Annotated in this window: 61 protein-coding genes and 2 pseudogenes (2 of these 63 cut by a window edge); 26 read left to right on the forward strand and 37 right to left on the reverse strand. The window is 29.7% G+C overall.

Annotated features, from left to right (window positions below; genetic code table 11):
• From CORN_RS07035 to pseH (CORN_RS07095), 13 genes are all read left to right on the forward strand, one after another.
• Positions 1-81 carry the 3' end of an AAC(3) family N-acetyltransferase gene (locus tag CORN_RS07035; RefSeq protein ID WP_066006588.1) on the forward strand. It extends 672 nt beyond the left edge of the window, so only the last 81 of its 753 coding nucleotides appear in the window; its start codon lies off the left edge, out of view; its stop codon occupies positions 79-81.
• Positions 82-85: 4 nt separating this feature from the next.
• Entirely contained in the window at positions 86-1153 is a 1068-nt protein-coding gene (locus CORN_RS07040; protein WP_066006587.1) for a 3-oxoacyl-[acyl-carrier-protein] synthase III C-terminal domain-containing protein, read from the forward strand.
• A gap of 3 nt (positions 1154-1156) precedes the next feature.
• Positions 1157-1390, forward strand: a complete 234-nt coding sequence (locus CORN_RS07045; protein ID WP_066006585.1) for a hypothetical protein — start codon at positions 1157-1159, stop codon at positions 1388-1390.
• Between the two features lie 2 nt (positions 1391-1392).
• Positions 1393-2157, forward strand: a complete 765-nt coding sequence (locus CORN_RS07050; RefSeq protein WP_246260876.1) for an SDR family NAD(P)-dependent oxidoreductase — start codon at positions 1393-1395, stop codon at positions 2155-2157.
• A gap of 41 nt (positions 2158-2198) precedes the next feature.
• Positions 2199-2900 (forward strand): pseudaminic acid cytidylyltransferase, encoded by a 702-nt coding sequence (gene pseF, locus CORN_RS07055; RefSeq protein WP_066006583.1) that lies wholly within the window; start codon positions 2199-2201, stop codon positions 2898-2900.
• Entirely contained in the window at positions 2891-3577 is a 687-nt protein-coding gene (locus CORN_RS07060; RefSeq protein WP_245162263.1) for a class I SAM-dependent methyltransferase, read from the forward strand. The genes pseF and CORN_RS07060 overlap by 10 nt, the downstream gene beginning before the upstream one ends.
• Before the next feature lie 2 nt (positions 3578-3579).
• Positions 3580-4254, forward strand: a complete 675-nt coding sequence (locus tag CORN_RS07065; RefSeq protein ID WP_066006577.1) for a class I SAM-dependent methyltransferase — start codon at positions 3580-3582, stop codon at positions 4252-4254.
• Positions 4255-4319: 65 nt separating this feature from the next.
• Positions 4320-5039 (forward strand): WbqC family protein, encoded by a 720-nt coding sequence (locus tag CORN_RS07070; protein ID WP_167348853.1) that lies wholly within the window; start codon positions 4320-4322, stop codon positions 5037-5039.
• Positions 5017-5841: a UDP-2,4-diacetamido-2,4,6-trideoxy-beta-L-altropyranose hydrolase gene (pseG, locus tag CORN_RS07075; RefSeq protein ID WP_066006576.1), complete on the forward strand. Its 825-nt coding sequence runs from the start codon at positions 5017-5019 to the stop codon at positions 5839-5841. The genes CORN_RS07070 and pseG overlap by 23 nt, the downstream gene beginning before the upstream one ends.
• Positions 5838-6335 carry a UDP-4-amino-4,6-dideoxy-N-acetyl-beta-L-altrosamine N-acetyltransferase gene (gene pseH / locus CORN_RS07080; RefSeq protein ID WP_172663999.1) on the forward strand — a complete coding sequence of 166 codons (498 nt, stop codon included), beginning with the start codon at positions 5838-5840 and terminating at the stop codon, positions 6333-6335. The genes pseG and pseH (CORN_RS07080) overlap by 4 nt, the downstream gene beginning before the upstream one ends.
• Positions 6332-7018, forward strand: a complete 687-nt coding sequence (locus CORN_RS07085) for a formyl transferase (protein WP_066006572.1) — start codon at positions 6332-6334, stop codon at positions 7016-7018. The genes pseH (CORN_RS07080) and CORN_RS07085 overlap by 4 nt, the downstream gene beginning before the upstream one ends.
• Positions 7008-7679, forward strand: coding sequence for a PIG-L deacetylase family protein (locus CORN_RS07090; RefSeq protein WP_066006570.1), 672 nt, complete (start codon positions 7008-7010; stop codon positions 7677-7679). The genes CORN_RS07085 and CORN_RS07090 overlap by 11 nt, the downstream gene beginning before the upstream one ends.
• A complete protein-coding gene (gene pseH, locus CORN_RS07095) occupies positions 7676-8140 on the forward strand; it encodes a UDP-4-amino-4,6-dideoxy-N-acetyl-beta-L-altrosamine N-acetyltransferase (protein WP_066006569.1) in 465 nt (154 codons plus the stop codon). Before CORN_RS07090 ends, pseH (CORN_RS07095) begins: the two co-directional genes overlap by 4 nt.
• On the opposite strand, the gene CORN_RS07100 is transcribed toward pseH (CORN_RS07095), so the two are convergent.
• Genes CORN_RS07100 through pseA form a run of 3 tightly spaced genes read right to left on the reverse strand, consistent with a single transcriptional unit; the run spans position 8108 to position 10591 of the window.
• Complete coding sequence (locus CORN_RS07100; RefSeq protein ID WP_066006568.1) at positions 8108-8845, reverse strand: HisA/HisF-related TIM barrel protein; 738 nt, start codon at positions 8843-8845, stop codon at positions 8108-8110. The two genes, pseH (CORN_RS07095) and CORN_RS07100, sit on opposite strands and share 33 nt — an antisense overlap.
• A gap of 1 nt (position 8846) precedes the next feature.
• Complete coding sequence (gene hisH / locus CORN_RS07105; protein WP_066006567.1) at positions 8847-9458, reverse strand: imidazole glycerol phosphate synthase subunit HisH; 612 nt, start codon at positions 9456-9458, stop codon at positions 8847-8849.
• Positions 9455-10591 (reverse strand): pseudaminic acid biosynthesis protein PseA, encoded by a 1137-nt coding sequence (pseA, locus tag CORN_RS07110; RefSeq protein WP_066006566.1) that lies wholly within the window; start codon positions 10589-10591, stop codon positions 9455-9457. Before pseA ends, hisH begins: the two co-directional genes overlap by 4 nt.
• A gap of 118 nt (positions 10592-10709) precedes the next feature.
• On the opposite strand from pseA, the gene CORN_RS07115 reads away from it, so the two are divergent.
• Positions 10710-11489: a sulfite exporter TauE/SafE family protein gene (locus CORN_RS07115; RefSeq protein ID WP_066006564.1), complete on the forward strand. Its 780-nt coding sequence runs from the start codon at positions 10710-10712 to the stop codon at positions 11487-11489.
• Here CORN_RS07115 and flhB read toward each other — a convergent pair.
• The 6 genes and pseudogenes from flhB to CORN_RS07135 form a co-directional block, all read right to left on the reverse strand.
• Positions 11481-12557: a flagellar biosynthesis protein FlhB gene (flhB, locus tag CORN_RS07120; protein WP_066006562.1), complete on the reverse strand. Its 1077-nt coding sequence runs from the start codon at positions 12555-12557 to the stop codon at positions 11481-11483. The two genes, CORN_RS07115 and flhB, sit on opposite strands and share 9 nt — an antisense overlap.
• 88 nt (positions 12558-12645) lie before the next feature.
• The gene (locus tag CORN_RS08685) at positions 12646-13884 is read right to left on the reverse strand and encodes a methyl-accepting chemotaxis protein (protein ID WP_425484000.1); all 1239 of its coding nucleotides are present in this window, start codon (positions 13882-13884) and stop codon (positions 12646-12648) included.
• A 57-nt stretch (positions 13885-13941) separates the two neighbouring features.
• Positions 13942-14628: pseudogene (locus tag CORN_RS08690) on the reverse strand (cache domain-containing protein); the annotation flags it as partial.
• A gap of 204 nt (positions 14629-14832) precedes the next feature.
• Positions 14833-15882, reverse strand: a complete 1050-nt coding sequence (locus tag CORN_RS08695) for a methyl-accepting chemotaxis protein (RefSeq protein ID WP_425484001.1) — start codon at positions 15880-15882, stop codon at positions 14833-14835.
• A gap of 165 nt (positions 15883-16047) precedes the next feature.
• Positions 16048-16824 (reverse strand): annotated as a pseudogene (locus CORN_RS08700) (cache domain-containing protein); the annotation flags it as partial.
• Positions 16825-17061: 237 nt separating this feature from the next.
• Positions 17062-17658, reverse strand: coding sequence for a peroxiredoxin (locus tag CORN_RS07135; protein ID WP_066008166.1), 597 nt, complete (start codon positions 17656-17658; stop codon positions 17062-17064).
• Positions 17659-17843: 185 nt separating this feature from the next.
• Here CORN_RS07135 and CORN_RS07140 point away from each other — a divergent pair, with 185 nt between their 5' ends.
• From CORN_RS07140 to CORN_RS07165, 6 genes are all read left to right on the forward strand, one after another.
• Positions 17844-18128: a ferredoxin, 4Fe-4S gene (locus tag CORN_RS07140; protein WP_039619165.1), complete on the forward strand. Its 285-nt coding sequence runs from the start codon at positions 17844-17846 to the stop codon at positions 18126-18128.
• A gap of 140 nt (positions 18129-18268) precedes the next feature.
• Positions 18269-18682 carry a nucleoside-diphosphate kinase gene (gene ndk / locus CORN_RS07145; protein WP_039642239.1) on the forward strand — a complete coding sequence of 138 codons (414 nt, stop codon included), beginning with the start codon at positions 18269-18271 and terminating at the stop codon, positions 18680-18682.
• On the forward strand, positions 18682-19035 hold the full coding sequence (locus tag CORN_RS07150; RefSeq protein WP_066008168.1) for a DUF177 domain-containing protein: 354 nt from the start codon (positions 18682-18684) through the stop codon (positions 19033-19035). Before ndk ends, CORN_RS07150 begins: the two co-directional genes overlap by 1 nt.
• A gap of 14 nt (positions 19036-19049) precedes the next feature.
• Positions 19050-19196, forward strand: coding sequence for a 50S ribosomal protein L32 (gene rpmF / locus CORN_RS07155; RefSeq protein WP_012662034.1), 147 nt, complete (start codon positions 19050-19052; stop codon positions 19194-19196).
• A gap of 5 nt (positions 19197-19201) precedes the next feature.
• Positions 19202-20191: a phosphate acyltransferase PlsX gene (gene plsX, locus CORN_RS07160; protein ID WP_066008171.1), complete on the forward strand. Its 990-nt coding sequence runs from the start codon at positions 19202-19204 to the stop codon at positions 20189-20191.
• Positions 20178-21161, forward strand: a complete 984-nt coding sequence (locus tag CORN_RS07165) for a beta-ketoacyl-ACP synthase III (protein ID WP_066008172.1) — start codon at positions 20178-20180, stop codon at positions 21159-21161. The genes plsX and CORN_RS07165 overlap by 14 nt, the downstream gene beginning before the upstream one ends.
• A 7-nt stretch (positions 21162-21168) precedes the next feature.
• Here CORN_RS07165 and motB read toward each other — a convergent pair whose 3' ends face one another.
• From motB to polA, 3 genes are read right to left on the reverse strand one after another with little or no spacing between them, the layout of a single operon-like run.
• Positions 21169-21912 (reverse strand): flagellar motor protein MotB, encoded by a 744-nt coding sequence (gene motB, locus CORN_RS07170; protein WP_066008174.1) that lies wholly within the window; start codon positions 21910-21912, stop codon positions 21169-21171.
• A 10-nt stretch (positions 21913-21922) separates the two neighbouring features.
• Positions 21923-22696 (reverse strand): flagellar motor stator protein MotA, encoded by a 774-nt coding sequence (motA, locus tag CORN_RS07175; protein WP_039619177.1) that lies wholly within the window; start codon positions 22694-22696, stop codon positions 21923-21925.
• Between the two features lie 12 nt (positions 22697-22708).
• Positions 22709-25348 carry a DNA polymerase I gene (gene polA, locus CORN_RS07180; protein WP_066008179.1) on the reverse strand — a complete coding sequence of 880 codons (2640 nt, stop codon included), beginning with the start codon at positions 25346-25348 and terminating at the stop codon, positions 22709-22711.
• Positions 25349-25478: 130 nt separating this feature from the next.
• Here polA and CORN_RS07185 point away from each other — a divergent pair, with 130 nt between their 5' ends.
• The gene (locus CORN_RS07185) at positions 25479-26834 is read left to right on the forward strand and encodes an MFS transporter (protein ID WP_094750314.1); all 1356 of its coding nucleotides are present in this window, start codon (positions 25479-25481) and stop codon (positions 26832-26834) included.
• Positions 26834-27838, forward strand: a complete 1005-nt coding sequence (locus CORN_RS07190; protein ID WP_066008324.1) for a nucleoside hydrolase — start codon at positions 26834-26836, stop codon at positions 27836-27838. Before CORN_RS07185 ends, CORN_RS07190 begins: the two co-directional genes overlap by 1 nt.
• Here the strand turns inward: CORN_RS07190 and CORN_RS07195 are convergent.
• Complete coding sequence (locus tag CORN_RS07195) at positions 27794-28237, reverse strand: YqaA family protein (RefSeq protein ID WP_066008182.1); 444 nt, start codon at positions 28235-28237, stop codon at positions 27794-27796. The two genes, CORN_RS07190 and CORN_RS07195, sit on opposite strands and share 45 nt — an antisense overlap.
• 275 nt (positions 28238-28512) lie before the next feature.
• Between CORN_RS07195 and trpB the strand changes: the two genes are divergently transcribed.
• The 3 genes from trpB (at position 28513) to CORN_RS07210 (ending at position 31531) form a co-directional block, all read left to right on the forward strand.
• Positions 28513-29688 carry a tryptophan synthase subunit beta gene (gene trpB / locus CORN_RS07200; RefSeq protein ID WP_066008183.1) on the forward strand — a complete coding sequence of 392 codons (1176 nt, stop codon included), beginning with the start codon at positions 28513-28515 and terminating at the stop codon, positions 29686-29688.
• A gap of 74 nt (positions 29689-29762) precedes the next feature.
• On the forward strand, positions 29763-29930 hold the full coding sequence (locus CORN_RS07205; RefSeq protein WP_158005125.1) for a hypothetical protein: 168 nt from the start codon (positions 29763-29765) through the stop codon (positions 29928-29930).
• A gap of 11 nt (positions 29931-29941) precedes the next feature.
• On the forward strand, positions 29942-31531 hold the full coding sequence (locus CORN_RS07210; protein WP_066008185.1) for a disulfide bond formation protein B: 1590 nt from the start codon (positions 29942-29944) through the stop codon (positions 31529-31531).
• Positions 31532-31850: 319 nt separating this feature from the next.
• On the opposite strand, the gene uvrA is transcribed toward CORN_RS07210, so the two are convergent.
• From uvrA to CORN_RS07300, 18 genes are all read right to left on the reverse strand, one after another.
• The gene (gene uvrA, locus CORN_RS07215; RefSeq protein ID WP_066008187.1) at positions 31851-34676 is read right to left on the reverse strand and encodes an excinuclease ABC subunit UvrA; all 2826 of its coding nucleotides are present in this window, start codon (positions 34674-34676) and stop codon (positions 31851-31853) included.
• Between the two features lie 21 nt (positions 34677-34697).
• A complete protein-coding gene (gene serC / locus CORN_RS07220; RefSeq protein ID WP_066008189.1) occupies positions 34698-35774 on the reverse strand; it encodes a phosphoserine transaminase in 1077 nt (358 codons plus the stop codon).
• Between the two features lie 12 nt (positions 35775-35786).
• Entirely contained in the window at positions 35787-36950 is a 1164-nt protein-coding gene (gene xseA / locus CORN_RS07225; protein WP_066008190.1) for an exodeoxyribonuclease VII large subunit, read from the reverse strand.
• The gene (gene ubiE / locus CORN_RS07230) at positions 36947-37648 is read right to left on the reverse strand and encodes a bifunctional demethylmenaquinone methyltransferase/2-methoxy-6-polyprenyl-1,4-benzoquinol methylase UbiE (RefSeq protein WP_066008192.1); all 702 of its coding nucleotides are present in this window, start codon (positions 37646-37648) and stop codon (positions 36947-36949) included. The genes xseA and ubiE overlap by 4 nt, the downstream gene beginning before the upstream one ends.
• 7 nt (positions 37649-37655) lie before the next feature.
• Complete coding sequence (locus tag CORN_RS07235; protein ID WP_141071504.1) at positions 37656-38840, reverse strand: CYTH domain-containing protein; 1185 nt, start codon at positions 38838-38840, stop codon at positions 37656-37658.
• Position 38841: 1 nt separating this feature from the next.
• Entirely contained in the window at positions 38842-39255 is a 414-nt protein-coding gene (perR, locus tag CORN_RS07240; RefSeq protein WP_066008196.1) for a peroxide-responsive transcriptional repressor PerR, read from the reverse strand.
• Positions 39256-39336: 81 nt separating this feature from the next.
• Complete coding sequence (gene dxs, locus CORN_RS07245) at positions 39337-41166, reverse strand: 1-deoxy-D-xylulose-5-phosphate synthase (protein ID WP_066008198.1); 1830 nt, start codon at positions 41164-41166, stop codon at positions 39337-39339.
• The gene (fliH, locus tag CORN_RS07250; protein ID WP_066008200.1) at positions 41163-41975 is read right to left on the reverse strand and encodes a flagellar assembly protein FliH; all 813 of its coding nucleotides are present in this window, start codon (positions 41973-41975) and stop codon (positions 41163-41165) included. The genes dxs and fliH overlap by 4 nt, the downstream gene beginning before the upstream one ends.
• 4 nt (positions 41976-41979) lie before the next feature.
• A complete protein-coding gene (gene fliG, locus CORN_RS07255; RefSeq protein ID WP_039619192.1) occupies positions 41980-43008 on the reverse strand; it encodes a flagellar motor switch protein FliG in 1029 nt (342 codons plus the stop codon).
• Positions 43008-44693, reverse strand: coding sequence for a flagellar basal-body MS-ring/collar protein FliF (gene fliF / locus CORN_RS07260; protein WP_066008205.1), 1686 nt, complete (start codon positions 44691-44693; stop codon positions 43008-43010). The genes fliG and fliF overlap by 1 nt, the downstream gene beginning before the upstream one ends.
• A 14-nt stretch (positions 44694-44707) precedes the next feature.
• Positions 44708-45799: a histidinol-phosphate transaminase gene (hisC, locus tag CORN_RS07265; RefSeq protein WP_066008207.1), complete on the reverse strand. Its 1092-nt coding sequence runs from the start codon at positions 45797-45799 to the stop codon at positions 44708-44710.
• Positions 45789-46862: a prephenate dehydratase gene (pheA, locus tag CORN_RS07270; RefSeq protein ID WP_066008209.1), complete on the reverse strand. Its 1074-nt coding sequence runs from the start codon at positions 46860-46862 to the stop codon at positions 45789-45791. The genes hisC and pheA overlap by 11 nt, the downstream gene beginning before the upstream one ends.
• A complete protein-coding gene (locus CORN_RS07275) occupies positions 46859-47620 on the reverse strand; it encodes an HAD-IIA family hydrolase (protein WP_066008211.1) in 762 nt (253 codons plus the stop codon). The genes pheA and CORN_RS07275 overlap by 4 nt, the downstream gene beginning before the upstream one ends.
• Position 47621: 1 nt before the next feature.
• Positions 47622-48827 (reverse strand): diaminopimelate decarboxylase, encoded by a 1206-nt coding sequence (gene lysA, locus CORN_RS07280; RefSeq protein ID WP_066008213.1) that lies wholly within the window; start codon positions 48825-48827, stop codon positions 47622-47624.
• 17 nt (positions 48828-48844) lie between these two features.
• Positions 48845-49906 (reverse strand): LptF/LptG family permease, encoded by a 1062-nt coding sequence (locus CORN_RS07285; protein WP_066008216.1) that lies wholly within the window; start codon positions 49904-49906, stop codon positions 48845-48847.
• Positions 49907-49909: 3 nt separating this feature from the next.
• A complete protein-coding gene (pth, locus tag CORN_RS07290) occupies positions 49910-50449 on the reverse strand; it encodes an aminoacyl-tRNA hydrolase (RefSeq protein WP_066008218.1) in 540 nt (179 codons plus the stop codon).
• Position 50450: 1 nt separating this feature from the next.
• Positions 50451-50987 carry a 50S ribosomal protein L25/general stress protein Ctc gene (locus CORN_RS07295; protein ID WP_066008219.1) on the reverse strand — a complete coding sequence of 179 codons (537 nt, stop codon included), beginning with the start codon at positions 50985-50987 and terminating at the stop codon, positions 50451-50453.
• A 66-nt stretch (positions 50988-51053) separates the two neighbouring features.
• Positions 51054-51281, reverse strand: a complete 228-nt coding sequence (locus tag CORN_RS07300; protein ID WP_039627042.1) for a helix-turn-helix domain-containing protein — start codon at positions 51279-51281, stop codon at positions 51054-51056.
• 116 nt (positions 51282-51397) lie between these two features.
• On the opposite strand from CORN_RS07300, the gene CORN_RS07305 reads away from it, so the two are divergent.
• Positions 51398-51880, forward strand: coding sequence for a glycine-rich domain-containing protein (locus tag CORN_RS07305; protein ID WP_066008220.1), 483 nt, complete (start codon positions 51398-51400; stop codon positions 51878-51880).
• A 26-nt stretch (positions 51881-51906) separates the two neighbouring features.
• On the opposite strand, the gene CORN_RS07310 is transcribed toward CORN_RS07305, so the two are convergent.
• The 6 genes in view from CORN_RS07310 to CORN_RS07335 are tightly spaced (at most 4 nt apart) and all read right to left on the reverse strand, a layout consistent with a single transcriptional unit that may run on beyond the window.
• Positions 51907-52878 carry a transaldolase gene (locus CORN_RS07310; protein WP_066008222.1) on the reverse strand — a complete coding sequence of 324 codons (972 nt, stop codon included), beginning with the start codon at positions 52876-52878 and terminating at the stop codon, positions 51907-51909.
• Positions 52875-53501, reverse strand: a complete 627-nt coding sequence (serB, locus tag CORN_RS07315; RefSeq protein ID WP_066008325.1) for a phosphoserine phosphatase SerB — start codon at positions 53499-53501, stop codon at positions 52875-52877. Before serB ends, CORN_RS07310 begins: the two co-directional genes overlap by 4 nt.
• Positions 53501-54019, reverse strand: coding sequence for a chemotaxis protein CheW (locus CORN_RS07320; protein WP_066008223.1), 519 nt, complete (start codon positions 54017-54019; stop codon positions 53501-53503). The genes serB and CORN_RS07320 overlap by 1 nt, the downstream gene beginning before the upstream one ends.
• 4 nt (positions 54020-54023) lie before the next feature.
• Complete coding sequence (locus tag CORN_RS07325) at positions 54024-56330, reverse strand: hybrid sensor histidine kinase/response regulator (RefSeq protein ID WP_066008224.1); 2307 nt, start codon at positions 56328-56330, stop codon at positions 54024-54026.
• Between the two features lie 2 nt (positions 56331-56332).
• Positions 56333-57289, reverse strand: a complete 957-nt coding sequence (locus tag CORN_RS07330) for a chemotaxis protein (protein ID WP_066008225.1) — start codon at positions 57287-57289, stop codon at positions 56333-56335.
• On the reverse strand, positions 57289-57671 hold the 3' portion of the coding sequence (locus CORN_RS07335; RefSeq protein WP_094750311.1) for a UDP-2,3-diacylglucosamine diphosphatase. It continues 346 nt past the right edge of the window; only the last 383 of its 729 coding nucleotides appear in the window; its start codon lies beyond the right edge, outside the window; its stop codon occupies positions 57289-57291. Before CORN_RS07335 ends, CORN_RS07330 begins: the two co-directional genes overlap by 1 nt.

The raw sequence follows: 57671 nt of genomic DNA on the forward strand, positions 1-57671 counted from the left end.
GCTGTTATTGATATACAAAAATTTTTCAACACAGCCTTAAAAGCTCTACAGCAAGATGAAGGTATTTTTTTAATAAGGTAATCCAATGCAAGCTATTTTTAAAAACGCAAAACTTTTAGCATCTGTTATGGTTGTTGGTGAAAATAAAATAAACATCGATGATGAACTTAATACAAGATATGAAGGAAATTTAAAAAAACTTAAGCGTATTAAATCTTTAGTAGGACTTCAATACAGACACGAAGTAGACGAAAAAACCACTATAAGTGATTTGGCAGAATATGGTGCAAAAATTCTATTTGAAGAATATGGACTTGATAAAAATACCATAGATGCTATTATAGTAGTAACTCAAACTCCAGATTTTTTCTTACCTGCAACGGCTTGTTATTTACACGGAAGACTTGATTTAAATCAAAATGCCTTAGCTTTTGATATCAACCAATCATGTGCTGGCTATGTGTATGGACTTTACGTTGCTTTTAGTATGATAGAAAATGGAGGTTGTAAAAATATACTACTAGTTAGTGGAGATACTAATAGTAAATTAAGCGATCCCAAAACCAGTAAAAACAAACCATTTATAGGGGGTGATGGAGTAAGTGTTAGTTTAATTACAAAAGATCCAAATAAAAATACTAGCTATTTTGAAATAGGTACAGATGGCAAAGGAGTAAAATACCTTTTTACTCCTTATGGTGCATTTAAAAATCCAACTCAAGAAGAATTTAGTGAAGCAAATTTAAATATAGCACCAAAACAAAGCTATATGAATGGACTTGAAATTTTCAATTTTGCTACCCAAAAAGAACCTTTAGCTTTTAATTCTTTATTAAAATATGCAAAATGTTCTAAAGATGAGCTTGATTTTGTATTTTTTCATCAAGCTAATAAAGATATAGTAGATTTTATAATTAAAAAACTAAATCTATTCAATGCTCCAAATGATACTATAAGTAAATATGGAAATTTAGATATGGCTTCAATTCCTGCAACGATTTGCGATCACTTAAACACTTATAAAAATCCCTTAAAAAAAGACTTAAAAGTGCTTTTAGGTGGTTTTGGTGCAGGACTTAGCTGGGCTAATGCGATCATTAATTTAGATAAAAATTTTTGGTGCAAACAAACTCAAATTTATAAAAAAGGATAAAAAATGACAAGAAAAGAATTTTTAAATAAGCTAGAAGATGCTTTACAGCTAGACTATGAATTAAGCGAAGATACGCTACTTGAAAATATAGAAGAATACGATAGTCTTGGTTTGTTATCTATAACTACTCTTTATAGTGTTCTCTTTGATATATATGTACAAGGAAAAACTTTATTAGAGTGTAAAAGCGTAGCAGATTTAATTGATTTAATTCCTATAGATAAATTAGAAGATTAATAATGATTTTTAAAGAAAATTTATTTAAAAATAAGACTTTTTTAGTCACAGGTGCAAGTAGTGGTATAGGTGCAGATGTTGCTTTAATGCTTAATGAATTAGGTGCTAAAATAATTGCTGTAGCAAGAGATGAAAAAAAACTTTTAGAACAACAAAAAAAGGTTAAAAACAAAGATAATTTTTTGATTATCTCAAAAGATTTAAGTCTTTATCAAGAACTTGACAAGTGGGCATTAAAATTATCAAAAGATATAAATGGCTTTGATGGTGCAATTCTTAGTGCTGGCATAAGCTTACCTTTAGGTTTAAATGCTTTTGATTATATAGGTGTTGGGATCAAAACTTTCAATATTAACTATTTTGCAAATATGCAAATTTTAAAAGGTTTAGTAGATAAAAGATCTAAAATAAAAGATGAAGCAAGTTTTGTTTTGATAAGCTCTGCTGCTAGCAAAAAACCTGGAAAAGGTATGAGTTTGTACGGAGCAAGCAAAGCAGCAATTGATACAAGCATAAAATCTTTGGCATTAGAATTTGCTCCAAAATATAGGATTAACTCTATATTACCAGGATATGTATCTACTCCTATGGTGCAAAATAATAGTCAAAGAAGTGGGAGAGATCTTAATGCGATACAACAATTTTACCCTTTAGGTATAGGCAAAGTTGAAAACATCTCTCCTTTAATCTGCTTTCTTTTAAGTAAAGGATCCTCTTGGATAACAGGTCAAAATTTCGTAATTGATGGGGGGGGGGAATCTCTATAACTTTTTGATATAATTTCACAAAATTATTTAAAAGAGTATTAATGAAAAATCTTTGTATTATCCCTGCACGTGGTGGTTCTAAACGTATTCCTAGAAAAAATATCATTGATTTTCTAGGAAAACCTTTGATTGCTTATAGTATAGAAAATGCTTTAAATTCAGATGTTTTTAATGATGTGATCATCTCAAGTGATGATGATGAAATCATCGAAGTAGCTCTAAAATACGGAGCCAAAGCTCCTTTTGTGCGTAAAAAAGAACTAAGTGATGATTATACAAGTTCCACTGCTGTAATCCAAGATGCTATTATTGCCTTAGAACAACAGGGTAAGCACTATGAAAATATATGTTGTTTATATGCAACAGCTCCACTCATAGATGAGTTTATCTTGCAAAAAGCTTTTGAGCAATTTAGTCAAGAAGAGTGTAAATTTTTATTTTCAGCTTGCGAGTTTGAATACCCCATACAAAGAGGTTTTTATCTCGATACGCAAAATAAAGTTTATATGTTTGATGAATCAAACTATAATAAACGCTCACAAGATCTAACTAAAGCTTATCATGATGGTGGAGCATTTTATTTTGGTAAAAAAGAAGCATGGTTGGAAGAAAATTTTATGTTTAAATCACATTCTAAAGTCTTTTTACTGCCTAGAAATAAACTTTGTGATATTGATACCTTTGAGGACTTAGAATTTGCTAAAATGCTCTATCAATTTCACAAAGGCAATAAATGTTCATAAACAAACTTAAAGGTTTTAAATATCCTGATATGGAGCTTGTTAGATGGTTTTTTAAAAACAAGCTTAATACTTTAAAAAACGCAAAAGTTTTAGAATTTGCTTCACATAATGGCAATAATCTTTCTTTATTTGCAAACTATGGTTATGAGTGTATCGGGGTAGAACTTAGCAAACAAAACCATGAAAATGCCATTTATAATTTTAAAGAAATTATGCATTATCAAAAAGCAAGTTTTTTTAATGAAAATATGCTTGATTTTGCTAAAAACCACCAAAATATAAATGCAGATGTGTTTTTAATACCTAATGTAATTAATTACATCACTAAAGATGAATTTAAAACCTTATTACAAAACGCAAAACAAAACAACCTATATCAAGTAAGTGGGGGGGGGTATGCTCACTTTTTCTTAAGAGCAAGAAGCACCAAAGATCATCGTTATGGACTTGGAAAAAGATTAGAAAATGGTAGCTTTATTTTAAACTACGATGAATTTAGTGGTGAAAAAGATTGTCTTTGCACCGCTTACCAAGAATATGAACTTGTTGAAATTTTAAAAGAGTATTTAAATTTATATGATTTTGAAGTTATAACAAGTGAAAATATCAATATAAAAAATAAAGTTTATATCAAAGATAGCGATATTATAATTTATGGAAAAATTACTAAGGAGTGAAAATGTATTTAAGGGATTTAAAAGGTTTAAAATTTCCTGATTTAGCAGTAATTAAATTCTTTTTTAAACAAGGATTACACCAAAAAAACAGCCAAAAAGTTTTGGAATTTGCTTGTTCTAATGGTAATAATCTTTCTTTATTTGCAAACTATGATTATGAGTGTATTGGAGTAGATTTAAATCCAAAAAATATTGACAATGCAAACTATAATTTCAAAGAAGTCATAAAATGTAAAAAATATGAATTTTTTCACGATAATATTTTAAACTTTCCTTTAAAAAATCCAAACATCAACGCAGATATTTTTATGATTCCTAATGTAGTAAATTATCTCTTACGAGAAGATTTTGTAAAATTATTAAAAATTTCTAAAGAAAATTCTATGTACAAGGAAAATGCTTTGTTTTTCCTAAGAACAAGAAGCATAAAAGATTATAGATACGGATACGGAGAAAAAATAGCTCACAATAGCTTTAAAATCATAGATGATGATACTACAGGAGAGCTTGGATGTATAAACACTCTATATCAAGAATATGAACTTGTTGAAATTTTAAAAGAATATTTGAATTTATATGATTTTAAAGTATTAACTTATGAAAACACCAATATTATGGGCGAAGATGAAAGATTAGTTAATGATAGTGATATTGTCATTTATGGAAAAATCAAATGAGTGCAATGATGAAAATTCAAAATAAAGCGGGGGGGGGTATATACATACCGCTCAAAGGATAACAGGTGCAAATAGCTATAATGCAACCTACTTTCAATCCTTGGATAGGCTATATATATATGATAAAAAGCGTTGATACTTTTGTTTTTTTAGATAATGTTCAATTTGAAAGAAGATCATGGCAAAATAGAAATAAAATTAAGCTACAAAATAAAACTTTTATGCTAGGATTAAATTTGCAAAAAACATCTCAAAAAACATTACTTCAAGATATTTTGTTTGAAAAAGATGATAAATGGAAAATAAAATTTCTAAAAACCGTTTATCATGCTTATTCTAAAAGTATTAATTTTGATAAATACTATCATATTTTAAAAAATGCTTTATACAAGCATACTCACTTAGTGCATTTTAATATAGAGCTAATCAAAATTTATTGTCAGAATTTAAATATCCAAACACCTATTTTACAAGCTTCCAGTCTAAATATAACAAATGAAAAAAAAGAAAAACTTTTATTTGAAATTTGCAAAATACTAAAAGCGGATAAATATCTTTCTCCAGAAGGATCAAAAAACTATCTTGAAAAAGAAAAAGCACAAGAAATGTTTAAAAATGCTAATATACAAATTAAGTATTTTGATTTTATCCATCCAAGATACACTCAATTAGGAACTAATTTTATTCCTTATTTGGGAATTTTAGATTTTTTATTTAACGAAAAAAATCCAGAAGAAAAATTCAAAGAAGTCATAAAAGAAAATGAAAGTCTTAATCAGAAGTGATAGTTCAAGTCAAATAGGACATGGACATATAAAAAGAGATTTAATATTAGCAAAACAATACGAGGATGTATCTTTTGCGTGTTTAGCTCTTAAAGGATCTTTAATAGATGAGATTCCTTATCCTGTTTATGAATTAACAAGTGCTAGCATATATGAACTCATCAATCTCATAAAAGAAGAAAATTTTGATCTTTTGATTATTGATCATTATGAAATCACAGCCAATGATGAAAAGCTCATAAAACTTGAAACAGGAATTAAAATTTTAAGTTTTGATGATGAGATTAAAGAACATTTTTGTGATATCTTGCTAAATGTTAACGCTTATGCCAAAGAAAGCGACTACGAAGGTTTGCTTCCAAAATACTGCGAATTAAGATGTGGTTTTTCTTATGCTCTAATACGCGATGAATTTTATCAGGAAAGTAAAATACAACGAGAAAAGATTTATGATTATTTCATTTGCATAGGTGGAAGTGATAATAAAAATCTTTCTTTTGACATAGCAAACAAACTTGATAAAAATAAAGCCATTATCATAGCAACAACAAAAGCAAATATTCATTTAAAATCGCTTCAAAAGCTAAGCCAAAAAAAATCTAACATCCAAGTTCATATAGATTATCCAAATTTGGCAAGATTGATGAATGAAAGCAAAAAACTCATTATCAGTGCAAGTTCTTTAGTTAATGAAGCTTTAATTTTAAAAGCCGATTTTAAAGCAATAGCTTATGCTAAAAACCAAGAAAAACTTGCAACATGGCTTGCTAAAAAAGGCTATGAAGTGGAAAGTTTTATATGATAGTTTTAAAAGATTTTATTCATTTAACCCAAGAAGAAATCGAGCTTGTTTTAAAATGGCGTAATGATGAAAATATTGCTAAATTTATGAAAACACAAAATATCAGTTTAAAAGAACATTTACATTTCTTAACTAAGTTAAAATCTGATAAAACTAAAAAATACTTTCTAGTCTATGATGATAAAAATACTATCGGTGTAATTGATTTTATCAACATTACTCAAACTTCATGTGAATTTGGACTTTATGGTATTAAAAAGGGTGTTGGGAAAATCTTAATGCAAGAAATTAAAAACTATGCTTTTAATGTTTTAAATATCCAAACCTTAAATGCCTGTGTTTTTAAAGAAAACACTAAAGCTTTAAATTTATATCTAAAATCTAATTTTAAAATTATAAAAGAAGATGATGAATTTTATTTTGTATCTTTATCATCTATGGGGGGGGTATATAGCCTAAATACACTTTATTACACACAAAGAGTTGCAGCATGAAAATCATTATAGTAACTCTTAAACAACATAATATTGATAATTTTTATAAACTAAAAAAGCGATATAAAACATATAATTTTTATCTCATAACAAAAAAAGAAAATCTTTCTTTAAAAAACATAGAAAAAATCAATCCAGATATTATATTTTTTCCACATTGGTCTTTTTACATACCAAAAGAAATTTATCAAAAATATAAATGTATTATTTTTCATCTAGGGAATTTACCATTTGGAAGAGGAGGATCTCCTTTACAAAATCTAATTATAAGAGGCATATATAAAAGCAAGATTTGTGCTTTAAAAGCTAGTGATGTGTTAGACGCAGGGGAAATATACCTAAAGCACAATATAAGTTTTAAAAAATCAAACGCACAAAAAATTTATGAAAAAATGTCAAATATTATATTTAACAAACTGATACCAAAACTTTTACACACAGCCATTAAACCTCAAAAACAAAAAGGAGAAATAATGGTTTTTAAAAGGAGAACAAAAGAACAAAGCAATCTTAATACCTTAAAAAACCCAAGCTTAATAAAAATATATGATTTTATAAGAATGCTTGATGCTATTGACTACCCAAAAGCATTTTTGGAATTTGAAAATATAACAATGATTTTTCAAAACGCAAAAAAACACAACAATCAAATCAAAGCAGAGGTAATATTTTATGAAAAATAACAAAATTTTAATTATAGTAGCTCATCCAGATGATGAAGTTTTAGGTTGTTTTGGAACCATAGCAAAATACATTCAACAAGGATATGAAGCTTATACTTTAATACTTGGAGAAGGAAAAGCAAGTAGAAAAACAAATAACTATAAAAACGAACAAGACATTTTAGAGCAAGAACTACAAAATGCTAACAATTTCCTAGGTATTAAAAAAATTTTTAGGAAATTTTTCCCTGATAATTCATTTGATAAAATTCCATTATTAGAAATAGTTAAAAGCATTGAGGAAGTAAAAGATGAAATCAAGCCTAGTATAATTTTTACTCACTATGAAAAAGATCTTAATGTAGATCATCAAATTACGTACAAGGCAACAATTACTGCTACAAGGTCTTTACAAGAAGAAAGTGTCAAAGAAATTTATAGCTTTGAAATTCTTTCAAGCACAGAGTGGAATTATCCATTAAGTTTCCAACCTGATGTGTTTTTCGATATTAGTTCAACACTCTATTTAAAATTACAAGCTATGTCTTTTTACAAATCCGAATTAAGAAAATACCCTCATCCTAGGAGTTTAAAAGGGATAAAAATAAATGCACAATACCAAGGAATGCGAGTTGGTCTTAGATATGCTGAAGTATTTAAAAGCATAAAAGTAATAAAATGATTATTTATAAAAATTTTATCAATCTTACAAAAGAAGAAAAGAAGGAAATTTTTTATATAAGAAATTCTTCATATGTTTCAAAATTTATGAAAACAAAAAACATAACTTATAAAAATCACTTAATTTTTTTTAAAAAATTACAACAAGCGAGCAATACACAATATTTTTTACTAACTCAAAACAAAGAAAAACTAGGGGTTATATATTTTATCAACATTACTCAAACTTCATGTGAATTTGGACTTTATGGTATTAAAAAGGGTGTTGGGAAAATCTTAATGCAAGAAATTAAAAACTATGCTTTTAATGTTTTAAATATCCAAACCTTAAATGCCTGTGTTTTTAAAGAAAACACTAAAGCTTTAAATTTATATCTAAAATCTAATTTTAAAATTATAAAAGAAGATGATGAATTTTATTTTGTAATTTTAAACAATCCTTACTGGGATGTTGTTTTTTAAAAGCTCATTTTTAATATCATTTGGAGTGTATTGACTAAAATGAAATATAAAAGCTCCAGCAAGTGCATTTGCTCCAAGATTAATGGCTTTTACTCCATCTTGAGGTTTAGAAAGCCCCCCATTAATAATTAGTGGAACTTTTAATTTATTTTGAAAATATTCTAACAATTCCCAATCATACCCTAAAGATTTCCCTTCTTTATCAACACTTGTTAAAAGTATCTCCCCAGCTCCTAAAGATTCGTATTTTAATGCAAGTTCTAACGGATCAATATCTAAAATTTCATTATTAAAAACTTTAAATTGATTTTTATCTTTTTTTACATCAATCGAGCATACCACACAAGAACTTCCAAAAGTGTTAGCGGCTTCTTTTATAAAATTTGGATTTTGTAATGCTATAGAATTAATACTGATTTTATCCGCACCTATATCTAGCACTTTTCTAATATCTTCTAAAGTTCTAATCCCACCTCCAATAGTCAAAGGCATAAAACATTCATTTGCTATATCTTCCAAACTTTCAAAATCTATAAAACCATTTTTATTAATATCTAAAACTATAAGCTCATCTACATTTCTAGCATTATAGATTCTAGCTGTACTTACCATATGTCCTATAGTTCTAAAGGAAGTAAAATTTATGCTTTTTACAAGCTGATAATCTTTTAATAACACACAAGGTATAATTCTAGTTTTAAGCACACTAAACCTTTAAATTTGCAAAATTTTCTAAAAGTCTTAAACCAAAATTTTGACTTTTTTCAGGATGAAATTGCACCGCAAAAATATTATCTTTTTCAAAACTTGCACAAAATGGCTTTTCATATTCACAAAAAGAAGTTTCTATGTCTTCTAAACATTCTACATAATAAGAATGCACAAAATAAAAATCACTTTTTTCTAAAATTCCATCATAAATCTTGCTTTTTTTACTGCTAAATTGCAAATCATCCCAACCACTATGCAACAACTTTTCTCTACTTAAATCAAATTTTAAAACCCTTGCTTTGACAAAATCAAGCCCTTCACACTCTCCACCCTCATATCCTTTGCTAGCAAAAAGCTGCATACCTAGACAAATTCCCAAAATGGGCTTTTTATCTTTTAAAACGCATTCTTTTAAAAGCTCATCTAAAGAAAGTTTTTTTAAATTTTCCATACCCTGCTTAAAAGATCCAACACCTGGTAAAATCAATTTAGAAGCATTTTTTATATCCTCTTTCTTAGAGCTTATAATCACTTCTTGATTAATTTTTTCAAAAGCCTTTAAAACAGATTTAAAATTCCCAAGATGATAATCAACAATACAAATCATTTCAAAACAAACTCATCTTTTTTTATCAAAGACCCATCACTATCTCTTAAAAATTTGCCATTTTCATCACGTTTGAAAATTTTTTTATTTGTGTAAGAATCCACTATCTTTTCAAATTCTTTTTCACTAAAACCGCTAAATTCTAAATACTTCTTAATAGCTTTTTTAGGTGGCTTTCCATCGTATTTATTTACTAGTCTCACACCCTCTTCACGGCTAATATAACCAAGTCTTATATCCAAACATGCATTGTCTGTAGCTCTTCCAAAGCCATATTTACAGTATTTTAAGTAATCATGCACATGATTTGAATAGCAATCTAGATTTTCAAAATTCTCATAAGTAGTTTCAATTGGTCTTGTGTTAGTTTTAAAACCATTCTCTTGAGCTAATTTTAAATTATACTTATAGTCCCATTTAAAATAATATCCTAAAAATAACCCTGTAACTCCTACTCTTTGAAGCTCCTCATCACTTGGGTAAGTATAAAAATACAGATCCTTTTCACTAATGCCATCAACATCAATCATATCAGAAATTCTATTACCTAAAAGTCCTCCAAATTCTTCAAGCCATTCTCTACCTAGTGTATTTTTTTCTTTAGAACTAGCTGGTCCCCCATACTCAATCTGCGAATTTTCTCCCCAAATAATCAAAGGTATATCAAAAGCAACAGCTATTTTTGGAACACAAGTAAAAATTCCTAAATGGTTTTGCCATTCATTATCCCCTGTTCTTATCAATGCCTCACGGGATAATTTTTTATATATCAAAGGATTTCTTTTGATATGAATTAAATCTACACCAAGATTATTTAAATTACGGAGATTTTTCTTACCTAATTTAGTAGGAATACTAGGTTCAAAACAAACACACAAAGGATTAAGTCCAAATTCAAGGCATTTTAAAACTTGATAAGTAGAATCTTTACCACCACTTACCCCTAACACACAATCATACACAGGATGTTTTTTATATTTTTTTATAAGCTCTAGAAATTCTTTTTCACGCTCTTGCCAGTTTATCTCATGATTTTTAGCTTCTTGCGAGCGACATGCATCACAAATTCCCTCATCATCAAAATGCAAATCAGGCTTAGTATTTGGCATCACACATTTTTTACAAAAAAACACTCACCCCCCCCCTTTTTTTTTTTATTCCTTATTATTTTTCAAATCGACTATAATTATATTTTCTAAAGCTAAATAAATTTATTATGTTGTAATGATTTTTTATAAATGAAGGTTTATTATGGATTTAACTTTACTTCCTTACTTGATTATAGGAATTTTTTCGGGTATAGCCTCTGGTGTTTTTGGCATAGGAGGTGGGATGATTATAGTGCCTTTTATGCTTACTTTAGGGCTTAGCTCTCACCATGCTGTCGCAATTTCAGTAGTACAAATGATCTTTGCTTCTGTTTTTGGCTCTTATCTAAACTACAAAAATAAAAATTTAATTTTAAAAGATGGTCTTATCATAGGTTTTGGTGGTTTTTTGGGAGCAATGTTTAGTGGAGTTTTACTTTCATATTTTTCAGATATAACCTTAACAAGTATTTTTTTATGTGTAAGTGTTATTTTCTTTTTAAAATTTGCTTTTAACCAAAAAAGTACTATTGGAAATATCAATCATTCTAAAACCTTAAGAAATTCCATTTTACTAATTTGTGGTATATTCACAGGAATTTTTGCTATATCTTTAGGTATTGGAGGTGGGCTTTTAATTACGCCTATTTTGGCTTATTTTTTAGGTTATGATACTAAAAAAGTAGTACCACTTAGCTTATTTTTTGTGATATTTGCTTCAATTTCTGGAGTAAGTTCTTTTATTTATAATGACATTATTGATAAAGAAGTATTGCTAAATGGGAGTTTAGTAGGACTTAGCTCTATGTTAGGGGTTTATCTTGGTATAAAAATAATGGGAAAACTTAATCTCAAATCTCACCGCATAGCTCTTTTAGCTATTTATACCCTTTCTATAAGCATGACTATTGTAAGCTTAATTAAAAAGCTTGATTTATTTTAATCTATCAGCAAATTTTTGTCTATTGGAAGTGTAGACAAAGCTTAAAACTTCCGCCACTGCTTTAAAAAGCTCTGGTGGAATAAGATCGTTTACCTCACAAGATTTGTAAAGCTCCCTTGCTAAAGGTGGATTTTCATAAATCATAACATTATACTCATATGCCATATCTTTAATGCGCAAAGCTAAAAAATCTACCCCTTTTGCCAAAACCTTAGGTGCAGCTTCCTTAGAACTATCATAACGCAAAGCAACCGCATAGTGAGTAGGATTGGTGATTACTACATCAGCACTAGCAACATCTTGCACCATTCTACGCCTTGCTGCTTCCATTTGCAAGCGACGAATTCTTCCTTTTACCAAAGGATCTCCTTCGCTTTGTTTGTATTCATCTTTAATTTCTTGTTTGCTCATACGTAAATTTTTAAAATATTGATATCTTACTAAAAGCACATCTAAAAGACCTATAATCAAAAAAGCTATAATTACAATAGCCGCAAGAATAATAGCTTTATCTCTAAGCCATAAAAGCTGTGGGTAAATTGTGTAAAGTTCTACTCTAGGAAGTTCTTGCATAAACTGAAGTAAAAAAACAAAAGCTATGCCAAAAACCACCCCAACTTTAAGTGTGATTTTTAAAGCTTCAATAATTTTTTTAAGCGAAAAAAGATTCTTAAGACCACTAAGAGGATTTATCTTATTAAAATTTGGAGTAATTGGTTTAGTAGTAAAGATAAATCCAAATTGCATCAAATTTCCAAGTACGCCTGCTATCATAATAACCAAAGTAATAGGTAAAACCATAATAAACATTTCTATCATAGTTTTAATAATAATTTTTTGTAAAATTTTCAAATCAAGTTCAATACCTATGAAACTTTGGTAAAATCTATACAAACCACTAATTCTCTCACCTATAAAGGGCAACATAAATAACACCACAAGAACAGCTACCGCAAGAACAGCTACCGCAGATGCATCTTGACTTTTTGGGACATTACCTTCTTTACGTGCATCTTCTATTTTCTTGGATGTGGGTTCTTCTGTTTTTTCTTGATCATCAGCAGCCATAAAAAACCTTTAAAAATTCTAAAGCAAGATTATAGCATGTAAATCCAAGTATCAACAAATTTAAATACTTGGATTTTTGTATTTATCCCTAAAACTTCTTCTTCCTAGCATCTTCTAAGATATCATTAGCTATTTTATTTACATTATCAGATATTACTGCACTATCATTAGCTATTTTTAAGTTCTCTTGGGTTACATGATCAATTTGAGCTACAGCATCATTTATTTGAGTAATACCTGTAGTTTGTTCTTTGATACTTTCACCCATTTCATTAATAGATTGAACTAAGATATTAGTATTAGCTTCAATCTCACCTAAAGACTTTTGAGTTCTTTCTGCTAGATTTCTAACTTCATCAGCAACAACAGCAAAGCCACGTCCATGTTCACCTGCACGTGCTGCTTCAATAGCAGCATTTAATGCAAGCAAGTTAATTTGATCAGCAATATCTCCTATAATAGAAGTAACATTTTTAATCTCTTCACTTTGAGCAATTACTTCACTAGTTTTATGAGATACATTTTGCATAGAAGAAGTAATCTCTTCTAATGCTGCTGCTGTTTCTTCTAAAGAAGAAGCTTGAGAAGATGATGAATCTGTTAAGTTTTTAACAGCACTTTGTAATTTTCCACTTTCAGTAGCAAGTAAAGAAGCAAATTCAGATGATTGTCTTAACATAGCTACTATTTCTTTACCTAATACATTAGTAGTTACTTCAACTCCACCTTTAGCATTTTTAACTTCAGTAGTAAAGTCCAATGCTTTATAGCTATCAAATACTCTATTGATTTCACTCATATTAGAACCTACTTTTTGTTCTAATACATTAAGCATTTCATTTAATACATTTTTTAATTCTATTAATTGAGGATTAGCAGGAATTGCAGTAATTCTTGCTGTTAGATTACCACTTTCTATTTCTTTAGCTGTTTCAACTGATTGTTCTACTGCTTTAGCATCTTGTTCTAAAGCATTTTTAGTTTTAGTGATGTTTTCATTGATGGCTTTAGCCATAGCACCAAGCTCATCATTGCTTTTAACATCTATCATAGCAGAATCTTTTGTTTTATGATTGATAAAGTCAAAGAAAGAGTTAAGACCTGTTTGGATTTTTTTGAGTGGAGATAAGTTATAATTAATCATAAATCTTATAATTACAAGAGCTATTATTAAACTTATGACTCCTATAATGATTTGTTTTATTAAAGCTTTATTTACGGGATCTTTGTAAATTTTTTCATCTGCTATTACACAAACATTATATCCTGTTGAGGATTCTTGACAAATTACTGCTTTGCGGGGAGCGCTTCCATCTTCAATAATCATAGGTTTACTAGAAAGTTGCCCTGCTCTACCTTCTGGGGTAGAAAGATAGGCTTTTACAATATTTTGAGTCAAATTGTCTTTTGTTAGCAATGCTTTTGAAGATTCATGAAATAATATAGTACCGTCATCATCTAAAACTATAGTATATCCACTTTGAGATTTTCCCATAGATAACACATTATCTGAAAAAGTATTTAAATCATAATTTCCACCAACTGCACCTATAAATTTACCCTCTACAACAATAGGATATGAAAAAGCCAAAGAAGGAGCTTTCAAGCTTGGAGCCATATAAGGCTTTGAAATAACAACTTTATCTTCCCCAGAAGCAACGCTTGTATACCAAGTTCTAGTTCTTGGATCATAACCATCGGAAGGCATTTGATGATTCCCATTAGATCTAATCATTGCACCGTTTTTATCAAGTCCTACATATAAAACATCAAAACGACTAGCTTCCTTTGCAACTTTAACCATAGCGTAGATTTCTTCAACACTAGCATTAGAATTTTTTTGTATTTCAAGTGCAACCGCTCTTACAGCATCACTTCTTGAGGTAGTATAATCATCAAAGCTTTTTAAAACATCTTGCATAGTTTTTACTTGTATATCATTAATAAGTTTAGTTACATCTTGTTTTACCTCAATATAATTAAAAATATTAGCTATAAATAAAATAGCCACAATTGCTAAAAAAACAAAAAAAGTTAATTTACTTGTTAAAGTCTTTGTAATTTTTCTCATAAATTATCCTTGTTTATAGTTTGTAAATTTTAAGAGAAGAATTATCTTATACTATTTTTAATAAAAAATTATTTTATTTAAACATAAAAAAAATACTATTTAATAAAAAATTATATAAAAAGTTAAAAAAGAATAAAGTGAGTAAATATTATCTTAAATTTTCATCATTTTATTAGCAAGCTTTCAAGCTTGCTAATTGTTTATTTAAAACTTCTTCTTCCTAGCATCTTCTAAGATATCATTAGCTATTTTATTTACATTATCAGATATTACTGCACTATCATTAGCTATTTTTAAGTTCTCTTGGGTTACATGATCAATTTGAGCTACAGCATCATTTATTTGAGTAATACCTGTAGTTTGTTCTTTGATACTTTCACCCATTTCATTAATAGATTGAACTAAGATATTAGTATTAGCTTCAATCTCACCTAAAGACTTTTGAGTTCTTTCTGCTAGATTTCTAACTTCATCAGCAACAACAGCAAAGCCACGTCCATGTTCACCTGCACGTGCTGCTTCAATAGCAGCATTTAATGCAAGCAAGTTAATTTGATCAGCAATATCTCCTATAATAGAAGTAACATTTTTAATCTCTTCACTTTGAGCAATTACTTCACTAGTTTTATGAGATACATTTTGCATAGAAGAAGTAATCTCTTCTAATGCTGCTGCTGTTTCTTCTAAAGAAGAAGCTTGAGAAGATGATGAATCTGTTAAGTTCTTAACAGCACTTTGTAATTTTCCACTTTCAGTAGCAAGTAAAGAAGCAAATTCAGATGATTGTCTTAACATTGCTACTATTTCTTTACCTAATACATTAGTAGTTACTTCAACTCCACCTTTAGCATTTTTAACTTCAGTAGTAAAGTCCAATGCTTTATAGCTATCAAATACTCTATTGATTTCACTCATATTAGAACCTACTTTTTGTTCTAATACATTAAGCATTTCATTTAATACATTTTTTAATTCTATTAATTGAGGATTAGCAGGAATTGCAGTAATTCTTGCTGTTAGATTACCACTTTCTATTTCTTTAGCTGTATCTACTGATTGTTCTACTGCTTTAGCATCTTGTTCTAAAGCATTTTTAGTTTTAGTGATGTTTTCATTGATGGCTTTAGCCATAGCACCAAGCTCATCATTGCTTTTAACATCTATCATAGCAGAATCTTTTGTTTTATGATTGATAAAGTCAAAGAAAGAGTTAAGACCTGTTGTAATAACTGCTATAGGTTTTAAATTTTTCATAATAGTAAATCTTACTAATACTAATGCTATAACTATAGCTATTAAAGCAATAATAATTTGTTGGAATAAAACCTTATTAACTGCATCAGTATATACAGATTCATCTGTAATAGAACAAACAATATATTTATCGTTTAGACTTTGGTTACAAGTTACAACTTGGGTTTTACCTTGATCATTTTTTAAATATTCTATGGTATCTGTATGATTTGGATCAATAAACTCTGGATTTGCTTTTACAGCATTAGCAATATTTACACTAAGTGTATTTTTTGTAAGCATTCTTTCTTTATCTTCATGGAAAATTATATTACCATCATTTTTATCATACACTGCAGCATAAGAACTATTTGAATGACCTATAGCTAAAACATCTTTAGCAAATTTTTCAAGATTATAATCTCCACCCACTACAGCTATTAATTTACCATTGTTATAAATTGGAGCTGTATAGGTAATACCCATTTGACCACTTGAAACCGATTTGTAAGGATCTGTTACTATTAATTTTCCTGCTGCTTTTGCTTCTTTATACCAACCTCTATTTTTAGTATCATATCCTTTTGATAAATCTAATATCTCATTATCTGATTGATAATTTTTACCACTATCTTCAAAGCCCACATATACAAGCTCAAAATCTGAAGTTTTTTCTGCAAGTTTAAGCGTGTTTATAATTTCTTGCTCTGACATGTTTGAAATATAATTTGAAAAATGTTCTGCTAAAGTTTCAATAGCCAATCTTCTTGACTTTCCATAAGAATTATACATTGCATCAACATCCATCATAGTTTTTACTTGTATTTCTGTTAAATAATTAAAAGTGCTATTTTTAGAATTTAAATAACTCACCACATTAATTACAATTACAATAAAAACTATACTTATACACATAACCCAAGTAAGTTTTGAAGATAAACTCCTAGAAACTGAAAAACCCATTCATAACTCCTAATATAATGTAATAAAAATGGAGTAATTATAATCTTGCAAACACAACAAAAACAAAAAAAAAAAAAAAACGAATTATAATAAAAGGTAAATAATTAAGAGTGTGATATCCAAATCACAATATTTCTCAAAATATTGTAAAAATGAGTATTGTTAATGCGGTTAAAAATATTTTGTAATTTATAAGATAAAAATAGCTGAAAGTCAAAATAACCTTCAGCTTAAAAATTATAATTTGTTTTCATTTTTACTTAAATAATCAGCAACACCTTTAGGATCAGCTTTCATACCCTCATCACCTTTATTCCAACCAGCTGGACAAACCTCACCATGCTCGTTAGTAAATAGCATAGTATCGACCATTCTAATCATTTCATCAATGTTTCTTCCAAGTGGCAAATCATTAACTACTGCATGGCGAATTGTTCCATCAGCATCAAGCAAGAAAGAACCTCTTAAAGCAACTGCTTCTTCAAATAAAACATCAAAATTTCTAGCAATTTGTTTTGTTAAATCAGCTACTAAAGGAAATTTAACTTGGCCTATACCACCTTGATTTACAGGCATATTTTTCCATGCAAAGTGAGAAAATTCATTGTCACAAGATATGCCGATTACTTCAACACCTCTATCTTTAAAATCTTGATATCTTTTATCAAAAGCAATGATTTCAGACGGGCAAACAAATGTAAAATCTTTTGGATAGAAAAATACTACAGCACCTTTTGGTCCTATATTTTTATAAAGATTAAAATCTCCAACTATTTCATTATTACCTAATACAGCAGGTGCTGTAAAATCAATAGCTTTTTTAGTTACTACCATAATTATCTCCTAATTAATAAATTTTATTTGTAACAAAATAATATCATTTGTAAATTTAAAAATTTATTAATTGTGTAAAATTACCCATAATTTAATTTTATTATCAAAATTAAAAGATTTTAAGAATAAAATTAAGACAATTTTGATAATCTTATATTCAATATTTAATATTTAAGGAGTAAAAAATGGCAGTTAAAATTACTGATATTTGTATAGCATGTGGTTCTTGTATAGATGAATGCCCAGTAAGCGCAATCGTAGATGATGCAAACAATCCTGAGGGCGAAGATAGATATTATGTTTATGCTGATAAATGTGTTGAATGTGTAGGACACAATGACCAACCAGCCTGTGCAAGTGCTTGCCCAACTGATGGCTGTATTGTATGGAGTGATGTAGTTAGTGGACAACCAAGCCGTGATAACATCGGAAGTGACTTAAGAGACGGTTCAACTCCGGTATTTGCTTAACAAATTTAATGTAAGTATCTTGTTTTCAAGCTACTTACAAACTCTTCTATAAACTCTAAATTTTATATAATTTTAAAGCATTTTTTGGTATAATTAGCTCTTTTATAAACATAAAACTTATTTAAATTAAGGGGACGATTTTGGAAAAAACACTTTCTATTATTAAACCTGATGCAGTTAAAAAAGGTGTTATTGGTCAAATTTTAACACGCTTTGAAAGCAATGGTCTAAGAATAGCAGCAACAAAAAAAATACAGCTTTCAGAAAAAGAAGCTCAAGAATTTTATGCTGTACACAAAGACAGACCTTTTTTCAAAGATTTAGTTGAATTTATGATCAGTGGTCCAGTTGTGGTTTCTGTTTTAGAAGGCGAAAATGCTGTATTAAAAAACAGAGAATTAATGGGTGCTACAAATCCAAAAGAAGCAGCTCCTGGTACTATTAGAGCAGATTTTGCAGATAGTATTGATGCAAATGCGGTTCATGGAAGCGATAGCTTGGAAAATGCAAAAATTGAAATAGAATTTTTCTTTTCAAAAACTGAAATTTTATAATGAAAATTGCCTTTGCAAAACTTAGCTCTGTAGCTTATCCTTTTAAACTAGATCTTGATAATATAGTTTTTGAAGGAACTATTACAAAAGTTAATCCAAAATTAGCAAAAGTAAAAGCTAGTTTTAAAGGATTTACTTATAGAAACTGCGATCGGTGTGGCGATGAAATGGAGCTTGAAATCGATCAAAATATAGAGCTTTTTGCAAGTGATGGAATTTTTAAAGATGAGAATAATACCTTAAGTGACACTATGGAGTTTTTTGACTCTCATGTAGATTTAATAGAACTTGCCACAAGCGAGTTACAATCTTATTTAAGTGATTATTTTTATTGTAATAAATGTTTAAATTAATAAAGGAGTAAAAAATGGCAGTACCTAAGAGAAGAGTGAGCAAAACTCGTGCAGCAAAACGCAGAACTCATTATAAAGTTACCCTACCTATGCCTATAAAAGACAAAGATGGTAGCTATAAAATGCCTCACCGTGTAAATCCAGTAACTAAGGAATATTAATAACGATGACAAGCATTGCTATTGATGCAATGGGAGGTGATTTTGGGGAAAAACCTATTATAGAAGGCGTAATTCAGGCTTTAAAAGAGCGTGAATTTAAAGCTATCTTGGTAGGAGATCCTCAAAAGCTTAAAACCTTAATCCCTCAAGAATTAAACTCATATATAGAATATGAAGAGGCTTTTGATGTATTTGCTATGGAAGAAAATTCCACAGATGCATTAAAAAGAAAAGATAGTACTATCTACAAGGCTATAGAGCTAGTAAGAAATCAAAAAGCAAAAGCTGTTGTTTCTGCTGGGCATAGTGGTGCTACCATGAGTTTAGCTACTTTAAGACTTGGAAGATTAGCTAATATTGCTAGACCTGCAATTGCAACTTTAATGCCAAATATTCACTCAAGAACACTTGTATTAGATGTTGGAGCGAATGTTGATTGCAAAAGTGAGCATTTATTTCAATTTGCTATCATGGGCGAAGCTTATGCTAAAGAAATTTTAAATATCACTAAGCCTAAAATTGCCTTACTTTCGAATGGTGAAGAAGAATGTAAAGGAAATGAACTTACTAAAGAAGCACATCAGCTTTTAAAACAACTTCCAAATTTTGTTGGAAATGCTGAAGGTAGAGATATTTTTAATGGTACTATAGATGTATTAGTATGTGATGGATTTAATGGAAATATCTTGCTTAAAACAGGAGAAGGTGTAGCAAGTGTTATTACAAAACTTTTAAAACAAGAAATTCAAAAGTCTTTTTTAGCAAAACTTGGCTATCTTTTAGCAAAACCAGCCTTCCAGGAGCTAAAAACACATATTGATTATGAAGAATATGGTGGAGCTCCGCTATTAGGTGTAAAAGAATGTGTCATTATAAGCCATGGTAAAAGTGGTCCAAAAGCTATCAAAAATGCTATTTTTCAAGCATTAAATTTTGCACAATCTAATATAAATCAAACTATAGAAAAAGAACTTGCTAATTATGAAATCGACTAAAGCTTCCTTAAAAAGTATAGCTTCGTATATTCCTACAAAAATTTTAAGTAATTTTGACTTAGAAAAAATGGTTCAAACCAGCAACGAATGGATACTAAGAAGAACAGGAATAGAGCAAAGACATATAGCAGATAATGATGAAAATACGAGCGATCTTGGCACTAAAGCAGCCATCAAAGCTATACAAAGAGCAAATTTAAATCCTCAAGATATAGATGCTATCATAGTAGCTACTTTAAGTCCTGATTATTTCACTATGCCATCAACTGCATGTAAAATTGCTCATAATCTTGGCTTAAAAAATATCACTGCTTTTGATATTTCTGCTGCATGCTCAGGATTTATTTATCTTTTAGAACTTGCTAAATCTATGGTTGAAAGTGGTATGAAGAAAAATATCTTAATCATAGGTGCTGAAAAAATCAGCTCTATTATGGATTATACCGATAGAAGTATTTGTGTATTATTTGGTGATGGAGCAGGAGCTGGAGTAGTATCATTAGATGATAATTTTCCAATCATAGACACCCATACTGCAAGCGATGGAGAATTTGGAGATTTACTAATGACACAAAGAGCTCAAAAAAGCAATATTTGCACTCCACTTTCTATGCAAATGAAAGGAAATGAAGTATTTAAAATTGCAGTAAATACTCTAAGTAGTGATGTTGTTGAAATTCTTACAAAAAACAATATCAAAAGTGAAGAAATCGATCTTTTCATACCTCATCAAGCTAATTTAAGAATTATCAAAGCCGTGCAGGAGAAATTAAATTTTACAGATAAACAATGTGTTGTTACTGTACAAAAATATGGCAATACCTCAGCTGCTTCAATACCTATGGCCATGAATGATGCGTATGAACAAGGACTTTTAAAACAAGGTTCTTTAATACTACTTGATGCATTTGGTGGAGGTTTTACCTGGGGATCAGCATTGCTTCGTTTCGGAGGAGAAAACGATAAATAAGAATTATTTATCGTTTAAAAATCCCCCCCCCTATTTGATCTAATACAGATTTTCTAGTTTGATTATCCGAAGAATCTACACGAATATAAAATTCAACCCTATTGTTTATTTCATCTTCTTTGTTTGCACTCAAAGGATAATTATCGCCAAAACTAACTATTATAAGTTGAGCTGGGTTAATTCCCCTAGCAATCAAATAATCAGCCACAACTTGGGCTCTTTTGCTAGCTAAATCAAAATTTCTTTTATGATCTTTATCGCTTGTGTCAGTATAACCTCTAAGTTCTATTTGAGCTTGTTTTGGCATTCTTTTTAAAACTTCACTAATACGTTTTAAAAAATCTTGCACGTCTGCTGAGTTGATTTCAGTACTACCTCTAGTAAATTCAACTCTTGCGGGTAAATTTAAAACTATATTGTTTTCTCTTTGATCTAAAGCTGCTTTCAATTTTTCTATATTTTCTTGTTGGGTAATACTTAACTTTTTAAGTTTTTCAAGCTCTTCAACATTTGCATTAGATGGTGCACTGTATTTATTATGCACCTCACTTTCCTTTTCCAAAGGACTAGAAGCAGTAAATTCAAAAATTTTAACAAATTCAGTTTTTAAAGCCTCGGTTTTAGCAGGATTACTTTCTGAAATTGCCCAAAGAGCGATAAAAAGTGCCAAAAGTAAACTTAGAAAATCTGCATAAGGCACAGCCCACTTTTCACCTGCTGGGCATTCTGGACATTTATGTTTTTTTCCCATATTTTAGCTCTTACTTATCAAACTGAGAAATTCTAGGCTCGCCTTGTCCAAGATAATTAAACAATTTAGCCTCTAAATCTCTAGGATTTGCCCCCTCTGCAATACTTACAATAGCATGAGAGATAACTATTCTTTCTTTAATTAGTTCATGTGCATTAGCTTTAATTTTATGTCCCCAAGGACCAAATAAAGCATAAGCACCAAAAATTCCAGTAACTGTTGCAGTAAATGCACCTGCAATACCCGCTGCCATAGCTTGAGGATCATCCAAAAGTTGCAAAGCAAGCATAAGACCCATAACCGCACCAACAAGTCCCATAGTAGGACAAGTCTCACCAAAGCGAATCCAATATTCAGCAGTTTCTTTATAATACTCTTCCATTTCTTCTATTTGAATCTCCATGCTTTCTTTAATCTCTTCTACACTCTTACCATCCACCATCATCATCATGGTCTCTTTCAAAAATTCATTATCAATTTCATTTGTTTTTGATTCTAAAGCTAAAAGACCATCTCTTCTTGCTATAATAGAGTATTCTACAAGCTCAGCTATCCTTTGACTCAAATTTACCCCTGCACCTTTAAATGCGAGTTTCAACTCTTTATAAGCTGCCTTAACAAATTTTTTATGAGTTGCTGTCATTGCACAAAAAGCTGCGGTTGGAACCACGATCAAAAATGAACTTAAGTGTAAAACATGTAAAGGGTTACCACCCTCTAATATATCCCCTACAGAAATACTAACAACAGCTAATACCATCCCAAGTATGGTTGAAAGATCCATTAATTATTCTCCTTATTTTAATGCGCCCCAATTTTTGGCAATACTTGATGAAGTTTTTAATTTAACTTTTAATTTTACAATATTTTCCATAATATCACTAGCATTTTTTGCAAAATCCTCACAAAGTTCATCTTTTACTTCAAAAATAAGCTCATCATGAATTTGTAAAATCAAGCGTTTATTTTCATCTAAATCTTTTGCAATTTCTATCATTGCAAGTTTTATTATATCGGCAGCAGAGCCTTGAAGTGTAGAGTTAATACTCTCTCTTTCATACATTGCTACATACATTGGCTTTGCATTTTCAAAATCAAAATAGCGCTTACGACCTAATAAAGTCTTTACAAAGCCATTTTGCTTAGCTTCATTTTTTACCTTTTCAAAATATGTCTTAATACTAGTAAAATTCTCAAAATATTTTTCAATATACTCTTTAGCTAATTTTGCTTCTATTTTTAAATTTTGGCTCAAAGTCTTATAACCCATACCATAAATAAGACCAAAATTTATGCTTTTAGCAATACTTCTTGTCTCATAATCACTATGATTAAAAATCATAATAGCAGTTTTTGCATGAATATCCTCATCATTTAAAAAGGTCTCTAACAACTTTTCATCTTCGCTAAAATGCGCTAGCATTCTAAGCTCAATTTGTGAATAATCAAGCGAAATAAAACTAAATCCTTCTTTTGCTACAAAACAGGATTTATAATCTTTAGCGTATTGACCATGTGCAGGGATATTTTGTAAATTTGGATCCTTAGATGAAAGGCGTCCAGTAGCTGTTCCTGTTTGCAAAAAGCTTGAATAAATTCTTGAGTTTTTATCTTTTTTAGCTAATTTTAACAAAGGCTCACAATAAGTAGAAACTAATTTTGCAAGCTCTCTATAAGCTAAAATTTCTTTTACAATCAGATGGTTATCTAAAATAGCATTTAAAACCTTTTCATCAGTAGAATACCCTGTTTTACTTTTTTTACCACTTGGTAGCTTTAGTTTCTCAAATAAAATATCCCCTACTTGCTTAGGAGAGTTAATATTAAATTTTTCACCTGCTAAATCATATATTTTTTCACTTAGTGTTTTAATATCTTGATTAAAACTTTGCATTAAGCCTTCAAGTTTTTGAGTATCGAGTTTAATGCCATTATTTTCCATCATAATAAGCACTTTGATAAATTCAAACTCACTTTTTTGTGCAAGATCAAACAAAGGTTTTTCTAAATTTTTTAAAAAGTATAAGTAAAATCTCAAAGTAATATAAGCATCTTCAGCGGCATATTTACAAGCTTTTTCTATATCAACCCCTGCAAAGCATTCTCCTTTTTTCACCAAATCTTCAAAATGCAAAGTCTCATAATCAAATAATCTTTTTGCCAAATCATCCATATTTACACGCAAACTTGGCTCTTTAAGCCATGCAAGTATCATAGTATCAGCATATTTTTTTGGAGGAAGTAAGTTAAAATTATTTTTTATGATTTCAAAATCATATTTAAGATTATGTCCTATAACCGTGCTTTGATAAATTTTTTCTATCCCTTTTTTAGCAGCTTGCATAGAAATTTGCTCGCAAACTCCTAAATAATCATGTGCAAGTGGCACATAAAAAGCTTCGCTTTCATGAAAACAAAAACTAAATCCTACTATTTTTGCTTCTTTGGTATCTAAACCTGTAGTTTCTGTATCAAAAGCAATAATACTTTGATTATCAATTTTTTCTAAAATTTCAAATAGTTCTTTCTCATCTAAAATTAATCTTGCATTAAATCCTAAATTTTTACCTTTATTAGTAGGATTGGTGCATAGTTTTTTCAACAAAGCATTTAATTCATAATACTCTAAAATATCCATAATCTTAAGCAAAGGTTCATCTTTTGGATACTCACAATTTAAAAGCATATTTTTTACATTTAAATCTTCATACAAAGAAGCAAGTTTTTTGCTTAAAAAAGCATTTTCTTTACCTTCAAGCAACAAATTACGGCTTCTTTCATTACGCACTAGTGTTAAGTTCTCATAAATTCCTTCAATACTTTCAAACTCATCAAGTAAATTCTTAGCACCCTTAGCACCAATTCCTTTTACACCTGGGATATTATCTGAACTATCACCACATAGTGCTAGAAAATCTCTTATTTGACTAGGTTTTACCCCATATTTTTCCAAACACCCTGCTTCATTATAATCATTTTTTGAAATAGGACTATAAATACTAACTTTATTATCTTTTATAAGTTGATATAAATCTTTATCTTGAGTGATAATTCTTATAAAAATATCTTTATCTTTACATTCTTTAACCAAAGAAGCAATGATATCATCAGCCTCATATCCTTCGTAAGAAAAACTTGAAAAACCCATTTTTTCTATCATTTGAATACAAATTGGAATTTGAGCTAATAAATCAGGTGGAGGTGGAGTGCGGTTGATTTTATAATTTGGATCAATTTCACTTCTAAAAGTTTTTCCTTTGCTATCAAGAGCAAAAATAATCATATCGCTAAGATGTTCACTTTTCAAACTATAAATAAAATTAGCAAAACCACTAATCATATTACTAGGCTCGCCTTTTGAATTTTTTAAACCTTTTAAAGCATAAAAAAGTCTAAAGAAAAAGCCAAAAGTATCAATTATCGTTAATGTTTTCATTTTTTTCCTACTATTAAAAAATAACAGCAATTATCACCCAAATTTATTTAAAAATCGGTAAAAAGTTTAAATTTATATTTTAGACATTTTAGATAGAATTATCATTTTGAAAAATCAAAACAAAGGTTTAATCTTGCAAACAAAATCAATCGCGGATGAAAATTTTCAAACACCCGAAGGAAAAAAAGCTTTTAAAAAAGCTGTATTTTCTTGTTGGCTAGGAACTGCTATGGAATATGCAGATTTTGCGCTTTATGGCTTAGCTGCGGCTACTATTTTTTCAGAAGTTTTCTTTCCTGAACAAACTCCTGTTATAGCGTTATTACTTAGCTTTGTTACCTATGGTATAGGTTTTATCGCTAGACCTATTGGGGCTTTATTTTTTGGATATTTGGGGGATAAATACGGAAGGAAAAATGTATTGATGAGCACCATTGCATTAATGGGTATTTCAACTACTTTAATTGGTTTTATACCAAGTTATGCAGTGATTGGAATTTGGGCTCCTATATGTTTGGTTATTTTACGTTTTATGCAAGGCTTTGGAGCAGGCGCTGAGCTTTCAGGTGGGACTGTCATGCTTGGAGAATATGCTCCTAGTAAACACAGAGGCTTAATTTCTTCCATTATAGCTCTTGGATCAAATAGCGGAACCTTGCTTGCAGCTTTTGTGTGGCTTTTAGTTACAAGCATGGATGATGCTAGTTTTAAAGAATGGGGTTGGAGAATTCCTTTTATAGGAAGTATTTTCATAGCACTTTTTGCTGTTTATATGCGTTTAAATGTAAAAGAAACCCCTGTTTTTGAAAAGCAAAAAGAATTAATGCTAAAAATTCGCCATGAAAATGAAATTCATATGAAAAAAGATGAAAGAACTTTTTGGCAAAAAAGTCGTGCGTTTTGGACCATGGTAGGCATAAGGATAGGTGAAAATGGTCCTTCTTATCTAGCACAAGGTTTTATAGTAGGTTATGTAACTAAAATTTTACTTCTTGATAAATCAGTGGCTACAACTGCTGTTGTTATTGCTTCTTTGGTAGGATTTTTAGTTATACCTTTAGCAGGGTACTTAAGCGATAAATTTGGAAGGCGTATTACCTATAGAACATTTTGTCTGCTTTTAATGCTTTATGCCTTTCCTGCTTTTATGCTACTTGATAGCAAAAATGAAATTATCGTGATTTTAACCATCATCGTAGGTATGTCTTTAGCATCTTTGGGAATTTTTGGCGTGCAAGCTGCATGGGGTGTGGAGCTTTTTGGGGCAAAAAATCGCTATACCAAAATGGCACTAGCAAAAGAATTTGGCTCTATACTTTCAGGAGGAACTGCTCCTATGATAGCCTCTGCTTTACTCGCTTATTATGGCACTTGGTGGCCAATAGCCTTGTATTTTGTTATCACCGCAGGAATTGGTTTTACCACAACTTTCTTTGCACCAGAAACTAGAGGTAGAGATTTAAATTTAATAGAAGATGCGATATGATACGCCTTATTTTAGATACTGATATAGGCAATGGCATAGTAGGGGCTAATACTGATGATGGTTTAGCCCTTGGGCTTATTTTAGCCTCTAAAGAAATTAAACTTGAAATGATTAGCACTTTAAGTGGTAATGTGCAAGCTTTAACTGCTTATAGCGTTGCTAAAGATTTATTAAATAAGCTTAATCTAGACATACCTTTGTATTTAGGTGCCCATGAAGCTTTATATGAAGATAGTCATTTTTGGAGACAAAGATTAGATAAAAGCGTAGAAGAGTTTAAACTTACTTATCTTTGGGATCATATAAAACCTATAAAAATCCTAGAAAACATAAACCCAAATGCTTGTATGAAAATGGGCGAGCTCATTATGCAAAATCCAGGTGAAATTTCAATTTGTGCTATAGGACCTTTAACAAATATAGCCATAGCTATGAAGCTTTTTAAAGACTTTGATAAAAATGTGAAAGAAATTTTTATCATGGGTGGAAGTTTTGATATGCCTTATCATATCAAAGATACAAATTTTGGATTTGATCCTGAAGCTGCTCGTATAGTTTTAAACTCAAGAGCTAAAATCACACTTGTTCCTTATAATGCAACAATGCAAACTATGCTCACACATGAAGATTTAAATGCTTTAAAAAATCAAAATCCTCTTTGTGATTTTTTAGTACAAACTTTAAGAGTTTGGATTGATTATGCAAGCAAAACAAGAGGCACAAATGGTACATGGATACATGATGCATTAACTATTGCTTATATGCTTGATCCAAATTTAGCAAATTTTGATGAGTATTTAGTAGATGTCATTTGTGATAGTATTTTTGCTAGAGGAAGCACGATAAGGTGTTTTAAAGATGCAAAAATGCCTATGAAAAATCATGAATTAAAAAACACCGTAAAAGTTTTAAAAGATATTGATAATGCTAGACTTTTAAATCTTTTAAAATCAAGACTTTTAAATGGAATTTGCTATGAAAACTACAAAAGCATAACGACTTAATTTACCCAAGGCTATAAAAATACTTGCTTTTAAAAAAGAATACTTAGCAAATCCAAGCCCTAATGCAAAAAGATCTCCCACTATGGGTAAAAAAGTAAAAAAAGCATATAAGGAACCAAATTTTTTAAAATTTGCATTGATTTTTTCTAATTTACACAAAGAGTCTTTAAAATATTTTTCTAAAATTTGACTCTCTCCAAAATAAGCTAACGCATAAGTACTTAAACTACCCAAAGTATTTCCCAAACTTGCTACAAATAAAACCATATAAGCATTAAAATCTAATTTTACAAAAACAAGCACAAAAGCCTCACTTGCCATAGGCAAAAGCGTACTAGAGAGAAAACATACTATAAAAAGCCCTATATAGCTTATATCATTATATAAAAAATCAAACATTACAAATTTTCTTAGTGTTTATTTTCCAAACTATCATTTTAAAGAATTTTTAATAATAATTATCTTAGAATGTAAAGCCATTTGGTAATTTTTTAAAAGGAAAAACTATGGAAAGGAAAAAAATTTCTAAATTAAATTTAGAATACTCATTCAACAAAGCTTCTTTTTCTTGGCGCTAAGCCTGCTACTACATTCTCAATCATTTTTTATTTTACATTTTTAGTTTTAGTTAATCATTTTTGATTTTAAATTATTAATCATTTTAAGGAAGTACTATGAAAAAATATTATGGAAAATTTGGTGGACAATTTGTGCCAAATGAAGTAAAAATAGCATTATGTGAAGTAGAAAAAGCTTTTTTAAAACTCAAAAAAGATAAAGATTTTAATACAAAATTAAAAGAACTCTTAACTAATTACGTGGGAAGACCTACACCTTTATATCATGCTAAAAATTTAAGCAAGCTTTATAATCATGAAATTTATTTAAAAAGGGAAGACTTAACTCACACAGGAGCTCATAAGATCAATAATGCCATAGCTCAAGCTTTAATGGCAAAGAAAATGAATAAGAAAAAAATTATTGCAGAAACAGGAGCAGGACAACACGGGCTTGCAACTGCTACTGCTGCAGCACTTTTAGGACTTGAGTGCGAGATATTTATGGGATCTATTGATGTAAAAAGACAAGCTTTAAATGTTTATAAAATGGAGCTTTTAGGAGCAAAAGTCCATGCAGTAGAAAGTGGGAGTAAGACTTTAAGTGATGCAGTAGATGAGGCTTTAAGCTTTTGGGTTAAAAATACCAAAGAAGTATTTTATGTAGTAGGAAGTGCGGTGGGACCTTATCCTTATCCACAAATTGTTACACATTTTCAAAGTATTATAGGCAAAGAATGCAAAATACAGCTTAAAAAATTAAACAAAAAAGTAGATTACATCATAGCAGCAGCTGGAGGTGGTAGCAATGCTGCTGGAATTTTTTATGCATTTTTAAAAGATGAAAAAGTTAAACTCATAGGTGTTGAAGCAGCAGGTTTAGGCAAAGATACACCTTATCATGCAGCCACACTTACTAAGGGCAAAGAAGGTATTATCCATGGTATGAAAACTAAAGTTTTACAAAATGATAAAGGTCAAATTGCACATACTTTTAGTATTTCTGCTGGACTTGATTATCCTGGGATAGGACCTTTACACGCATATTTACAAGAAAGCAAAAGAGCAAGCTATCATGCTATCAGCGATGATGAGTGTATTAATGCTTTAAAATTATTATGCAAAGAGGAAGGTATTATACCTGCTATTGAAAGCTCACATGCACTAGCTTATTTAGAAAAACTTTGTCCTACTTTGAAGAAAAAAAGTGTAATAATTGTAAACCTTTCAGGAAGAGGCGATAAAGACATGCATAGTGTTTATGAATATAAAAAGGGTGAAATTTATGGATAAGCTAAAACTTTTTTTAGTTTATACTAATTTAATTTATATTTTGATAATATTTATAAAAAACAAAAGGAGTAGCTTTGGAATTTACTATACTTATTTTACTTGCAATTTCAATCTTGTTGATTCTAATAAAGCCTGAAAAAGAAAAATTGATTTTTGGAATTTTCCTTTGTGGTGCTTTATTAAATTATTTTATGTATTTAGTAGCTAGCTTTGACTCTATTATCCCAAGTGGTAATTGGTAAGGAGAGTAATTATGAATACTTATTTAAGCAAAAATGATCAATATTTTTACTTTTTTATGACTTCTGCTGTTTTGCTTATTCTAGCAATACCAGTAGGATTTGCAAATATGTATTTAGGATATTTTCATAATGAATCTCCTTGTACACTTTGTTGGTTTGAACGTATTGGTATGATTGTAATTGGTGTTCTTGGAATGCTTATATTACGATATGGCCCTCAAATAAAATATATTGTTTGTGTATTTTTATTTGCAGGATATGGAATCTATATGGGAATTCGTCATACAGCTAGTTGGTGGCAAAGAGATATTGGTATAGGTTTAGGAGATAAACTAGTAGGAGCTCATACTTATACTTGGGCTGTTGTTGTATATTGGTGTGTTGTTATAGTAATGGGGCTTGCGTTATTATTTATAAGAAAAAATAGCTCTATGATGGAAGATCTTGCTAATAAAGAAATTAAAGTTAAACCTTTAAGCACTTATTCGAAATTTGTTATTATTATATCTTTCATAGTAGTTTGTTCTAATGCTTTTCAAGCTCTAATAATCAATGGCTTACCTCCTTATACAGGAAAATCAAATCCCGATCGTTTAACTTTTGATATGAATATCATGAGTAAAACTTGGACCACAGAAGTTTGGGGAAGACTTAGTAAATTTAATCTTTTAGGCAAAAATGTTCCAGAAGATGTCTTTATTAAAGATTTAGTAGAGCCAAAAAAATTAAATTTTGAAAAAAATATCTCTAGCGGAGCTTTTGAAATTTCAAAAAATATAGAGATGTTAGATACTTATGAAATACAAATACCAGAACTAGAAAAATTTAAACATATCAATGCTATAGCTTATAATAAAAATAACGATGAATTTGCTCTTGCAACTAATGAAATGGCTGTATCATACACTAAAGATTTTAAACAATCTAATGGTTTTGTTTTATTTGATAAAACAAATGGAAATGATATGAGATACATTGTCGATGCCACTTTTATAGGAAATAAATTTGTCATTGGAGCAGCAAATAAAACTTTCACAGGAACAGAAAAAACAGATGCTCCTATTGATGAAATGCTAGAATGGCAAACCTTCAAAGAAACAACAAAAAACATAGCACCTGCATTTTTTACCAAAAAAAATGAAAATTGGTTTGAGCCTTCAAGAAAATATATCCTAACTATAAGAGCAAAACAAAACTATATACACTCTTATGCTAATGATGGTAAATTTTTATACTTAATCACAGTTCCAAACAAATTTAGTAAAAAACTTATTTTATCTTATGCAAGCACTAAGGACTATTTATTAAGTGGAGAAAAAGTACTTGAAGTCGACGAAAATTTAAAACTCAAAGATGGTAGAAGTATCAATGACTATTATATAGTAGGTGCAGATATTATCGGGGATAAAATGTTAGCATTAAGTTTAAATTACAGCACCTTGCTTGTAATTGATTATAAAAATGCAAAAATAATCGATGCTTATGAAATTCAAGGACTCGATAATCCAAAATCCATGGCTATAAAAAATAATACTATCTATATTTTAGATCGTACGAACAGCCAAAAGGATGTTATAAAAACTTATAAAAATCCTTTATAATTTTTCCTGCCTTCTTAATGGGCAGGAATTTTCAAACATCACTTAAGTAAGCCGTATTATTTGTTATTTTAAAACAATAGTTTATTTTTTACTTCATTTTCTTTTTCAAAAAAAGAGCATATGTTAAAATCTTGTCTTAACTATACTTACAATATTCTTTATATTGAATATTTATAATTTTTAAGATATCAGATATTAAATATCTTTATCTGTTTTTATATAGTTTATATAACTTAATTTTTAAATTTCTAATAATCTTCTAAAATCAATAATTTCTACACAAAAATTTATTTTGCATTATTTTCTTTTTCGATCAAATTTATTTTTTACTATCATTAAGTTCTAAATTTAGATAATACCCTGTATAAGATCCGGTTTTTTTGTAATTTTTAGCAAGATCTTTTACACTACCTTTAGCAATAACCTTACCTCCTTTAACTCCACCATCTGGCCCCATATCGATAACATAATCAGCATTTTTAATCACATCTAAATTATGCTCTATCACAAATACACTATTTCCAAGATCAACTAAATGTTGTAAAACCAAAATGAGTTTGTTAACATCTTCAAAATGAAGCCCTGTGGTTGGTTCATCTAAAATATAAAGAGTCTTTCCTGTATCACTTCTGCTTAATTCTTTAGCTAATTTTATTCTTTGAGCCTCTCCACCGCTCAAAGTAGTCGCATTTTGTCCTAAGGTAAGATAATCAAGCCCAACTTTTACCAAGGTATCTAACTTTTGTCTTATTTTTGGTACAGAGATAAAAAATTCACTTGCCTCAATAATACTCATATTCAAAATATCAGCTATACTTTTGCCTTTATATTTAATCTCAAGCGTTGCATCATTATACCTTTTACCATTACACACATCACAAGTTACCATTACATCGGGCAAAAAATGCATTTCTATTTTAATCTCTCCATCACCACTGCATTTTTCACACCTTCCACCTTTAACATTAAAAGAAAAACGCCCTGCTTTATAACCTCTCATTTTAGCTTCTTTAGTAGCTGCAAAAAGATTACGAATTTCATCCATAGCACCTGTATAAGTGGCAGGATTTGAACGCGGAGTGCGACCTATAGGGCTTTGATCGAGATAAATCACTTTATCAAGCTTCTCCAAACCTTCTATTTTAGCTCCATTTAGTTTTTTAACTTTTTTTGCACGGTTTAATTCTTCTTTTGCAAATGGAAGCAAGGTTTGTAAAATTAGTGAGCTTTTTCCACTTCCCGAAACGCCTGTAATTGCCACTAGATTATGTAATGGAAAATCTACACTTAAATTTTGAATATTATTAATACTCACATCTTTTAAACTAATAAAATCCTTTTGCTCTCTATTTTTTTGATGAGCAATTTGCTTTTTACCGCTCATATAAAGCGCAGTTTGACTTTTGCTTTTTAATAATTCTTTATAAGTTCCACTAAATACTACTTCACCACCAAATTTACCAGCATTTGGACCAATATCTACTATAAAATCTGCTTCTTCTATGGTCATTTTATCATGCTCGACCACGATTAAAGTATTGCCCTTTTGCTGAAGATTTCTTAAAGTCTTAATAAGTTTTGCCGTATCTCGTTCATGTAAACCTATACTTGGCTCATCTAAAACATACATCACTCCGCTTAATCCACTACCAATTTGAGAAGCTATACGAATTCTTTGAGCTTCACCCCCACTAATTGTTCTTGCATCACGCCCTAAAGATAAATATCCAAGCCCTACATCATAAAGAAAAAACAATCTTTCATTAATCTCTTTAAAAATAGGCTTAGCAATCAATCTTTCTTGCTCACTTAAATACGTAAAATTAGATTCTTTTGAAAAAAATGTAGTGGTATTTTCTATACTCATATCTAAAATTTCACCCAAATTTTTTTCAGCTACTTTCACAGCTAAACTTTCAGCTCTTAAGCGATGACCATTGCAATCTTTGCAAGTTTTTTCACTCATATACTCACTTAAGTCTTTTTCATCTTTTAACATTTCATAAGCGTATTTTACAGCTCCTTCAAATTTGCGGTTTAAACGATGTCTTTTCCATAAAAAATTAATTTCTTTCACATTACCATAAAGCACCAAACGCTTTTCTTCTTCACTTAACTCACTATAAGGAATTTTCACTCTTATATTATTTTGCTCACAAAATGCCATTAAAAACTTATAATAATAACTTTTATTAAACCCATACAAAAGCTTTATAGCCCCTGCTTCTAAGCTTAATTCTTCATTAATAAGTTTTTTCATATCAAGTGTGTATCTTATACCAAGACCATCACAAGATGGACAAGCACCTTTTGGAGAGTTAAAAGAAAAACTCAAAGGCTCAAGTAAAGGAAAAGAAATTTTGCAATCAAAACAAGCATTATGTTCACTATAATGAAAATGTTTAGCTATATTTAATTCTTCACTATTTAAAACTTCAATTTCTACTTCACCAAAACTCTCACTAAGACCTTTTTCTATATCGCTTGCAAGTCTTGCTAGCATATCATCTTGCACTTCAAGCCTATCAATAACAAGTTTTATTGTATGTTTTTTGGTTTTAGCAAGTTCAATATCCTCATCAAGACGCGTTAAAACTCCATCAATTTGTGCTCTTATATAACCTTTTGCGACTAAATTTTCTAAAAGATCTGCAAAAGTTCCTTTTTTTTCTTTGATTAAAGGGGCGTAAATGATAATTTTTGCTCCTTTTGGAAGCTTTAAAATTTCGCCCACAATATCCGCTGCACTCATAGATGAGATTTTTTGGCCACATTGATGACAATGCTGCGTACCAATCCTTGCATATAAAAGTCTTAGATAATCATAAATTTCAGTAATAGTCCCAACAGTTGATCGAGGATTTTTAGAAGTTGTTTTTTGATCAATAGCAATAGCAGGAGTTAAACCTTCTATTTTATCAACATTTGGTTTACCCACTTTATCTAAAAACTGCCTTGCATAAGCACTTAAACTCTCAATATAGCGACGTTGTCCTTCTGCATAAAGCGTACCAAAGGCTAAAGTAGATTTACCACTTCCACTAAGCCCTGTAAAAACTATGAGTTTATTTTTAGGAATTTCTAGGTTGATATTTTTAAGATTATTTTCCTTGGCACCAATGATACTTATTTTGTCGTTATTCATAAAAATCCTCTTTTTATCTAGTCAAGCATGTTTTTTAGCAAAATCTTTCATAAATTCACTTAACTTTTGAACCTTTTCAATGTTGATAGAATTATAAATACTAGCACGAATTCCACCTAAAATTTTATGTCCTTTAAGGCCTATCATACCATTTTCTTCAGCTTCTTTTACAAAAACTGGTTCTAAGTTTTTATCATGAGCTATATTAAAACTAACATTCATTAGCGATCTATCTTCTTTTTTAGCATGACCTTTATAAAAACCATTACTTCCATCAATCACATCGTATAAAATTTTAGCCTTTTGTATGTTTTGCTCATTGATTTTATCTAAGCCACCTTGATTTAAAAGCCATTTCATTTCAAGATTGAACATATATATAGCAAAGGTTGCAGGAGTGTTAAATAAAGAATTATTTTCAGCATAAACGCTGTATTTTAACATGCTAGGTATATTTTTGTTTTCACTACGCTCTATCATATCTTTACGCACAAAAGCACAAGCAAGACCTGAGATTCCTGCATTTTTTTGCACTCCACCAAAAAGCATAGCAATATTAGAAAAATCTATCTTTTTAGAGAAAAAATCACTAGAAGCATCAATTATCAAAGGACTTTTAGTTTTTGGATAGCTTTTATATTGAGTTCCATAAATAGTATTATTAGAGCATATATAAGCATAATCTGCATTATCACTAAATTCAAATTGTGGAATATGATCAAACTCACTTTCTTGACTACTTGCTACTATTTTTGTATTTACTCCTAAAATTTCAGCCTCTTTAATAGCCTTTTTAGTCCAAACACCAGTATTAGCAAATTCACAAACTCCACCCATATATAAATTCATAGGTATCATAGCAAATTGCAAACTAGCTCCACCTTGCATTAAAAGCACTTCATAATCATCATTTACACCATAAAGCTCTTTTGCCATTTTAATAGCTTCAAAATGCACTTCTTCAAAAACCTTTCCACGATGAGAAACTTCCATAATAGAAAAGCCTTTACCATGATAATCAAACAAATGATCTTGTGCTTCTTTTAAAACCTCATCAGGCAAGTTTGAAGGACCTGCACTAAAATTCATCACTCTCATTTTGTCTCCTTTTTATAGTATTTGAGCTTCTTTACTCTCTTTTATTGAGTAAAGTTTTATAATATCTCCCTTTTTTAGCTTTTCAAGAGAGATATTTTTGCCATTTTTTTGTAAATTTATCAAATTTTTGCTTTTATCAAAGAAATTTTTATGTTGAGTCAAAAGCTCTTCAAAATTATTAAGTTTATTTTCATAGTTTAATAATTTTAAATTTAAAACACTTTTTAGTTGGCTTTGTAAAAAATCAAGTTTTTGTTTTCTAAGAAAAAAAGCATTTTCTAAAGACTTAGCTTTGGCTAAATTTTGCAAATGGTCAATTTTATTTTGATAAAACTTAAGATAATTTAATATTTGACTTTTAAAACGCATAGTAAGTTCATCAAGCCCTTGTTCTAAACTTAGTTTGTTTGGAAAAATCATATCAATAGCTGCACTTGGAGTTGGCGCTCTTAAGTCTGCTACAAAATCACTAATAACATAATCAATCTCATGTCCAATAGCAGAAACAATAGGTGTTTTTAAAGAAAAAATACATCTTGCAAGTTCTTCATCATTAAAACAAAACAAATCCTCTCTACTTCCACCACCTCTTGCTAAAATAATCACATCTAAACTATACCCATCGGCTTTTTTTAAAGCATTTATTAAAGATTTTGGAGCATTTTGTCCTTGGGTAAGCGCATTAAAAATAGTTATTTTGCAAAGATTGTATTCTTTTTGTGAAATTAGCTTTAACATATCTTGCAAAGCCGCTGAAGTAAAAGAAGTGATTATGCCTATTTTTTTAGGAAATTTAACAATGCTTTTTTTAGCATTTGTATTAAACAAACCTTCTTTTTCAAGCTTTTCTTTTAAGGCTAAAAATTTAGCTTCTAAATCCCCAAGACTTGTTTTTTGCATACTTTTAGCAATAAATTGATACCTACCACTTGCTTCATATAAACTTACATAACCTCTAAGATCAAGCATATCGCCAACTTTTGGTTTAGCTTGAATAAACTGATTAAAGCCTTTAAACATCACACAAGCTATGCTTGATTTTTCATCTTTTAAGTCAAAATACCAATGTCCTGAACCATGAATGGTGATTTTAGAAATTTCCCCACTAAGTTCTATATCATCAAGGTGAAATTCTAATAAACTTTTAGCTTTTAGATTAAGTTCTGAAACTTTCATTTTTTTCTTGCAATAAACATAGAGCAAACACCAAAACTAAAACTTTTATACTCTAGCATTTCAAAATGCCCGCTCAATTCTTTAATAAATTCTTCTTTGCTTAAAAAGTCTTCTATAGAATTTGGTAAATACTCATAAGCACTATAATTTTTACTGATAAATCCACCCACTTTTGGCAAAATATTTTTTAAGTAAAAATCTCTACAAGCAGCTATAAAGCCACCCTGTTCTCTTTTAGTAAACTCAAGCACAAGTAAAATTCCATGTTTTTTCAATACTCTAGCAAATTCTTTTATAGCTTCTTTTCTATCTACCACATTACGTATGCCATAACTTATACTTATAATATCAGCACTTTCATTTTCAAGTGGAAGTTCTTGTGCCTTTGCTTGCACAAAAGTCGCTTCTGGGATTTTTTTCTTAGCCACTTCAAGCATACCCACACTTGGATCAATCCCTTTTATACTTGTGATATTTTTATTTGCCTTTAAAGCTTGATTTTGCCACTCTTTAATCATATCTCCAGTACCACAAGCCACATCAACGATATCCAATTCATTATTAGAATACTTAAAAACACTCAAACAAGCTTTTTTTCTCCAACTCACATCGCTCCCAAAACTTAAAATTCTATTAGCTTTATCATAAGTTGGTGCTATATCATCAAACATTTTGACTATTTTTTCTTGTTTTTGCATGTTTTTCCTAACTATATATTTTTAATTTTTTAATACTTTTTTCAATTTGCTTTATTATATTTTCATCATATGAAATTTGCTCTAAATAGTTATATTCTAAACAATTTTTTAGTTTTTTAATGCTTTTTTCGTCAAACATTGTCGCAAAATAGCATAATAAAAATTTTGCTCTTTCTAATTCTTCTTCAAGATTTGTTTGAGATTTTACAATTTTTTTCTTTAAAAAAACTAATTCTTTTCTCAGTTTAAAAGCCACTAAAGACTTTAAAATTTGATTTTCTTCTCCTTGATAAAAATCAAAATCATTCTTTAAAATAAAATCCATATCAAGAAAAATATCGTTGATTTTTTCATCACTTAAAATAAAAATATATCTTTCTAATTCAACATTGTGAGTCTTATTAATATTAATTTGTTCTGCTAAGATCAAAATATAATTTTGAAGTTTATTTTGAATACTCTCTTCAAAAAGAGTGTTAAAAAGTTTAAAAAAGATACAAATTTGACTAAGACTTATAAAAAACTGCTCCAAACTTTCAAGATTCAAATTTTGCAAAAAATGCAATCTATTACTTTTTAACCTTTTTAAAAGCATAAAAAGTAAAATTTTACCTGCTTCAAAACTTTGAATTTGACTTGGAAAATATAAACTAATATCTTCTTGTTTGTCTAAAATTTTAATGCATTTGGCACTATCAAAAGTCTTTGAAAAATCTCCATATAATGCTAAATTTTTAGTATAAAAATTTTCATTATCTGTGATTTCTTTATAGTTTTTAAAAAAATGAGGTAAACTAAAATGCTTCGCTTTTTCAAAAGTAGGAAAAATAACTTTCAAAATCGTCAGATCTTGTAAATTGTTTTTAAATTTATAAAGAAAAAAACAAGTGTTGTTAATCTCAAAATTTATTCTAGTTTTTTTTACTATACCTCCTATAGCATTTTTACTTTGATATTTAAATTCTTTTTTAGAAAGTTTGTGAGTTTTTTTATCAACTATATCGTGTAGTTTATAAAGTGAAAATTGGTAACATTCTTGATTGATTTTTTTACACTTAATATCACAAAAAGGACTTATACGCGTAAAAAAAACACGTATTTTATCCTTAGAATAAACAATTTTTTCTTTTTTTAGAATTTTTATAAAATTATCATTTTCAATTAAAAAGCGTCTTTGGACTTCACAAACCATTTTATTTTTTACAAGCTTTACAGCCATTTACATAAGCAAATACACCAAGATAATCGATAATATTTCCGATTTTTTTCTCAAGTTCTTCTTGGTATTTATTAAGCCCACTATCCTCATAACATACATCTTCTATATGATTGCATTTACTACAAATTACATGAATGTGAGGATGCTCATAAATATCATAACAAGTTTTCTGATTTAGAGTATTGATTTCTACTACCAAACCTTGTTCTTTTAAAGTATTTAAATTTTTATACACTGTAGCTAAAGAAATAGAAGGATATTCTTCTTTAATACTTTCATATAAAGATTCAATATTAGGGTGTTCATGGCGTTTTAAAATTTTTAAAATGCAAAGTCTTTGTGGAGTAGCTTTTAAATCACAATTTTTAAGCATTTGTATAAGTTCCATAATAAATTCTCCAATATTTTTCTAATAGTATAACGCTTTTTTTATAAAAAAATAATTATATTAAAAGATATTTTTTATCTTTTAATAAATTTTAATCTTTTCACATAAAGAATCAACATCAAGCTTTAAAAATTGCTCAACTTCACTCATCTTACCATGAGCGATAAACTGATCTTCAAATTCAAAGCTTACTAATTTTATATGATAAAGATTTTCTTTTTGTAAAAAATTTGCAATCAAACTTCCTACTCCGCCTATCTTAACACTATCTGAAAAAACAAACCACATTTTTGTATCTTTTGCTAGTTCTTTCAAAAGTTCTTCATCTAAAGGCTTTACAAAAATCAAATCTATTAAGCTCGCATAATCTGATCCAAGTTTATTTAAAACTAGCTTTGCTTTAGCTACACCTTGTCCAAATCCTAAAAACACTTTATCGCTTTGCACTTTAGATAAAACCTGAGCTTTTGCAAGCTTTATTTCACATGGATTAAAATCATCATCTAATAAAAAATTACCCCTAGGATAACGAAAAGCAAAAACGCCTTGATGAAAATAAGCATATTCCATAATTTTTTCCATCATAGCTTCATCTCTTGGAGCTGCTAGAGTAATATTTGGTATGGCGCTTAAAAAACTAACATCAAAAACACCTTGATGTGTCTCTCCATCTTCTCCTACAATTCCAGCTCTATCCATAGCAATAACAACATTTAAATTCATAATAGCACAATCATGGATTACTTGATCATAAGCTCTTTGCATAAAAGTGCTATAAATTACTATAAAAGGCTTAAAACCCTCTTTGGCCATAGCTGCCATAGAAGTAACTGCATGTTGTTCTGCTATAGCTACATCCCAAAAACGTTCAGGGTATTTTTCCATTAGCTTATCTATTCCAGTACCACTTGGCATAGCAGCAGTTACACCCACTATATTTTCATATTTTTGAGCTAAATTTAAAAGTGTATTTGAAAAAATTTCTGTGGCACTTTTTTTGCTTACATTTGCTTTTAAACTCTCCCCGCTACTTCTATCAAAAGCACCTACCCCATGCCATTTAGCATTTTTTCCCTCAGCTAATGCATAACCTTTGCCTTTGATAGTTTGCGCATGTACAACGCAAGGTTTATTCATAGCTTTTGCTTGATTTAGTGCATTAATAACTTCATTTAAATTATGCCCATCAATAGGTCCAATATATTCAAGCCCTAGTTCTTCAAATAAAAGTCCAGGGGTAATAAGCCTTAAACTTTCTTCAAAACGCTTTGCCATATAAGAAGCACCTTGAGGAAAGTATTCTAAAAGATTTTCTATGCGTTTTTTAAATTTTTGATAAAACTGCGTTGCCATTGCTTGAGAAAGATATTTTGAAATAGCCCCAATTGGCCTTGAAATACTCATTTCATTATCATTTAAAATAATCACACAAGGATATTCCCTATCGCCAAGTTCATTTAGGGCTTCATATACCATACCTGCACTTAGCGCTCCATCGCCTATTAACACAACAGGTAAACGATCTTCTTTTTTTAATCTTATAGCTTTACAAGCTCCAACTGCTAAAGATATAGAAGTACTTGAATGTCCTGCTACAAAATAATCTCCCTCATCAGGTTTGGTATATCCACTTAATCCCTTAAATTGTCTTAGGGTGTGAAAGTTATCTATTTTGCCACTTAAAAGTTTATGTGGGTAAGATTGATGTGAAACATCAAAAATAAAAGGATCTTTTTGTGCATCAAAAACATAGTGCATACCTATACTAAGCTCAACAACACCTAAATTTGAACTTAAATGTCCACCATTTTTACTCACTGTATCTATGATAACTTCACGCAAATTATTAGCTAAAATCTCTAATTCTCTAACTTGCATATTTTTAATATTTAAGTTATTTAAATCTATCATTCATTAACCATATTTTTGATTTTTTGTAAACGATTATTAAGGTTTGATTCTATATTACCTGCATCACTTAATATCAAAACACTACCTTTATTAATTGCATCATCAAGACTAAATTTGATATTACTTTGTTCTTGTAAATGTGTTTTTACATATTCAAAATCATCAGGATTTAATTTTAATTCTATTTTAGTAGCATTCTTAAGCTCATTCATAAGTTCTTTTGCTAAATTTAATGCTATCAGTGATGAATTTTCTTCAAGTTCTTTTGCGATAACTTCTTTTGCGATAATCACAGCAGTATCAGCTAATTCTTTTTCATTTTTAGATAAAAACTCATTGAGTGTTTGCACTGTATCTTCAAGTTTCTCTACACTTTTTAAGTATTTTTCCTTTAAAGCTTCTAACTCACTTTCAAAATTCTTTTGTGCTTGCTCATAACCTTCTTTAGTAAATTTTTCTTTTGCGTGTTCTAATTCTGTATTTAAACGATTATTAAATTCAGCTTCTTGACTTTCTATTTGCATTTGTAGCTTAATGATATTTCCTGACATTTCATCAGTTTTTTTAAGCAAATCTTCCACAAAATCAGGTTGAATTTGAGGTTGTGGGGCCTGTGGAGTAGTTTCTATTGTTTGGTTTTCTACTACTTGTTGGGCATTTTGAGTAGGTAAGATTTGACTTATAATTTGAGTTTCTTCATGTTTTTGCTCTTCATTAGAAGACATTTCACTCATAACTTTAAAATGATAACCCTCAACCACATGGGCAGAAATATTTTCAGGTGAAATCACATTGGTTAATTTAGCCATATTCTTACTCTATCATCTCATCAGCCTCACCCACTTGGATAAGACCTTGTTCTGCAAGCTTTTGCACTACTTCTACAACTTTTCTTTGAGCTTCTTCTACATCTTTTACACGCACAGCACCCAAAAAGCCCATTTCTTCGACAAAAGCTTCAGCCGCACGTGTAGACATATTGGACATAAATTTTTGTTTTAAATCCTCGCTTGCACCTTTTAAACCTATCATCAAATCACGCTTATCAGCAGCCTTTAAAACCTCTCTAATCGCATTAGTGCTAAGTTGAGAAATATCATCAAAAGTAAACATTAAATCTTTAATAGTTGTAGCAAGTTTCTCATCACTTTGCTCGATATAAGAAAGTGTTGTTTTGGAAGCTTTTTGACCCAAGCGGTTAAGTACTTCAGCAACTGCTCTTGGACCGCCCACTTCAACTTTATAAGAAGTAAGACTTTCAAGTTTACTTTCAAGTACAGCAGATACTCTTTTGATGATTGAAGGAGAAATATCTCCAAGATTTGCCATTCTTATTACAACTTCAGCTCTTAATTCATCACTAAAATACTCCAAAGTTTCAGCAGCTTGAGTAGTATCCATATGAGCTAAAATCAAAGCTATGGTTTGAGGATGCTCTTTAATGATAAAATCTGCAAGCTGTTGTGGTTTAATTTGAGAAAGGTAAGCAAAATTTTGGTTATTTTCCATACTCTTGGTAAGTTTTTCCAAAATTTTATTGGCAATTTCAGGACCAAAAGTTCTAAATAAAATTTCTTTTGCATATTCCAAACCACCACTTTTTAAGTATTGATTTGATTGCAATAAAGTATAAAATTCTTCAAGTACTGCAGTAGCTACTGGTTTATCTACATTTTTTGCTAAAGCAATGTAGCGAGAAATTTCGGTGATAACATTAATATCCATATGAGAAAATAAAACCGTCGTTACATCTTCTCCAAGTTGAATTAAAAATATCGCGACCTTTTCTGGCATAGAAAGGTCATCATAGACCATTTTTTGTTCTTCACTAAGCTTTATCATTAGATATCCTTCTCACCAAATTCGGCTTCATTTTCAACAAGTTTTTGCAATAACAATGCTACTTCTTCACCTTTTTCATTAGCCACCGCTCTTAATTTTTCAAGTAAAACATCGTATTGCAATGCATCTTCATCAAAACTATCCCCAAATCCAAGTTGCTCTTCAACTTTCTTACGTGCAGCATTGAATTTTTCAATAGCATCTTCAGCATCATCAATAACTTGTCCATCTTTACCCTCCATTTCTTCTTCAAGCTTGATATCTGCAAGCATTTTTTGCGAAAATGGAACAATAACTTTTTTATAAAATATAAAAAGTAAAATTGCTGCAAATACATATTTAACAGGTGGAATAAATGGCTCAACAAATCTTGAATAAAAAGTTTGTACTTTATTTTCAACTTTAGCTGTTCTATGAAATTCTAAATTATTTACTTCAACCGCATCACCTCTAGCAAGATTAAACCCTATAGCACCTTTAGTAAGATTTTCAATAGCTTTAATTTCTCTATCATTCAAAGGAACATATTCATTGGTAATATTTCCTTGATCATCCGTGATAACTTTATATTTTCCATCTACTACAACTGCTGCAGAAATTCTTTTAACAGTTGCAAATTGCTTAGTAGTATTAGTAATTTTTTTAGAAATTTCATTATTAGTTGTAGTTTGATTTTTAGTATAAACCTCACGCGCACCTTTATCGTCCAAACCTTCTACAGGCCCTATATTTGAAACAGCACCTGGTACACCTTGGATTTCTTTGTCCTTATAGCCTTCCTTATGTTCTTCTAAAGTTTGCTCACTACGTACAACTGTGTTTGGGTCATATACTTCACTTTGTGATTCTTCTTTAGAAAAATCATAATCAATACTAACCTTTGCTACTACTCTATCATAACCGCCTGCAAATGGAGCAATAGAGGCAACAATTTTTTGCTCTAATTCGTATTCTTGATCTCTTTTGTATTTAATTTGAGCAGCGATCAAATCACTCTCAAAAGCACCCTCATCATCTAAAGGAATACCTTTTTGATCCATGATTTTTACATTTTCAGGGGTAAGTTTTGTCACTGATGAGGCAATGAGATTTTTAATCCCCATAATTTGCTTTTTATTAAGCTTTAAACCTTCTTTTATCGTCAGAGCTACTGAAGCAGTTGGTGGGACTTGTTGCTGCGTAAAAAGCGTATCTTTAGCAAAAGCAATATGCACTGTAGCACTATGGATAGGCTCTAAACTTTCAATCGTTCTAGCAAGCTCACCTTCTAATGCTCTTTGATATTTTACCTTTTGTTCAGCTTCTGTGGCTCCAAATTCTTGTTTATCAAAAAGCTCAAAACCTACTTTGTTATCTTTTGGCAACAATCCTGCAGAAGCAATTGCTAAACGTTGCTTATACACCTGTTCATTAGGGACTAAAATTGTCCCTTCATTACGTAAAATATAAGGAACTCCACTTTTTTCAAGTTGAGTTACTATCATCGCTGAATCACTAGTATTAGCATTTTCAAATAATACTGAATACCCAGCCTCACTAGCTACTGTAGAACCGCTTCTAAAAAGGGTTAAAAATACTAAAAATCCAACTACAACAACAATAGAAGCAGCAATGATAATACGCTGTCTTAAGCTTAAATTTTGATAAAGTTGACCTACTTGGTGCAGTATAGTTTTATAATCCATTTATTTCCTACAAACTAAAAATTTTTAGAAAACTCTTCAAAAAACCTTGAATTTTCATACTCTGTACCTATACTTATACGCACAGCATTTAAACCATAACTTTGTAAATTTCTTATTATTATACCGTTTTTAAGCAGTTTTTCAGATAAATCTGTGCTATTTTTTTCATCGAAAAAATAGGTAATAAAATTTGTATAGCTTGGAATGTATCGAATTTTATAGTTTTTGGCAAAATCTTCATAAAGCTTCATTTGTGAAAAATTATTTTCCAAGGTTTTTTGTACAAACTCATCATCATCTAGTGCAGCAACAGCAGCTTTTAAACTCAAATTAGTCACATTAAAAGGTGCTCGTAATTTATAAAATGCATTAATAATTTCCTTGCAAGCTATACCATAACCCACTCTCATACCGCCCAAACCATAAAGCTTAGAAAAGGTTCCTAGATATACTGCATTTTGAAATTTATAGATTAATTCTTTAGGATTGATATGTTTTTTGTTATCTTTAAACGAAGCAAATTCATTATAAGCTCCATCAATAGCTACCAAACAATCTTTATCAATTTTCTCTAAAAACTCAAAAACTGCACTTGCATCTAAGCACTCACCTAAAGGATTATTTGGTAAACATAAAAAGATTACTTTTATTTCATTTTTATGCTTTTGATATAATTCATATAACTCATTTAAATCATGTGTTAGACTTGGGGTTTTATAAACCTTAACTCCTAGTTGTTTTGCATAAATTTCATACATAGCAAAACTAACTCCACATTGCAAATAAGCTTTAGAATGATCAAGTTTTGCATGTACTACATATTCTATGATTTGATCACTTCCACTACCTATGATGAGATTTTCTTTTAAAATATCATATTTTTGTGCCAGAGCTTGTTTTAACTCACTCATAGTATCATCAGGATATAAATGAGCTAAATGTGCATTATTTATAATAGCTTCTTTAGCCTTTTTGCTTGTTCCATAAGGATTTTCATTACTTGCTAGTTTAATAACTTCTTTTAAGCCATATTCTTTAGCGATTAATTCTATATCCTTGCCACTTTCATAAGTTTTAATAGCTTCTAAAAAAGGATTAAATTTCATTACTTTCTCCTGATAAATACGATCCAAGCCATTTTATGTGCTCAGCTTTTTTTAAAACTCTTTGAACATTTTCATCATCAATATGCCCTTCAAAGTCTATATAAAAACTATGTACAAATTCTCTTGTTTTTATGGGACGTGATTCAAGTTTTGTTAGATTAATTCCTTCTTTTTTAAACTCATACAATAAATCACTAAGCCCACCAGGCTTATGTACAGCTAGCGCTAAAATAGAAGTTTTACAATGGGGCATTTGCGGTGTTTTAATATCACTCAAAATAAAAAATCTAGTGCGATTTGCCAAATTATCTTCAATTGTTTCAAATAAAATAGGAACATTGTAAAGCTTTGCTGCAATTTTAGAACAAATCGCGGCTGAAGTAACATCTTGTGAAGCAAGATAAGCTGCATGAGCTGTAGATTTACTTGCTACAAATTCCACCTTATTCAAATCATGGCTTTCTAAAAAATTTCTACATTGATTATAGCCTTGAGGGTGAGAATATATACGCTTAATATCTTTCAAATTCTCACTCATACTTACAAAAGAATGATGTATATCCATATAAATTTCAGCAAAAATCTTTACATCTTCATATTTTCCAAGACAATCAAGCGTAATACCAACTGCACCTGCTGTATTATTTTCTATAGGCACCACCCCATACTTTGCTTCTTTGTGAGACAATTCTTTAAAAACATCTTCTATATTTGCAAGCGGAATATAACGACTCATAGCACCAAAACGTGTTCTTGCTACTTGATGTGTATAGCTTCCTTCAGGCCCTAAATAAGCTATACTTTGAGGCATTTCTAAATTCCTTGATACCGCAAAAATTTCTTGATAAATTGCTTCGATGGCATTTTGATCTAATAAACCATGATTATAATTTTTAAGTCTATTTATAATAGCTCTTTCTCGTTCCGGCCTATAAATACTCCCACCTAAATTTTGCTTAATCATGCCTATATCTTTAACATAAAACATTCTGTCATTCAGTAAAGCCAAAATTTTATCATCGATAGTATCGATTTTATTGCGTAATTCTTCTATCTCTTTCATTTAAACCTCGAAATGTAGTAATCTTTAATACTATCATATATAAAATTAAGTTTAGTTATATCAAGACCTTGAGTGCTAGAAATTTTACCACTTAAAACCAAAGCTGTTTGCATACCAAGCTCATAAGCACCAAGTAAATCTCCTTTAAAATCATCACTAATAATCAAAGTCTTTTCAAAATTTGCATTTATATCTTGCTGTTTTAATAAATTTAAAGCACTTTCATAAAAAGCTTTACTAGGTTTACCTATCACTTTATAATCAAAATCATATGCATTTTTAAGCATAGCCATAATACTTCCAACACCCGGATAAAGCCTTGAACTTTTTTTATAAATACTACTCTCATGCATTGCTATAGCTTGTATATCATTTTTAACATACTCTATCATACTGGCAAAATCTTGAAATTTAAAGTCATCATAACTTGCCACCAAAAAAGCTTTTGGATTTTTATAATCAAGTTCATAACCTAACTCTTGGAGTGAATCTAGAAATTCTTTTGCTCCAAAAGCCGCTATTTTACAAGGTTTTAAATGATCTTTTAAAACACAAAAAGGATCAATATAAACTTTTTCATTAATCTCAAAATCTAAATTTTGCAAATAATTTAAAAAATCTAACTTTTTAGTATTATTGGTGATTATTACATAAGGAATTTTTTCTTTATTCAAAGATCTAATAAGTTCTAAAGCACCATCAATAGGACTTTTATCATAATCTGAAATTAAAGTCCCTTGCACATCTAAAAACAACATTTTAATCCTTTAAATATTCAAGTTCTAAAGCGATTTGATCCTCATAATCTTCTCTTTTTCTAATCATTCTTACCTTGCCATTTTCACAAGCTAACTCACAAACTTTATTGCGTGAGTTATAGTTACTACTCATGCTAAAACCATATGCTCCAGCACTTTTAACTACAACCAAATCTCCCGCTTTGGTTTTAGCTAACTTTCTATCTTTGGCTAAAAAATCTCCACTCTCACATATTCCCCCTACAATGTCACAAAGACTCTCTTCACTATTTTTATTTAAAAGTTTAATTTCATGATATGCATTATACAAACTTGGACGCAATAAATCATTCATCGCTCCATCAACAATCACAAAACGCTTTTTATCATTAAATTTTTCATATAAAACTTTAGTAACAAACTCACCCGCATTTGCTACTAGAAATCTACCAGGCTCCATACCTATACACACATCAAGGCCCTGCAAACTTGCTAAAATTCCTTGAGCATAATCATATAAATTTGGTTCTTGTTCATCTTTGTAACAAACTCCTAAACCCCCGCCTATGTCAAAAAAATTAATATTAATTTTTAAAGCCAAAAGCTCTTTTACTAATTTTGCGACAATTACTGAAGCTTCATGAATACTACTTATATCAAGAATTTGCGAACCTATATGAAAATGCACACCAACTGGTTCTAAAAATTGTGAATTTTTAGCATAAAGATACATTTTTTTAGCACTTTCTATATCTACACCAAATTTATTTTCATGCAAACCTGTAGAAATATAAGGATGTGTTTTAGCATCAACATTTGGATTTACTCTTATACTTATACGAGCAACTTTTTGATTTTCTTTAGCAATTTGCTCCAAAAGAAGCATTTCTTCTTGACTTTCTAAATTAATATAAAGTATATTTTGTTCTAAAGCATATTTTAACTCATCAGCACTCTTACCTACTCCACTAAAAATAATTTTATAATTTTTAGCACCTGCTTTTAAAGCTCTATAAATCTCACCTGCACTAACGCAATCAAATCCACTATCCAAAGAAGCTAAAAACTTTAAGATACTTAAATTAGAATTTGCTTTAACTGCATAAAAAATTTGTGATTTTCTTGCTTTAAAAGCATCTTTTAACATTGTAAAACGCTCTTTGATTTTATCAAAATCATAAATATAAAAAGGTGTATTGTATTCTTTTGCTAATTTTAAATAATCCATAAAAACCTCTCTTGTAGTTATTTGTGTTTAAAATAATAAAAACTTCCTATACTCATTAATATAAACACTGGTAGCATTATACCAAGCTCTGGTAGTAAAATTGCATTTTCGCTTAATCTTGTTAGCAAAAACAATAAACCCCAAACCAAAAGTATACATACGAAAAATACAAAAGCTAAAAGTGCAAGATTAAAAAATCTTGCTGTTAAAGGAAAATAATAATATACAATAAGCATTAAAAAAGGCGCAAAAAAAGGAGTAAATACTAAAGAATACAAACTTGTTCTAAGTGTATTAGTAGAAACATTTTGTTTTGCAAAAATTGCCATACTTTCTAATGCATCTAAAATAGAATAAGAAGGATTACTCTCTATTAAAGAAATTCTTTCTAAAATTTTTGGAGAAAAATCTTCCAAACCTTTGATATTTTGAAATTCTTCTATATTTAAACCCTCTTTAGAAACTATTAAATTTTGTGGTATATTAGTAATCTTAGTATCATTTAAATTCCAAGATTCTCCATCAAATTTAGCAGTTTTTGCATGAATTACACTTTGGATATCTAAATTTTTTACATCAAAAATTTTTACATTATATAAAGTTTGAGAACTTGTTTTTTGTATATAAATAAATTTATCATTATATTTAATCAAAATTTCTCCGCCTTCTCTATCTACAACACCACGCTTAAGAATATTACTTTTATATTCATCTGCATAAGCAAAAGCGCTAAAATTTAGCCCTACATAAACACAGCAAAAAAACATAGCCCATAAAAAGGGATAAAAAATTACTTGATTTTTACTTAAACCCAAAGCATACAAACTTACAAATTCGTTAGATCTTATCATATTAAAAACACATAACACCAAAGCAAGAACTATAGCTAAAGGTAGAATATAAGAAGCTGCTGAGCATGTTAAGAAGAATACATACAAAAGTTCCAAATTAGCACTTTTTGGAAGTCTATTAAAATTAAGTAAAAAATCAATGGCCACAAAGAAAAAAGTTAAAGAAAAAAATAAAATAAAAAAAGATTTCAAATATAAAGATGAAATATAACGAAAAAATATACTCATCGTTTAACTTTTTAAAGAATATTTTGAAGAGATTTTTTCTATATCAGAATTCAAAAGCTCGAGCAAAGCTTTTTTACTATATTCTAAAACCTTGATCAAATTTTCTTGTTCTTCTTTTTTAAATTTTCCCAAAACATGAGATATTACATCTTTTCCCCTTCCTACTCCTATGCGCACTCTCTCATAAGCATTACCACAAAGACTATCTATACTTTTAAGTCCATTATGCCCACCATTTGATCCGCCTATTTTAAATTTCAAAGCACCTAGACTTAAATCTATATCATCGTGAATTACAATAATTCTATCACATTTGTAATATTCACTAACAGCTTTTACACTTTCTCCGGATAAATTCATATAGGTGGAAGGTTTTAAAAAAAGAGTAGAAGAGCTTTTAAAAAGCTCTCCTTTAAATTTAGCATTTGAAAGCTTAGTCGTTTGCAAATCTTTTAAAAGCAAGTCAATCAACATAAACCCTACATTGTGGCGGGTTTGAGTGTATTCTTCTCCTATATTACCAAGTCCTACGACTAAGGTCATCTTATCTTGCTTTTTCTACACCAACTACAGCTACTCTATCGGCATCAACCATAGTCACACCTTCAGGCACAACTACATCACGAATTAAAAGTGCATCACCAACATCAAGTTTAGTCACATCTAATTCAAAATAATTTGGTAAGTTTTCAGCTGCACATTTTACTTTTAATCTTCTTTTTGACTGGATTAAAACACCTTTATTTTTAAGACCCATAGCTGTTCCTACAATTTTAACAGGAACCATATATTTAGAAATAACACCTTTTTGTGCTACTTTTAAATCCACATGTTTTAATTCTGCAGTTACAGGATCTTTTTGATAGTCAACTACTACAACATTTAATACTTTATCTGCTACTTTTACATCAAAAGCTAAAGTAGTTTTTTTACGTACTTCTTTTATAAAATCATTTACTTTAAAAGCAGCATTGATATTTTCTAATCCTTTTCCATAGATATTTGCGATTAGATAACCATCTCTTTTTAAAGCTTTAGCAGCTTTTCTACCGATACTCTCTCTAACGATACCTTCTAACATCTTTTTCCCTTTTTTCTAAAATAAAAAATTTAATGATACCAATTTATGGCTTAGTAAAGTATAAATTCATTTAAAAAAATCACAGATATCTATTTCAAAAATCTCAGCCATTTGAAATAAATGATTTAAATTAAAGTGAGCACCTCTATAATGCCTTTCTGCACTTGCAACTATAGAAACACTTTTATGTCCTAATAACAATGATAATTCCAATTGAGAAATTCCTTTTTCTTTTCTTATTTTTGCAACTCTTTTGCCTATTTCTCTATGTTTATCAGATATATCTTGCTTCATATAACCAAGCCTTATAACACTTTATTTATTTATAAGTCTAGTTTTTATATAATTTTTTTACAATCGTTGATAACACTAAGTGTTATTAAACTATAATTAAAAATAAAAGGAATAACATGTCTACAATACTATTAAAAGAATTGGATTTAGAACCAATCATAGTAAAAATAATTGACAAAAACGAAGGATTAGGGTGGAGTTTAGAATATGCTAAATTTATTGAAATTGAATATAGAAAATTTCTTCTTTTATGTCAAGAAAATAAAGATGCCTCAATAGTACCACCAGCTGATGTTGATAAATTTTGGCATTATCATATTTTAGATACATTAAAATATGCTCAAGATTGCGAAAATATTTTTGGTTATTTCTTGCACCACTTTCCTTATTTTGGAATGAGAGGTGAGGAAGATTTCAAAAATCTTAATAAATCTTGGGAGGAAACATGCATTTTATATGAAAAAAGATTTGGAAAACCTTCAGAATATATAAAAGAAAATTTATGGAAAACAATAGCTAGATGTCCAAATTGCGGTAGAAGATCTCCATCTAATGTTTTTTCACTAAAAAGACCAACTTTAGCAAGTATTAGCGCTTAATCTCATCTGAGATTAAGCCACTACTCTCATAAAGACTTCAAAATATCTTCATAAGCAATGCAAAATTGTTCTAAACCATCATCAAGTAATTCTTTACAAGCTTTACTTAAAACATCATTTGATATATTTGCTTTTAATTTTTTCTCTATACACTCATCTTTTAAAGGCTCTTTAAATACAATTTGCTTACCCTTAAAAGCTTTGATAGCATCTAATGGTGCAGTATTAATAGCTTTATCATAAAGCAATTCTTTAATATAATAATCTTTCTCTAAATCATCACCCTTAACACCAGTGCTAGCAAATAAAGCCCTAATATTTGCTTCATTTTGTTTGATAATATAATTATAAGCCTTGGTCGCGGTAAGAATCCCTATATAATTTTTATCCAAAACTTGATTATTTAATAATCTATCAAAACGGCTTACAAAAATACTAATAACAGCTTGCGGTTCTTTTTTACCTACAATATTGTTTTTTCTAAATTCTTTTAAACCTAAATTTAAAGCCTCGAAGCATTTTTTAGTTTGTTCAAAATCAAAAATTAAAGTAGCATTTACGCTAATACCATTTTTCATTAATTCTTGCATTACTTCATAAGAAGCTTCTGTAGCAGGAATTTTCATCATCACATTTTCTTTTGCAATTTGTGTGTATAATCTTTTTGCTTCAGCCAAAGACAAACTAGTATTATCTTTTAATCTTGGATCAATTTCAATACTAATAAAACCATCATTATTTTCATAATAATTAATAGCTAATTTATCTGCAGCCTTGATTATGTCTTCTACTGCAAGATATTCATACAAGGCTTTTTTATCTTTAAAATTTGATTTTTTAATTTTCTCTTTGTAAATATTTGAATTTAAAATTGCATTTTTAAAAATAGCAGGATTTGAAGTAGCACCATTAATTGTCTTTGAGTAAATTAAATCCAAAAAACTATGGTCTAAAAATTCATTTTCTATAAAGTCACACCATAGAGAAAATTTTTTCATTGTATCACCTTTATTATTTCTTTTAAATCTTTTTTATCTATACAAACATCCGCGTGAGATTTTAAAATTTCTTTAGCGCAAAAAGCTATTTTTAATCCACATTCTTTAAACATAGAAATATCATTAGCTCCATCACCTACACACATTATCTCTTCTGTTTTTAGGTTTAAGAATTTCTTAAGTCTTTGTAATATAATGCCTTTTGAGTTATTAAACATAATCTCTCCACCAACTTTTCCTGTTAATACATTATTTTTGCTATGTAAGAAGTTGGCAAAACCGAAGTCAAAATGAAGTTTATTTTGTATTAAGTCAATTCCTTCGTGAAACCCACCACTGAAAACAATTATTTTTATATTTTTACTTTTTAAATATTCGCATAATTCTTTTGCACCATTCATCAAAGGTAGATTTTCACAACATTTTTTTACCTGATCAATAGACATACCTTCAAGCAAAGCTACCCTAGCACTTAAGCTTTCAAAAAAATCAAGCTCACCATTCATTGCTTTGTTGGTGATTGCCTTAACAGCATCACCAACGCCATATTCTTGTGCTAAAATATCAATGGTTTCACCATCCATTAGAGTAGAATCAAAATCAAATGCGCAAAGTTTTATCATCAAAACTCACGCTTTAACAAAGCTTCTGCTTTTAATATGGTCAAAATGTTTTCTTCTCTTTTACCTATACCAAAAATCATGCCTTTTTCTTTTAGTAAGGTTTCAGGTGGCGGATCAATTCTGCTTCTGTGAATTTTGATAGCCTCTGTCAGTCTATCTATCACAAATCCAGCATTACCCGCAGGAGTTTGATTGCCATTTGTCATACCTTTTAAAACAATATATCTTGTTTGAGGAGTCATTTTAGAACTACCTTGATTAAATCTTTTTGCAAGATCAATCAAAGGCATAACATTACCCCTCATATTAAATACACCTAAAACATAATCAGGCACACTTGGCACCCTAGTGTATTCTATAGGTTTAATAATTTCTTGGATATTAAGAATTGGAATAGCATATTCCTCATCTCCTACCACAAAACCAACAAGTTGAATAATATCCTCTTCTTTATCCACATCCGGCTCTGCAATTTGTGATTGTTGTTTTTGCAAAACCTGGCTTAATTTATCATTCATCTTCTTATCCTAGTTTTAAATTTTTTCTAACTACATTTTCTAAGTACTCTGGAGAGTAAGGCTTAGTAATATACTCAGTCATTCCTACTTCCACACCTCTTAAACGGTCTGATTTACTAGTTCTTGAAGTTACTGCAACAAGTGGAAGGTTTTTGTACTTGGAATATTTTCTAATTTCACCTGCCAAAGTATAACCATCCATTCTTGGCATTTCAATATCAATTAATACAGCATCAATGTCATGTTCGCCTGATTTTATCATATTTAAAGCTTCCACACCATTAGTTGCTTCTACAATACTTACACCTAATGGCTCTAGTGATTTTTGCATGATGTTTCTATCCATTTTAGAATCATCCACTATAAGTACCGTATAATCACTTGGTTTTTCTTTTGAACTTTTTTTAGATTGCGATTCTATTTGTGCTTTAATATCTACTTTAATTTCTTTCGCAATATCCATCATAGCAGCAACATCAATAATTAAAGTAACTCTACCATCACCACGAATAGTTGCCCCTGCTATACCTTGAATATTTTGCAAATACTCACCCATAGATTTGATAACAATTTCTTCTTGACCCACCAAAGTATCTACTATAATACCAAGCTTGCTTTCTGCTACTCCAATAACAACTACATAAGTTTGATCAGTGTTTTCAAGCACTTGTTTTACACCAAACACATCTGAAAGTCTTACTAAAGATAAAACTTCATCTCTTAAGCGTAATACATTTTTACCTTCAATGGTATAAATATCATCAATTGGAACCCTAACTGTTTCAAGGACTGATGCAAGCGGAATAGCATAAAATTCTTCTTGTGTACCTACAAGTAATGATTGGATAATTGCTAAAGTAAGTGGAATTTTAAGCTTCATTACAGTGCCTTTTCCAAGCTCACTATCAATCTCAATAACGCCATTCAATTTTTCAATATTAGTTTTAACAACATCCATTCCAACACCACGACCTGAAACATTGGTAATTTTCTTCGCAGTTGAAAAACCTGGTTTAAAAATCAATGCAAACGCTTCTTTATCGCTCATTTGATCAGCTTCGCGTTCTGTGATTAAATTTTTCTCCATAGCTTTTGCTTTTAACACATCAGCATCTAAACCCTTACCATCATCAGCAATCTCTACTACAATGTGATTTCCCTCATTGTATGCCTTAAGATTAACTGTTCCTTTTTCTGGTTTACCATTAGCCACACGTGTTGCTGGATCTTCTATACCATGATCACATGAATTTCTAATCATGTGCATAATAGGATCGCCAATTTCCTCTACAATAGACTTATCAAGTTCTGTTTCTTCCCCTGAAATTTCAAGCTCCATTTGTTTACCAAGCTCACGACCTAAATCACGCACAACTCTTGGGAATTTATTAAATACTTTTGCAATAGGTTGCATTCTTGTTTTCATAACCGCAAGTTGAATATCTGTAGTAACAATACTAAGCTGAGATACGACTTGATTTAATTCCTCTAAGAATTTTTCCCCATCATATCTTTCTTCAACATCATCATAAATTTTCAATAAGCGATTTTTGCCTAGCACTAGCTCACCAATTAAGTTCATCAAATGATCAAGTCTTTTAACCTCAACCCTGATTGTTTGATCCATATTTGCACCACTACTTCCACCACCTGCTGCAGGAACTTTTTTCTCAGTAGCTGTATTTTGTGCTTGAGCAGCTGGTTTGCTCGGAGTTGGATTGGCCTCTTGTGTTTTTTTCTTTTCTGCACGTCTTGCTTGATCTTCAGCTTTTCTTACTTTTAAAAGTCTTTCGATTTCAGCTTCAACCTCATCATCACTAAGCTTATTTACATCAACTTCTGGTTCTTCGGCTTTTGGTTCTTCTTTAATCTCTTCTTTAGATTCTTCTTCCATGGTTGATGTTGTAGCTTCCAAACTTTCACCTTCTGAGATTGCAGTTAGTCTCGCACAAATTGGAGCTATATCAAGTCCTATTGCTGTATCATTTCCATTATCTCTAATAGAATTTAATAAAGTTTTCATCATATCAATAGACTCTAAAACTACATCCATTACCTCAGGAGTAATTTTAAGCTCATTATGTCTTGCTTTATTTAAAACATCTTCCATATGATGAGTAAGTTTTGTTAAAACGTCAAAATTTAAAAAACTTGATGAACCTTTAACTGTATGTGCAACGCGGAAAATCCTATTTAACAACTCTAAATCTTCAGGATTTGCTTCTAATTCAACCAAATCATGATCTATTTGCTCGACTAATTCAAAGGCTTCAACTAAAAAATCCTCAAGTATTTCTTGAATATCTTCCATTTTTACTCCTCACCTTTTTCATGCTTTTTAATAACACGAGAAATTTCAGCAAAGAAATCACTTGCGTTAAATTTAACTAAATATCCCTCTCCTCCTGCTTCTCTAACACCTTTATCACTCATAAACTCATTTGATAAAGAAGAATTAAACACGATAGGAATATTTCTAAATCTCTCATCATCTCTTACTTTTGCAGCAAAATGAAAACCATCCATTTGAGGCATCTCAACATCACTCACAATAATTTTTAGATGTTTATGTAGTTCTTCTGCGCCATAAGTATTATAAAGCTCTTCTAGTTTTTGTAATCCTTCTACTCCATCTTTTGCTTCAACAACTTTTAAACCAATTTTATTAAGAAGATCTTTAACAAGTTTTCTAGCAGTAGAACTATCATCTAATGCCAATGCTATACCTTCTATTTTTTGAATTTTATCATCTTCAATATCAGTTTGTGGAGTATAAATTCCAAGCTCTTGTACTATACTTTCCAAATCTAAAATGAGTAAAACCTCATCACCTTCGATTTTAGTTACACCTGTAATTTTACTTTTATCTAAACTACCCGCACTTGTAGCAAATGTAGCTGGTTCAATATTTTTCCAGTTAATTCTACGAATTCTTTTTGCTTCATGAACAATAAAACCAATCAATACATTGCTAAATTCAGTAATAATAACTCTAGGTTTTATATTCGTCATTTCTGGTTCTTGAATTTGCATCCACTTTGCTAGGTTGATCACAGGAATTACTACCCCGCGAAGATCAAAAATACCTTCCACATAGTCAGGTACTCCTGGAATTTCAGTCAAAAAAGGAATTTTAATAATTTCTCTAACTTTAGAAACATTTACACCATAAATTCCCTCATAGACTTTATCCTGGCCTTGCTTAAAGATGCGAAAATCAACAAGTTCCATTTCATTTGAACCTGTTTTAACGACATTCTCATCAAACATTATGCCTCCTTAAGTTCTATTTTGTGAAATCTGATTTCTGACTCATATTTTACTACAAAAAAACTTTCCTTGTATGCAAAAGTAGCTAAATTTAAATATTTTGTATTCTCATATTCTAAAAACACATCTTGATGATAATGTCCTTCGATTACAAAGCTTGTGTTATAGCATTTTATGCGTTCTTTTACCAAAGCAGAAAAATGAGGAATTTTTCTAATAAGTTGTTTTTTATTTTGATTTTTTAAAATTTTTTGAGTAATTTTTTCTTTACTAATAACATTTAAAAAATTTAAAAAAAGTAGTAAATAATAATTTCTCAAACTTTTTAAGCAAAATTGTAAAAAAGGTTTTAAAAAAATATCCCCATGGGCTAATTTTACCG

This window comes from Campylobacter ornithocola, assembly GCF_013201605.1.
Taxonomy (GTDB): domain Bacteria; phylum Campylobacterota; class Campylobacteria; order Campylobacterales; family Campylobacteraceae; genus Campylobacter_D; species Campylobacter_D ornithocola.

Excerpts from the sequence above, each read along its gene's own strand:
- fliG (WP_039619192.1), bottom strand. The coding sequence starts at position 43,008 with ATGATAAAGCTTAGTGAAGAACAAAAAATGGTCTATGATGACCTTTCT.
- pseH (WP_172663999.1), top strand. The coding sequence starts at position 5,838 with ATGATAGTTTTAAAAGATTTTATTCATTTAACCCAAGAAGAAATCGAG.
- polA (WP_066008179.1), bottom strand. The coding sequence starts at position 25,348 with ATGAAAACATTAACGATAATTGATACTTTTGGCTTTTTCTTTAGACTT.
- trpB (WP_066008183.1), top strand. The coding sequence starts at position 28,513 with ATGAAAAAATATTATGGAAAATTTGGTGGACAATTTGTGCCAAATGAA.
- CORN_RS07135 (WP_066008166.1), bottom strand. The coding sequence starts at position 17,658 with ATGGTAGTAACTAAAAAAGCTATTGATTTTACAGCACCTGCTGTATTA.
- CORN_RS07050 (WP_246260876.1), top strand. The coding sequence starts at position 1,393 with ATGATTTTTAAAGAAAATTTATTTAAAAATAAGACTTTTTTAGTCACA.
- serC (WP_066008189.1), bottom strand. The coding sequence starts at position 35,774 with ATGAGAGTGATGAATTTTAGTGCAGGTCCTTCAAACTTGCCTGATGAG.
- CORN_RS08695 (WP_425484001.1), bottom strand. The coding sequence starts at position 15,882 with ATGAAAAATTTAAAACCTATAGCAGTTATTACAACAGGTCTTAACTCT.
- fliH (WP_066008200.1), bottom strand. The coding sequence starts at position 41,975 with ATGGCTAAATTAACCAATGTGATTTCACCTGAAAATATTTCTGCCCAT.
- CORN_RS07325 (WP_066008224.1), bottom strand. The coding sequence starts at position 56,330 with ATGGAAGATATTCAAGAAATACTTGAGGATTTTTTAGTTGAAGCCTTT.
- hisC (WP_066008207.1), bottom strand. The coding sequence starts at position 45,799 with ATGAAATTTAATCCTTTTTTAGAAGCTATTAAAACTTATGAAAGTGGC.
- motA (WP_039619177.1), bottom strand. The coding sequence starts at position 22,696 with ATGGATCTTTCAACCATACTTGGGATGGTATTAGCTGTTGTTAGTATT.
- CORN_RS07040 (WP_066006587.1), top strand. The coding sequence starts at position 86 with ATGCAAGCTATTTTTAAAAACGCAAAACTTTTAGCATCTGTTATGGTT.
- CORN_RS07195 (WP_066008182.1), bottom strand. The coding sequence starts at position 28,237 with ATGTTTGATTTTTTATATAATGATATAAGCTATATAGGGCTTTTTATA.
- serB (WP_066008325.1), bottom strand. The coding sequence starts at position 53,501 with ATGATAAAACTTTGCGCATTTGATTTTGATTCTACTCTAATGGATGGT.
- pseG (WP_066006576.1), top strand. The coding sequence starts at position 5,017 with ATGAAAGTCTTAATCAGAAGTGATAGTTCAAGTCAAATAGGACATGGA.
- CORN_RS07295 (WP_066008219.1), bottom strand. The coding sequence starts at position 50,987 with ATGTTAGAAGGTATCGTTAGAGAGAGTATCGGTAGAAAAGCTGCTAAA.
- CORN_RS07165 (WP_066008172.1), top strand. The coding sequence starts at position 20,178 with ATGAAATCGACTAAAGCTTCCTTAAAAAGTATAGCTTCGTATATTCCT.
- uvrA (WP_066008187.1), bottom strand. The coding sequence starts at position 34,676 with ATGAATAACGACAAAATAAGTATCATTGGTGCCAAGGAAAATAATCTT.
- xseA (WP_066008190.1), bottom strand. The coding sequence starts at position 36,950 with ATGAAAGTTTCAGAACTTAATCTAAAAGCTAAAAGTTTATTAGAATTT.
- CORN_RS07045 (WP_066006585.1), top strand. The coding sequence starts at position 1,157 with ATGACAAGAAAAGAATTTTTAAATAAGCTAGAAGATGCTTTACAGCTA.
- rpmF (WP_012662034.1), top strand. The coding sequence starts at position 19,050 with ATGGCAGTACCTAAGAGAAGAGTGAGCAAAACTCGTGCAGCAAAACGC.
- dxs (WP_066008198.1), bottom strand. The coding sequence starts at position 41,166 with ATGATAGATTTAAATAACTTAAATATTAAAAATATGCAAGTTAGAGAA.
- flhB (WP_066006562.1), bottom strand. The coding sequence starts at position 12,557 with ATGGCTGCTGATGATCAAGAAAAAACAGAAGAACCCACATCCAAGAAA.
- CORN_RS07210 (WP_066008185.1), top strand. The coding sequence starts at position 29,942 with ATGAATACTTATTTAAGCAAAAATGATCAATATTTTTACTTTTTTATG.
- plsX (WP_066008171.1), top strand. The coding sequence starts at position 19,202 with ATGACAAGCATTGCTATTGATGCAATGGGAGGTGATTTTGGGGAAAAA.
- CORN_RS07140 (WP_039619165.1), top strand. The coding sequence starts at position 17,844 with ATGGCAGTTAAAATTACTGATATTTGTATAGCATGTGGTTCTTGTATA.
- CORN_RS07085 (WP_066006572.1), top strand. The coding sequence starts at position 6,332 with ATGAAAATCATTATAGTAACTCTTAAACAACATAATATTGATAATTTT.
- CORN_RS07285 (WP_066008216.1), bottom strand. The coding sequence starts at position 49,906 with ATGAGTATATTTTTTCGTTATATTTCATCTTTATATTTGAAATCTTTT.
- fliF (WP_066008205.1), bottom strand. The coding sequence starts at position 44,693 with ATGGATTATAAAACTATACTGCACCAAGTAGGTCAACTTTATCAAAAT.
- CORN_RS07150 (WP_066008168.1), top strand. The coding sequence starts at position 18,682 with ATGAAAATTGCCTTTGCAAAACTTAGCTCTGTAGCTTATCCTTTTAAA.
- pth (WP_066008218.1), bottom strand. The coding sequence starts at position 50,449 with ATGACCTTAGTCGTAGGACTTGGTAATATAGGAGAAGAATACACTCAA.
- perR (WP_066008196.1), bottom strand. The coding sequence starts at position 39,255 with ATGGAACTTATACAAATGCTTAAAAATTGTGATTTAAAAGCTACTCCA.
- CORN_RS07065 (WP_066006577.1), top strand. The coding sequence starts at position 3,580 with ATGTATTTAAGGGATTTAAAAGGTTTAAAATTTCCTGATTTAGCAGTA.
- CORN_RS08685 (WP_425484000.1), bottom strand. The coding sequence starts at position 13,884 with ATGATTATTGAAGATGGAAGCGCTCCCCGCAAAGCAGTAATTTGTCAA.
- CORN_RS07275 (WP_066008211.1), bottom strand. The coding sequence starts at position 47,620 with ATGTTGTTTTTAGATGTGCAAGGGACTTTAATTTCAGATTATGATAAA.
- motB (WP_066008174.1), bottom strand. The coding sequence starts at position 21,912 with ATGGGAAAAAAACATAAATGTCCAGAATGCCCAGCAGGTGAAAAGTGG.
- CORN_RS07320 (WP_066008223.1), bottom strand. The coding sequence starts at position 54,019 with ATGAATGATAAATTAAGCCAGGTTTTGCAAAAACAACAATCACAAATT.
- CORN_RS07090 (WP_066006570.1), top strand. The coding sequence starts at position 7,008 with ATGAAAAATAACAAAATTTTAATTATAGTAGCTCATCCAGATGATGAA.
- CORN_RS07235 (WP_141071504.1), bottom strand. The coding sequence starts at position 38,840 with ATGGTTTGTGAAGTCCAAAGACGCTTTTTAATTGAAAATGATAATTTT.
- CORN_RS07300 (WP_039627042.1), bottom strand. The coding sequence starts at position 51,281 with ATGAAGCAAGATATATCTGATAAACATAGAGAAATAGGCAAAAGAGTT.
- CORN_RS07330 (WP_066008225.1), bottom strand. The coding sequence starts at position 57,289 with ATGTTTGATGAGAATGTCGTTAAAACAGGTTCAAATGAAATGGAACTT.
- CORN_RS07060 (WP_245162263.1), top strand. The coding sequence starts at position 2,891 with ATGTTCATAAACAAACTTAAAGGTTTTAAATATCCTGATATGGAGCTT.
- ubiE (WP_066008192.1), bottom strand. The coding sequence starts at position 37,648 with ATGCAAAAACAAGAAAAAATAGTCAAAATGTTTGATGATATAGCACCA.
- CORN_RS07310 (WP_066008222.1), bottom strand. The coding sequence starts at position 52,878 with ATGAAAAAATTTTCTCTATGGTGTGACTTTATAGAAAATGAATTTTTA.
- pheA (WP_066008209.1), bottom strand. The coding sequence starts at position 46,862 with ATGAAAGAGATAGAAGAATTACGCAATAAAATCGATACTATCGATGAT.
- CORN_RS07305 (WP_066008220.1), top strand. The coding sequence starts at position 51,398 with ATGTCTACAATACTATTAAAAGAATTGGATTTAGAACCAATCATAGTA.
- pseF (WP_066006583.1), top strand. The coding sequence starts at position 2,199 with ATGAAAAATCTTTGTATTATCCCTGCACGTGGTGGTTCTAAACGTATT.
- hisH (WP_066006567.1), bottom strand. The coding sequence starts at position 9,458 with ATGATTTGTATTGTTGATTATCATCTTGGGAATTTTAAATCTGTTTTA.
- lysA (WP_066008213.1), bottom strand. The coding sequence starts at position 48,827 with ATGGATTATTTAAAATTAGCAAAAGAATACAATACACCTTTTTATATT.
- CORN_RS07115 (WP_066006564.1), top strand. The coding sequence starts at position 10,710 with ATGGATTTAACTTTACTTCCTTACTTGATTATAGGAATTTTTTCGGGT.
- pseH (WP_066006569.1), top strand. The coding sequence starts at position 7,676 with ATGATTATTTATAAAAATTTTATCAATCTTACAAAAGAAGAAAAGAAG.